At 54.8% G+C, this 55,237-nt stretch carries 62 protein-coding genes and 1 pseudogene (2 of these 63 running past the window's edge); 23 read left to right on the top strand and 40 right to left on the bottom strand.

Annotated elements, in window-relative coordinates:
* Positions 1-574, bottom strand: the 5' portion of a protein-coding gene (znuB, locus tag EGK14_RS04685; RefSeq protein ID WP_125287912.1) for a zinc ABC transporter permease subunit ZnuB. 212 nt of this gene lie to the left of the window's left edge; 574 of the gene's 786 nt are visible here — the first part of the coding sequence; the start codon lies at positions 572-574; its stop codon lies off the left edge, out of view.
* Entirely contained in the window at positions 571-1,323 is a 753-nt protein-coding gene (gene znuC, locus EGK14_RS04680; protein WP_125287911.1) for a zinc ABC transporter ATP-binding protein ZnuC, read from the bottom strand. Before znuC ends, znuB begins: the two co-directional genes overlap by 4 nt.
* A 77-nt stretch (positions 1,324-1,400) precedes the next feature.
* On the opposite strand from znuC, the gene znuA reads away from it, so the two are divergent.
* The 3 genes from znuA to lpxM all read left to right on the top strand — a co-directional run bounded on the left by znuA (position 1,401) and on the right by lpxM (position 4,789).
* Entirely contained in the window at positions 1,401-2,348 is a 948-nt protein-coding gene (znuA, locus tag EGK14_RS04675; protein ID WP_125287910.1) for a zinc ABC transporter substrate-binding protein ZnuA, read from the top strand.
* A gap of 12 nt (positions 2,349-2,360) precedes the next feature.
* Positions 2,361-3,692, top strand: a complete 1,332-nt coding sequence (mepM, locus tag EGK14_RS04670; RefSeq protein WP_125287909.1) for a murein DD-endopeptidase MepM — start codon at positions 2,361-2,363, stop codon at positions 3,690-3,692.
* Between the two features lie 128 nt (positions 3,693-3,820).
* Positions 3,821-4,789 (top strand): lauroyl-Kdo(2)-lipid IV(A) myristoyltransferase, encoded by a 969-nt coding sequence (lpxM, locus tag EGK14_RS04665; protein ID WP_125287908.1) that lies wholly within the window; start codon positions 3,821-3,823, stop codon positions 4,787-4,789.
* A gap of 28 nt (positions 4,790-4,817) precedes the next feature.
* Here the strand turns inward: lpxM and EGK14_RS04660 are convergent, their stop codons facing one another.
* Both EGK14_RS04660 and pyk read right to left on the bottom strand, forming a co-directional pair.
* Entirely contained in the window at positions 4,818-6,047 is a 1,230-nt protein-coding gene (locus tag EGK14_RS04660; RefSeq protein WP_125287907.1) for an MFS transporter, read from the bottom strand.
* A 151-nt stretch (positions 6,048-6,198) separates the two neighbouring features.
* Positions 6,199-7,641: a pyruvate kinase gene (pyk, locus tag EGK14_RS04655; protein ID WP_125287906.1), complete on the bottom strand. Its 1,443-nt coding sequence runs from the start codon at positions 7,639-7,641 to the stop codon at positions 6,199-6,201.
* A 659-nt stretch (positions 7,642-8,300) separates the two neighbouring features.
* Between pyk and EGK14_RS04650 the strand changes: the two genes are divergently transcribed.
* The 10 genes from EGK14_RS04650 (at position 8,301) to EGK14_RS04605 (ending at position 18,813) form a co-directional block, all read left to right on the top strand.
* Entirely contained in the window at positions 8,301-9,131 is an 831-nt protein-coding gene (locus EGK14_RS04650; RefSeq protein ID WP_125287905.1) for a hypothetical protein, read from the top strand.
* 4 nt (positions 9,132-9,135) lie between these two features.
* Positions 9,136-9,861, top strand: a complete 726-nt coding sequence (locus EGK14_RS04645; RefSeq protein ID WP_125287904.1) for a 2OG-Fe dioxygenase family protein — start codon at positions 9,136-9,138, stop codon at positions 9,859-9,861.
* Positions 9,845-10,576 carry an SDR family NAD(P)-dependent oxidoreductase gene (locus EGK14_RS04640; RefSeq protein WP_125287903.1) on the top strand — a complete coding sequence of 244 codons (732 nt, stop codon included), beginning with the start codon at positions 9,845-9,847 and terminating at the stop codon, positions 10,574-10,576. Before EGK14_RS04645 ends, EGK14_RS04640 begins: the two co-directional genes overlap by 17 nt.
* A 46-nt stretch (positions 10,577-10,622) precedes the next feature.
* The gene (locus tag EGK14_RS04635; protein ID WP_158616026.1) at positions 10,623-11,606 is read left to right on the top strand and encodes a TauD/TfdA family dioxygenase; all 984 of its coding nucleotides are present in this window, start codon (positions 10,623-10,625) and stop codon (positions 11,604-11,606) included.
* Between the two features lie 4 nt (positions 11,607-11,610).
* The gene (locus tag EGK14_RS04630) at positions 11,611-11,958 is read left to right on the top strand and encodes a hypothetical protein (RefSeq protein ID WP_125287901.1); all 348 of its coding nucleotides are present in this window, start codon (positions 11,611-11,613) and stop codon (positions 11,956-11,958) included.
* 190 nt (positions 11,959-12,148) lie between these two features.
* Positions 12,149-13,333 carry a PLP-dependent aminotransferase family protein gene (locus tag EGK14_RS04625; protein WP_125287900.1) on the top strand — a complete coding sequence of 395 codons (1,185 nt, stop codon included), beginning with the start codon at positions 12,149-12,151 and terminating at the stop codon, positions 13,331-13,333.
* Between the two features lie 157 nt (positions 13,334-13,490).
* Positions 13,491-14,759 carry an acetyl-CoA carboxylase biotin carboxylase subunit family protein gene (locus EGK14_RS04620; protein WP_125287899.1) on the top strand — a complete coding sequence of 423 codons (1,269 nt, stop codon included), beginning with the start codon at positions 13,491-13,493 and terminating at the stop codon, positions 14,757-14,759.
* A gap of 18 nt (positions 14,760-14,777) precedes the next feature.
* Positions 14,778-16,001 (top strand): MFS transporter, encoded by a 1,224-nt coding sequence (locus tag EGK14_RS04615; RefSeq protein ID WP_125287898.1) that lies wholly within the window; start codon positions 14,778-14,780, stop codon positions 15,999-16,001.
* Between the two features lie 490 nt (positions 16,002-16,491).
* Positions 16,492-17,967: a glucose-6-phosphate dehydrogenase gene (gene zwf / locus EGK14_RS04610; RefSeq protein WP_125287897.1), complete on the top strand. Its 1,476-nt coding sequence runs from the start codon at positions 16,492-16,494 to the stop codon at positions 17,965-17,967.
* Positions 17,968-18,174: 207 nt separating this feature from the next.
* Positions 18,175-18,813, top strand: a complete 639-nt coding sequence (locus EGK14_RS04605) for a bifunctional 4-hydroxy-2-oxoglutarate aldolase/2-dehydro-3-deoxy-phosphogluconate aldolase (RefSeq protein WP_125287896.1) — start codon at positions 18,175-18,177, stop codon at positions 18,811-18,813.
* Between the two features lie 100 nt (positions 18,814-18,913).
* Here EGK14_RS04605 and purT read toward each other — a convergent pair whose 3' ends face one another.
* Positions 18,914-20,092: a formate-dependent phosphoribosylglycinamide formyltransferase gene (purT, locus tag EGK14_RS04600; RefSeq protein WP_125287895.1), complete on the bottom strand. Its 1,179-nt coding sequence runs from the start codon at positions 20,090-20,092 to the stop codon at positions 18,914-18,916.
* Positions 20,093-20,230: 138 nt separating this feature from the next.
* Between purT and EGK14_RS04595 the strand changes: the two genes are divergently transcribed.
* Positions 20,231-20,575: a YebG family protein gene (locus tag EGK14_RS04595; protein ID WP_125287894.1), complete on the top strand. Its 345-nt coding sequence runs from the start codon at positions 20,231-20,233 to the stop codon at positions 20,573-20,575.
* 152 nt (positions 20,576-20,727) lie between these two features.
* Here the strand turns inward: EGK14_RS04595 and EGK14_RS04590 are convergent, their stop codons facing one another.
* A complete protein-coding gene (locus EGK14_RS04590; protein ID WP_125287893.1) occupies positions 20,728-21,558 on the bottom strand; it encodes a sugar phosphate isomerase/epimerase in 831 nt (276 codons plus the stop codon).
* 208 nt (positions 21,559-21,766) lie between these two features.
* Between EGK14_RS04590 and EGK14_RS04585 the strand changes: the two genes are divergently transcribed.
* Complete coding sequence (locus EGK14_RS04585; protein ID WP_125287892.1) at positions 21,767-22,411, top strand: tellurite resistance TerB family protein; 645 nt, start codon at positions 21,767-21,769, stop codon at positions 22,409-22,411.
* Positions 22,412-22,549: 138 nt separating this feature from the next.
* Complete coding sequence (locus EGK14_RS04580; RefSeq protein ID WP_125287991.1) at positions 22,550-24,613, top strand: prolyl oligopeptidase family serine peptidase; 2,064 nt, start codon at positions 22,550-22,552, stop codon at positions 24,611-24,613.
* Here EGK14_RS04580 and exoX read toward each other — a convergent pair.
* The 3 genes from exoX to EGK14_RS04565 form a co-directional block, all read right to left on the bottom strand.
* Positions 24,610-25,272 (bottom strand): exodeoxyribonuclease X, encoded by a 663-nt coding sequence (gene exoX / locus EGK14_RS04575; protein WP_125287891.1) that lies wholly within the window; start codon positions 25,270-25,272, stop codon positions 24,610-24,612. The two genes, EGK14_RS04580 and exoX, sit on opposite strands and share 4 nt — an antisense overlap.
* A 12-nt stretch (positions 25,273-25,284) precedes the next feature.
* Entirely contained in the window at positions 25,285-26,043 is a 759-nt protein-coding gene (locus EGK14_RS04570) for a carbon-nitrogen hydrolase family protein (RefSeq protein ID WP_125287890.1), read from the bottom strand.
* Positions 26,044-26,117: 74 nt separating this feature from the next.
* On the bottom strand, positions 26,118-26,348 hold the full coding sequence (locus tag EGK14_RS04565; RefSeq protein WP_125287889.1) for a DNA polymerase III subunit theta: 231 nt from the start codon (positions 26,346-26,348) through the stop codon (positions 26,118-26,120).
* Positions 26,349-26,497: 149 nt separating this feature from the next.
* Here EGK14_RS04565 and yobA point away from each other — a divergent pair, with 149 nt between their 5' ends.
* The 3 genes from yobA to EGK14_RS04550 are packed head-to-tail and all read left to right on the top strand — an operon-like array spanning position 26,498 to position 28,137.
* Positions 26,498-26,869 (top strand): CopC domain-containing protein YobA, encoded by a 372-nt coding sequence (yobA, locus tag EGK14_RS04560; RefSeq protein ID WP_370255978.1) that lies wholly within the window; start codon positions 26,498-26,500, stop codon positions 26,867-26,869.
* A gap of 1 nt (position 26,870) precedes the next feature.
* Positions 26,871-27,749: a copper homeostasis membrane protein CopD gene (gene copD, locus EGK14_RS04555; protein WP_125287887.1), complete on the top strand. Its 879-nt coding sequence runs from the start codon at positions 26,871-26,873 to the stop codon at positions 27,747-27,749.
* Positions 27,750-27,798: 49 nt separating this feature from the next.
* Positions 27,799-28,137 (top strand): YebY family protein, encoded by a 339-nt coding sequence (locus EGK14_RS04550; RefSeq protein WP_125287886.1) that lies wholly within the window; start codon positions 27,799-27,801, stop codon positions 28,135-28,137.
* A 305-nt stretch (positions 28,138-28,442) separates the two neighbouring features.
* Here EGK14_RS04550 and EGK14_RS04545 read toward each other — a convergent pair whose 3' ends face one another.
* The 9 genes from EGK14_RS04545 to EGK14_RS04505 all read right to left on the bottom strand — a co-directional run bounded on the left by EGK14_RS04545 (position 28,443) and on the right by EGK14_RS04505 (position 36,325).
* On the bottom strand, positions 28,443-29,534 hold the full coding sequence (locus EGK14_RS04545; protein ID WP_125287990.1) for a tyrosine-type recombinase/integrase: 1,092 nt from the start codon (positions 29,532-29,534) through the stop codon (positions 28,443-28,445).
* A gap of 168 nt (positions 29,535-29,702) precedes the next feature.
* Entirely contained in the window at positions 29,703-29,921 is a 219-nt protein-coding gene (locus EGK14_RS04540; protein WP_125287885.1) for an ogr/Delta-like zinc finger family protein, read from the bottom strand.
* A 93-nt stretch (positions 29,922-30,014) separates the two neighbouring features.
* On the bottom strand, positions 30,015-31,178 hold the full coding sequence (locus tag EGK14_RS04535; RefSeq protein ID WP_125287884.1) for a phage late control D family protein: 1,164 nt from the start codon (positions 31,176-31,178) through the stop codon (positions 30,015-30,017).
* Positions 31,175-31,702, bottom strand: coding sequence for a phage tail protein (locus EGK14_RS04530; protein ID WP_125287883.1), 528 nt, complete (start codon positions 31,700-31,702; stop codon positions 31,175-31,177). The genes EGK14_RS04535 and EGK14_RS04530 overlap by 4 nt, the downstream gene beginning before the upstream one ends.
* A gap of 2 nt (positions 31,703-31,704) precedes the next feature.
* Positions 31,705-34,155, bottom strand: coding sequence for a phage tail tape measure protein (locus EGK14_RS04525; protein WP_125287882.1), 2,451 nt, complete (start codon positions 34,153-34,155; stop codon positions 31,705-31,707).
* Positions 34,148-34,270, bottom strand: coding sequence for a GpE family phage tail protein (locus tag EGK14_RS21830; protein WP_125287881.1), 123 nt, complete (start codon positions 34,268-34,270; stop codon positions 34,148-34,150). The genes EGK14_RS04525 and EGK14_RS21830 overlap by 8 nt, the downstream gene beginning before the upstream one ends.
* Before the next feature lie 32 nt (positions 34,271-34,302).
* Complete coding sequence (locus tag EGK14_RS04515) at positions 34,303-34,581, bottom strand: phage tail assembly protein (RefSeq protein ID WP_125287880.1); 279 nt, start codon at positions 34,579-34,581, stop codon at positions 34,303-34,305.
* Positions 34,582-34,635: 54 nt separating this feature from the next.
* The gene (locus tag EGK14_RS04510) at positions 34,636-35,145 is read right to left on the bottom strand and encodes a phage major tail tube protein (RefSeq protein ID WP_125287879.1); all 510 of its coding nucleotides are present in this window, start codon (positions 35,143-35,145) and stop codon (positions 34,636-34,638) included.
* 10 nt (positions 35,146-35,155) lie between these two features.
* Positions 35,156-36,325 carry a phage tail sheath protein gene (locus EGK14_RS04505; protein ID WP_125287878.1) on the bottom strand — a complete coding sequence of 390 codons (1,170 nt, stop codon included), beginning with the start codon at positions 36,323-36,325 and terminating at the stop codon, positions 35,156-35,158.
* A gap of 187 nt (positions 36,326-36,512) precedes the next feature.
* Here EGK14_RS04505 and EGK14_RS04500 point away from each other — a divergent pair, with 187 nt between their 5' ends.
* On the top strand, positions 36,513-37,472 hold the full coding sequence (locus tag EGK14_RS04500; protein ID WP_125287877.1) for a hypothetical protein: 960 nt from the start codon (positions 36,513-36,515) through the stop codon (positions 37,470-37,472).
* Between the two features lie 35 nt (positions 37,473-37,507).
* On the opposite strand, the gene EGK14_RS04495 is transcribed toward EGK14_RS04500, so the two are convergent.
* The 6 genes from EGK14_RS04495 to EGK14_RS04470 are packed head-to-tail and all read right to left on the bottom strand — an operon-like array spanning position 37,508 to position 41,607.
* Positions 37,508-38,098, bottom strand: coding sequence for a tail fiber assembly protein (locus EGK14_RS04495; protein WP_125287876.1), 591 nt, complete (start codon positions 38,096-38,098; stop codon positions 37,508-37,510).
* On the bottom strand, positions 38,098-39,162 hold the full coding sequence (locus EGK14_RS04490) for a phage tail protein (RefSeq protein WP_125287875.1): 1,065 nt from the start codon (positions 39,160-39,162) through the stop codon (positions 38,098-38,100). Before EGK14_RS04490 ends, EGK14_RS04495 begins: the two co-directional genes overlap by 1 nt.
* Positions 39,159-39,767, bottom strand: coding sequence for a phage tail protein I (locus EGK14_RS04485; RefSeq protein ID WP_125287874.1), 609 nt, complete (start codon positions 39,765-39,767; stop codon positions 39,159-39,161). The genes EGK14_RS04490 and EGK14_RS04485 overlap by 4 nt, the downstream gene beginning before the upstream one ends.
* Positions 39,760-40,668, bottom strand: coding sequence for a baseplate assembly protein (locus EGK14_RS04480; protein WP_125287873.1), 909 nt, complete (start codon positions 40,666-40,668; stop codon positions 39,760-39,762). Before EGK14_RS04480 ends, EGK14_RS04485 begins: the two co-directional genes overlap by 8 nt.
* 1 nt (position 40,669) lies before the next feature.
* On the bottom strand, positions 40,670-41,017 hold the full coding sequence (locus EGK14_RS04475) for a GPW/gp25 family protein (RefSeq protein WP_125287872.1): 348 nt from the start codon (positions 41,015-41,017) through the stop codon (positions 40,670-40,672).
* Entirely contained in the window at positions 41,017-41,607 is a 591-nt protein-coding gene (locus EGK14_RS04470; protein ID WP_125287871.1) for a phage baseplate assembly protein V, read from the bottom strand. Before EGK14_RS04470 ends, EGK14_RS04475 begins: the two co-directional genes overlap by 1 nt.
* Before the next feature lie 93 nt (positions 41,608-41,700).
* Here EGK14_RS04470 and EGK14_RS04465 point away from each other — a divergent pair, with 93 nt between their 5' ends.
* Positions 41,701-42,768, top strand: coding sequence for a hypothetical protein (locus EGK14_RS04465; protein WP_125287870.1), 1,068 nt, complete (start codon positions 41,701-41,703; stop codon positions 42,766-42,768).
* Here the strand turns inward: EGK14_RS04465 and EGK14_RS04460 are convergent.
* From EGK14_RS04460 to EGK14_RS04415, 11 genes and pseudogenes are all read right to left on the bottom strand, one after another.
* Positions 42,761-43,216 (bottom strand): phage virion morphogenesis protein, encoded by a 456-nt coding sequence (locus tag EGK14_RS04460; RefSeq protein WP_125287869.1) that lies wholly within the window; start codon positions 43,214-43,216, stop codon positions 42,761-42,763. The two genes, EGK14_RS04465 and EGK14_RS04460, sit on opposite strands and share 8 nt — an antisense overlap.
* A complete protein-coding gene (locus tag EGK14_RS04455) occupies positions 43,213-43,680 on the bottom strand; it encodes a phage tail protein (protein WP_125287868.1) in 468 nt (155 codons plus the stop codon). Before EGK14_RS04455 ends, EGK14_RS04460 begins: the two co-directional genes overlap by 4 nt.
* Positions 43,613-43,933, bottom strand: coding sequence for an Rz1-like lysis system protein LysC (lysC, locus tag EGK14_RS21535; RefSeq protein WP_233598438.1), 321 nt, complete (start codon positions 43,931-43,933; stop codon positions 43,613-43,615). The genes EGK14_RS04455 and lysC overlap by 68 nt, the downstream gene beginning before the upstream one ends.
* Positions 43,857-44,204: pseudogene (locus EGK14_RS04450) on the bottom strand (LysB family phage lysis regulatory protein); the annotation flags it as partial. The gene lysC and the pseudogene EGK14_RS04450, both read right to left, overlap by 77 nt.
* On the bottom strand, positions 44,201-44,704 hold the full coding sequence (locus EGK14_RS04445; protein WP_125287866.1) for a lysozyme: 504 nt from the start codon (positions 44,702-44,704) through the stop codon (positions 44,201-44,203). The pseudogene EGK14_RS04450 and the gene EGK14_RS04445, both read right to left, overlap by 4 nt.
* Complete coding sequence (locus EGK14_RS04440) at positions 44,691-44,903, bottom strand: HP1 family phage holin (RefSeq protein ID WP_125287865.1); 213 nt, start codon at positions 44,901-44,903, stop codon at positions 44,691-44,693. The genes EGK14_RS04445 and EGK14_RS04440 overlap by 14 nt, the downstream gene beginning before the upstream one ends.
* A 5-nt stretch (positions 44,904-44,908) precedes the next feature.
* A complete protein-coding gene (locus tag EGK14_RS04435; protein ID WP_125287864.1) occupies positions 44,909-45,112 on the bottom strand; it encodes a tail protein X in 204 nt (67 codons plus the stop codon).
* Positions 45,109-45,573 carry a head completion/stabilization protein gene (locus EGK14_RS04430; protein ID WP_125287863.1) on the bottom strand — a complete coding sequence of 155 codons (465 nt, stop codon included), beginning with the start codon at positions 45,571-45,573 and terminating at the stop codon, positions 45,109-45,111. Before EGK14_RS04430 ends, EGK14_RS04435 begins: the two co-directional genes overlap by 4 nt.
* A gap of 89 nt (positions 45,574-45,662) precedes the next feature.
* Entirely contained in the window at positions 45,663-46,331 is a 669-nt protein-coding gene (locus tag EGK14_RS04425; protein ID WP_125287862.1) for a terminase endonuclease subunit, read from the bottom strand.
* Positions 46,332-46,334: 3 nt separating this feature from the next.
* Positions 46,335-47,393 (bottom strand): phage major capsid protein, P2 family, encoded by a 1,059-nt coding sequence (locus EGK14_RS04420; RefSeq protein WP_125287860.1) that lies wholly within the window; start codon positions 47,391-47,393, stop codon positions 46,335-46,337.
* A 57-nt stretch (positions 47,394-47,450) separates the two neighbouring features.
* Positions 47,451-48,296: a GPO family capsid scaffolding protein gene (locus tag EGK14_RS04415; protein ID WP_125287858.1), complete on the bottom strand. Its 846-nt coding sequence runs from the start codon at positions 48,294-48,296 to the stop codon at positions 47,451-47,453.
* Between the two features lie 144 nt (positions 48,297-48,440).
* On the opposite strand from EGK14_RS04415, the gene EGK14_RS04410 reads away from it, so the two are divergent.
* Positions 48,441-50,198 (top strand): terminase ATPase subunit family protein, encoded by a 1,758-nt coding sequence (locus EGK14_RS04410; protein WP_125287856.1) that lies wholly within the window; start codon positions 48,441-48,443, stop codon positions 50,196-50,198.
* A complete protein-coding gene (locus EGK14_RS04405; RefSeq protein WP_125287854.1) occupies positions 50,198-51,232 on the top strand; it encodes a phage portal protein in 1,035 nt (344 codons plus the stop codon). The genes EGK14_RS04410 and EGK14_RS04405 overlap by 1 nt, the downstream gene beginning before the upstream one ends.
* A 30-nt stretch (positions 51,233-51,262) precedes the next feature.
* Here EGK14_RS04405 and EGK14_RS04400 read toward each other — a convergent pair whose 3' ends face one another.
* From EGK14_RS04400 to EGK14_RS04375, 5 genes are all read right to left on the bottom strand, one after another.
* Positions 51,263-51,562 carry a DUF1493 family protein gene (locus tag EGK14_RS04400; RefSeq protein WP_125287852.1) on the bottom strand — a complete coding sequence of 100 codons (300 nt, stop codon included), beginning with the start codon at positions 51,560-51,562 and terminating at the stop codon, positions 51,263-51,265.
* Complete coding sequence (locus tag EGK14_RS04395) at positions 51,556-52,014, bottom strand: STM2901 family protein (RefSeq protein ID WP_125287850.1); 459 nt, start codon at positions 52,012-52,014, stop codon at positions 51,556-51,558. Before EGK14_RS04395 ends, EGK14_RS04400 begins: the two co-directional genes overlap by 7 nt.
* 379 nt (positions 52,015-52,393) lie before the next feature.
* Positions 52,394-52,555, bottom strand: coding sequence for a hypothetical protein (locus EGK14_RS04385; RefSeq protein WP_370255992.1), 162 nt, complete (start codon positions 52,553-52,555; stop codon positions 52,394-52,396).
* A gap of 202 nt (positions 52,556-52,757) precedes the next feature.
* Positions 52,758-55,022, bottom strand: coding sequence for a replication endonuclease (locus EGK14_RS04380; RefSeq protein WP_125287844.1), 2,265 nt, complete (start codon positions 55,020-55,022; stop codon positions 52,758-52,760).
* A protein-coding gene (locus tag EGK14_RS04375) for a TraR/DksA family transcriptional regulator (RefSeq protein ID WP_125287842.1) crosses the window boundary here: on the bottom strand, positions 55,019-55,237 show its 3' portion. Its footprint extends 9 nt past the window's final position; 219 of the gene's 228 nt are visible here — the last part of the coding sequence; its start codon lies beyond the right edge, outside the window; its stop codon occupies positions 55,019-55,021. Before EGK14_RS04375 ends, EGK14_RS04380 begins: the two co-directional genes overlap by 4 nt.

The following is a 55,237-nucleotide window of genomic DNA, read 5'->3' as shown; positions in this document are numbered from 1 at the left end:
TAATCAGTGCCCCAACGAACTTCATCGCTACGCCGATGGTCAGCGCCGTCACCAGCATCAACACCATCCTGGTGCGCTGGATATTGACGCCGTCAACCTGAGCCAGCTCCGGGCTGATGGTCATGGAAAGCAGCGAGCGCCAGTTAGCCGCCAGCACCGCCAGCACCACAACCACGCCAGCGGCAATGGTGTAAAGATCGGTCGGCGTTACGGCCAGCAGATCGCCGAACAGATAGGCCATCAAATCCACCCGCACGCCGGACATCAGGCTGACCACCACCAGGCCCAGCGACAGGGCGCTGTGCGCCATAATGCCCAGCAGCGTATCGATAGCCAGATGCGGCCGACGTTCAAGCCAGACCAGCAGCAGCGCCAGCAGCAGCGTAACGGCGATCACCGCATAAAACGGGCTGACGTTCAGCAACAGCCCAAAAGCCACGCCAAGCAGTGAAGCGTGCGCCAGCGTATCGCCAAAATAGGACATGCGACGCCAGACCACAAACGAGCCGAGCGGGCCAGCCGCTAACGCCAGAAAGAAACCCGCCAGCCAGCCGGGCAGCAACAGTTCAATCACTTGGTTTGTCCTCTGCGTAAAACGATACGTCCCTGAAGGTCGTGCCGATGGTTATGCTGATGGCGATAGATAGCCAGCTGCTCGGCGCCGCGCGGGCCAAACATAGAAATAAATTCCGGGTGCTGAGAGACCGCCTCCGGCGTGCCGGAACAGCAGATATGCTGATTCAGGCACAGCACCTCGTCGGTTTTTGCCATCACCAGATGCAAATCATGGGAAACCATCAGCACGCCACAGTTCAGCTCGCGCCGTAGCTGATCGATCAGATCGTAAAGCGCCACCTGGCCGTTCACATCAACGCCCTGCGTCGGCTCGTCCAGCACCAGCAGCTGCGGCTGGTTGAGCAGGGCGCGGGCCAGCAGCACGCGCTGCATTTCACCGCCGGAGAGCTTTTGCAGCGGCGCGTTCAACAGCTGTGCGGCCTGCACCCTTTTCAGTGCGGGCAGGATGTCGCCGCGCTTGACGCCGCCGCGCAGCAGCATAAAGCGCTCGACGGTCAGCGGCAGCGTGGCGTCCAGATGAATTTTTTGCGGCACGTAGCCAATGCGCAGCTGTTCGTGGCGCACCACGTTGCCTCGCGTGGGCGAAATCAGTCCCAGCACCACGCGCACCAGCGTAGACTTACCGGCGCCGTTAGGCCCGAGCAGCGTTAATATTTTGCCCGGCTCCAGCGTCAGCGAAACGTTAGAAAGCACGGCGCGCTGACTAAAGCTGACGGAAATTTTTTCAAGGCTAATCAGTGAGGACATAGTGATTACGGGTTGCAGAAGTTATCGAATGTTATAATATCACAATTCTTCGACCTGTCACGATGGACTGAATCATTATGTTACATAAAACCAAGCCCTTGTTAACGCTGCTTTCTGCCCTGGGTTTTGCCGCTTCGCTGACCTCTACCGCCCAGGCTGCGGTAGTGGCCTCCGTCAAACCCCTGGGCTTTATCGCAGCCGCAATTGCTGATGGCGTTACGCCGGTGGAAATTTTACTGCCGGATGGGGCTTCAGAGCATGACTACGCGCTGCGTCCTTCGGACATTAAACGCCTGCAGAGCGCGGATCTTGTGGTCTGGATCGGGCCGGAAATGGAGGCTTTCTTGCCGAAGGCGGTCGCCACGCTGCCCGCGCAAAAAAACCTCGAACTGGCTGAGTTAAGGGCGGTTAAACCCCTGCTGGTTCGTGGGGCGGATGACGATGCGCACGAGCATGAGGAGGGGGCTGAAGCAGCGGATGAACATGCCCATGCGCACCACCACGGCGAATATAATATGCACTTGTGGATGTCCCCGGAAATCGCAAGGCAATCTGCGGTTGCAATCCATGCAAAATTATTGGAACTTATGCCGCAGAGCAGAGACAAACTAGACGCGAACCTGCAGCATTTTGAGGCAGAATTGGCCACGGCTGATACGCAAATAGCCGCTCAGCTTGAGCCGGTAAAAGGGAAGGGTTATTTCGTTTTTCACGATGCTTACACCTACTTTGAAAAACATTTCGGTCTGACTCCTGCGGGTCATTTTACCGTCAACCCTGAAATCCAGCCCGGCGCTCAGCGTTTACATCAAATTCGAACAGAGTTGGTTGAGCAAAAGGCGGTCTGCGTCTTTGCTGAGCCACAATTCAGGCCGGCCGTGATCGATGCTGTTGCCAGAGGAACCAAAGTGCGTACAGGAACGCTGGATCCGCTGGGAACGGACATCACTCCGGGAAGAGACAGCTATGTGAAATTCCTCTCACAGCTGTCCAGCCAGTACGCGAGCTGCCTGAAAGGAGCTTAGAGGAACTAATACGTGCAGCAAATTGCCCGCGCTGTCGCTATGGCGTTTAATACATTGCCGCGAACCCACCGCGTTATGCTGGGTTCGCTCACCGTTGTTACGCTGGCCGTCTCCGTATGGCGGCCTTTCGTTTACCATCCCACCGTCAGCGGTGAAAATCCGATCGTCAAAAGCATAGAGCTGGATAAAGAGCAGCTGCGTACGCTGTTGCCGGAAGCCAGTGAGCCAATCGATCAGGATACGCCTTCGCCTGATGACGACGTGCCGAAAGATGAGATAGACCAGGATGTGCCCAGCGAAACCGGCACGCATGATTACGTGGTGTCATCAGGAGATACGTTAAGCAGCGTTCTTAATCAGTATGGCATCGATATGGGAGATATCAACCAGCTGGTCAAGGTGGATAAAGATCTGCGTAACCTGCAAATTGGTCAGCAGCTTTCCTGGACGTTGAACGACGACGGCCAGCTGCAGCGGCTGACATGGGAAGCGTCGCGCCGCGAAACCCGCACTTACGATCGCTCCGGCGACACCTTTAAATCCTCCGCTGCGGTTCAGCAGGGCGAGTGGCAGAACAACGTGCTTTCCGGCACGGTGGAGGGCAGTTTCGTGACCAGCGCGCGAAACGCCGGGCTGAGCAGCGGTGAAATCAGCGCCGTGATCAAAGCGTTGCAGTGGCAGATGGACTTCCGTAAGTTGCGTAACGGCGACCGTTTCTCCGTGCTGATGTCGCGCGAGATGATGGATGGCAAGAGCCAGCAGAGCCGCCTGGCCGGCGTTCGTCTGCAAACCGGCGGCAAAGACTACTATGCGATTCGCGCTGCCGATGGCAAATTCTACGATCGCAGCGGCGCCGGACTGGCACACGGCTTTATGCGCTTCCCGACGGCCAGACAGTATCGCGTGTCCTCCAACTTCAATCCGCACCGCCTGAACCCGGTGACCGGTCGTGTCGCGCCGCATAAGGGCGTGGATTTCGCTATCCCGTTGGGCACGCCGGTGCTGGCGGTAGGCGATGGTGAAGTGATCGTGGCAAAACGCAGCGGCGGCGCGGGCAACTATGTCGCCATTCGTCATGGCCGTCAGTATATGACGCGCTATATGCATATGAAAAAGCTGCTGGTGAAGCCAGGCGACAAAGTGAAGCGCGGTGAGCGCGTTGGTCTGAGCGGCAATACCGGTCGCTCAACGGGGCCGCATCTGCACTTTGAAGTCTGGATCAACAACCAGGCCGTCAATCCGCTCACAGCGAAGCTGCCGCGTATGGAAGGGCTGACCGGTAAAGACCGCAGCGATTATCTGGCGCAGGTTCGCGAAGTCACGCCACAGCTGCGCTTTAAGTAAGCATTAACTTCCCTGCGAAAAAAGCCGACGCTTCAGCCGTCGGCTTTTCTTTATGGGTAAAATGAGGCGGGCATTGCAAAATTGTGCGTCGGCACTATCATTAGCCGCTCAGAATTTGAGGCGAGTGCATGGAAAACAAGAAAAGCAATAATGAATTTATTCCCACCTTTCAGAAATCCTTTCTGCTGCCGCGCTATTGGGGAAGCTGGCTGGCGATTGGGCTTTGCGCCGGAATGGCCTGCCTCCCGGCAAAAATGCGGGATCCGTTACTGGGCGCGCTGGGGCGCTTCGCCGGAAAATATGCGAAGAGCGCGCGACGTCGTGCGCAAATCAATTTGTTTTACTGTATGCCTGAGGTAGCAGAAGCCGATCGCGAAAAAATCATTGATGAAATGTTCGCCACGGCACCGCAGTCTATAGTGATGATGGCCGAGCTGGCTCTGCGTCCGGCCCATGCAGTGCAGCGTATCACCTGGCATAATAAAGAAATTATTGAGCAGATCGGCGCGCAAAATCAGAACATCATCTTTCTGGTACCGCACGGCTGGGCGGTGGATATCCCGGCAATGGCGCTGGCTTCGGAAGGGCATAAAATGGCGGCCATGTTCCATCACCAGCGGAACCCGGTAATGGACTATATCTGGAACGCGGTGCGCCGCCGTTTTGGCGGCCGTATGCACTCCCGGGATAACGGCATCAAGCCGTTTATCAGCTCGGTGCGCCAGGGATACTGTGGCTATTACTTACCGGATGAGGATCATGGCGCAGAGCACAGCGAATTCGTGGATTTCTTTGCGACCTACAAGGCCACGCTGCCTGCGTTAGGCAGGCTGATGAAGGTTTGCCGCGCCCGCGTGGTGCCGCTGTTCCCGGTTTACAACAGCAAAACGCATCGGCTGGATATCTATTTGCGCTCGCCAATGGACGATCTGCTGGCAGCGGATGATAAAACGCTGGCGCGCAGAATGAATGAGGAAGTGGAGCTTCTGGTGCGACCTAATCCTGAGCAGTACGCCTGGATTTTGAAGCTGCTGAAGACCCGCAAAGAGGGTGAGACTGAGCCTTACCGCCGCAAAGATCTTTTCCCTAAAAAATAAAAAAGCCCCGCCATCTGGCGGGGCTTTTTTACTGTGCCAGCGCTAACCGTCGGTTACGCTCGCGCAGAAAGGCTTTCACCAGCCAGAACCAGAGCAGTCCGCAGGCCAGATTGACCAGGCTGAACCAGAAGCTGCCGCCGCTGAAATAGGCGCTTTTCACCGCTTCGATCCCTAACGTAAAGACCAGAATACTTACCATGCCCAGCATCGCGGCGACGCTGCCTTTGCCCGACGAGCTGGAAAATAGCGTCAGGCGGTAAAGCCCGGCGTTGACCAGTCCCGTGCCAAAACCGTACAGGCTCAGCCCAGCGGTAAGCCAGAGGTAGCTATGGGCGTTCAGCGCGCCGGCAAGCGTCGCCACCGCCAGGCCAGTCAGGATCGGCCAGGCGGCCAGCTTCAGCGGCTGCTCAATCGGTACGCGGCCGGACAGGCGGCCCAGGGTCAGATTGCCGATAATCATCGCCACAAACACCGGCAGCTGGAGCAGCGCGTAGGTCATACGGGAAAGATGCTCGTCATGGATCAGGATCACCGGCGACAGCGCTACCCAGCCCAGGCAGGGAATACTGACCAGGCCGATAGCCAGCGAGCCGCTCATCACCTGGCGATCCCGCACCAGGTCGAGATAGCCTTTGGCCAGCGACTTAACTGAAACGGAGGTGCTGCGGTCGCCCGCGGTTTCCGGCATCGTTCGCCACAGGCCGACCAGCGCTACCGCGCTGACGGCGCCGAACAGCCAGAACATCGTGCGCCAGTCGCCCACGGAGAGAAAGGCGGCGCCGGCCAGCGGGCCGGCCAGCGGTGCCAGTAGCGCCACGTTAGCCATCAGCGCCATCATCTTCACGCTCAGGGCTTCGTCAAAGGCTTCCTGGATGGCGGCATAGCCGACCGCGCCAATAAAACAGAGGCTGGTGCCCTGCAGGAAGCGCATCAGGATAAACTGCCCGACGGAGCCGACCCAGTGCGTCCCCACGCAGGCCAGAGTAAAAAAGGCCACGCCTGCGAGCATCACCGGCCTGCGGCCAAGCTTGTCGGAAAGCGGCCCCAGTAGCCACTGCAGCACGATGCCGCCGGCCAGATAGGCGGTCAGCGAGGCGGAAACCCATTCCGGCCCTACGCCAAACTCGTTGGTCACCAGCAGCATTCCTGGCTGGATCATGTCATGGGCGATATAGCTGGCAAACTCAAACAGCACCAGCGACAGGGGAAAAATCAAATGGCGACGAGTGATAGCCGTCACCGGAACAAAAGCGGGCATTAAGGCTCCTTCCAGAGTAAACAGGATCTAAATCGCGACAGCATACGGGCGTTGTATGACGGGCGAATAAAAAGGTGCTGAAAAAATAGCGGAAAAGGGAACAGCAGGGTGGAAAAAGCTATCGGGCGCGAAGGCCCGATAACCGTAAGCGTTATTCTACCCGCAGCACGCGGCTGGTATTGGTGGTGCCGGTGGTGCTCATAACGTCGCCCTGGGTGACGATGACCAGATCGCCAGACATCAGGAAACCTTTGTCGCGCAGCAGATTAATTGCATCATGCGCCGCTACCACGCCATCGTTATTGCTGTCGAAATAGACCGGGGTCACGCCGCGATACAGCGCGGTAAGGTTTAGCGTGTGCTCATGACGCGACATCGCAAAAATCGGCAGGCCGGAAGTGATGCGCGAGGTCATCAGCGCGGTGCGGCCGGATTCCGTCATGGTGATAATCGCGGTGACGCCCTGAAGATGGTTGGCGGCGTACATCGCGGACATGGCGATGGCCTCTTCGATATTGTCGAACTGCACGTCCAGACGGTGCTTGGAGACGTTGATACTCGGGATTTTTTCCGCGCCAAGGCAGACCTTAGCCATGGCGGTTACGGTTTCCGCCGGATACTGGCCCGCTGCGGTTTCCGCCGACAGCATAACGGCATCGGTTCCGTCCAGCACGGCATTTGCCACGTCCATAACTTCAGCACGCGTCGGCATAGGATTGGTGATCATCGATTCCATCATCTGGGTTGCGGTGATAACCGAACGGTTCAGCTGGCGGGCACGGCGGATTAGCGCTTTCTGGATGCCAACCAGTTCCGGATCGCCAATTTCAACGCCCAAATCGCCCCTGGCGACCATCACCACGTCCGACGCCAGGATAATGTCATCCATGGCTTCCTGCGACGCTACGGCTTCCGCACGTTCGACTTTAGAAACGATTTTCGCCTCGCAGCCTGCTTCGCGAGCCAGACGGCGAGCGTAATTCAGATCTTCGCCGCAGCGTGGGAAGGAGACGGCCAGATAATCCACGTCAATTTTGGCTGCGGTGATAATGTCCGCTTTATCTTTTTCCGTCAGCGCGTCGGCAGACAGCCCGCCGCCCAGCTTATTGATGCCTTTATTATTGGAAAGCGGGCCGCCAACGGTGACTTCGGTAAAGACTTTCATCCCCTGAACTTCCAGCACCTTCAACTGTACGCGGCCGTCGTCCAGCAGCAGGATATCGCCCGGCACAACGTCGGCCGGTAGCCCTTTATAGTCGATGCCCACCTTCTCTTTATCGCCTTCGCCTTTACTCAGGCTGGCATCCAGCAAAAAGCGGTCGCCCTGGTTAAGAAAGACTTTGCCTTCTTTAAAGGTGGATACGCGAATTTTAGGGCCCTGAAGATCGCCCAGAATGGCCACATGACGGCCCAGCTTTGCCGCAATTGCGCGCACGTTGCTGGCGCGCTGCATATGATCTTCTGGCGTCCCGTGTGAGAAGTTAAGTCGAACCACGTTGGCTCCGGCTGCGATAATTTTTTCGAGATTATTGTCGCGATCGGTAGCCGGACCCAGGGTGGTAACGATCTTGGTTCTTCTTAAACGTCGAGTCATGGGGATTTCCTTGTGTTTAAAAACCACGGATGAAAGGTCAGGCCGTCACCCGCGGTGCATCTGTGCACATCTATACTGATGAAACAAAGCGGGAACCGCTCTGTTTCTTTTAGTATTGGTTCGGCAGACGGGCGGCAAAGCCCTCAATGGATACAATACTGGGACGCGTGGCTGAAGTCACCACCTTGTCTCCGTCCGCCGCCGCAATTTTAACAGGCGGCGTAGTCTCACCAGACGACCCGGTAGCAAAAAGGTAGCAAAAAACTTAAGCGATTATTCCGATTCTGAAAAAAAAAGCGCCGAGAAATTGCCTTAAATTAGCCGTGTTTTCCGACAGACTGTAGCCACTCTGTACGCCGCTATTCTCCCGGGCGCAGCATTTAATGCCAGAGCGAAGCCACAAACCAACGGATAGTAGCGACTAATTTATCAGGAGTAATCATTCACAACGCTCGCGAAATAATTATCACTAAAGTTTATTATCCACAGAGAAAACTTTCACGCTTAAAACAAAAATGGAATTTGGCTGCCGAAAACAATGCTCAATGAGTAATAATGTTGACGTTAAAAAAAACAGGTGTTAAAACATAACCACATTGTAACAATTGATTTATTATTTTGTATCAGGGAAATAACAATAATAACTTTTGTGAGGGTGTATGCCATTCCAATACTATGAAGACGTTATCGAAGACCTGGACTTATATAAAATCTCAAAAATCATCCTGGAAGGAAATGCCGATGGCAGAGTGCTTTATATCATTCGTAATGCGGTAGACCCGGCGGTCTGTGAAAAAATAAAAATTAATTTTTATGAAATCATGCGGATAAAAGGTAATCACCGCCCGGATGACGGCTTTGTGAAAACAGAACAGATAGGTTCTTCGCAATTCCATAAAACCGGGATGGAATACATCAATGCCACCGTGGAATCGGATGCGGACGTCCTGAATCTATATCAGGGTATGTCTGATGATGTAGTGAGAACGCTTTATCTGGATAAACAGCTGGAAAATTTCTTTTCTCAGGAAAAAATTTCTTATCGACCATCGGCGTTTAAAAGCCATAATGCCAATTTTGCCACCACCAGACGATGGCTGGACAACGGTAATATGTCGTTGTGGCCACATGATGACAGCGCCCAGTTAAAATTTGCTGAGCAAGACGGTTATGAAATTGCAGCGGCTAAAAACGTTATTTCTTCCAATCTGTGCGTTTGCGATGCTGCTAACGGCGGGGAGCTGAAGGTGTGGAACTGTAGGCCGGATGACAATATCCGTAAAGAATTTGATGTTCTGGACACGGGTTATCCTTATCCATTGGCGTTCGCTGATAGCTTTGAAAGTTTCACAGTGCGTTTAAAACCTGGCGATCTTTATTTTCTCAATGCTTCCTATCTCCATGGCGTGACCAGTTCGGTAGAGAACGAGAGGATCAGCTCCGGTCGCTTTATCGGTTATATCGATAATAAAGTGGTCTGGTGGACGTAAAAAAATGGAAATAGATAATATTGTTCAGGATTTACAAGGGCAGGGTTACGCTAAGTTTAATCTTAAAAACTTCACGGATTTTACCATTGCTGATGATGAGCTTAAATTTTTAAAGGCTAACTTTGCCGATATGCCTTTGGATACCTATTCTGAAGGAAATCGATTAAGAAATTATATTCAGGTTGCCTGGCATAATAACGAGGTAATCTATGGAAAGTTTGAACCTTATCAGCAAACTAAAAGATATAATCCCGTAACAGGTGGCGTGGTCAGAGACTATCAAAATATCAGTGTGGAAATCCTGAAAACAGCGCTGTTCAATAAGATAGTGAAAACAGATATCGATATTGTAAAAAATATCGAAGACATGCCGCCCGTTGAAGAGTTAATGATTGGTGTACATCTGTTTCGCTATAACGCGGGAAAAGAACCGGCGTACAGTTCGCCTGCATGGCTACACAAAGATGATGAGGACGTCGTCTTTATGCATCTGGTGGATGTTTCGGAAGATCTTGTCGGCGGAGAAAGCATAATAGCTAAGCATCCTAAGAGGATTGACCGTGTATTAAGGATGAAAAAAACCTTTGATACGTTAGTGGTTAATCATCGCTGTTTTCATGCGGTTACGCCAATGAGTGTGCCAGAGGAATATGACGATAATGCATTTTTGCACAGGGATATCATCCTGGTAACTTTCCAAAAAAGGGAAACGGGTGAAGGCATTGAATGAAAATATAGCCATTGTTACCGGAAGTAATGGCGGTATTGGCAAAGAAATCGTTTACTCCCTGCTCGAGAGGAACTATCAGGTAGTCGGACTGGATCTTGAGAACGATATAGCTCGTGATGGCTTTAAATTTATCAGAACGGATTTGATGGACCTGAACGCTCTGAATGAAAATTCATTCAATGACTTACCGTTCGGAGAATACAACCTTCTGATCAACGCTGCCGGTATCAGGGAGATCGTACCCTTGCTGGACTTGAGTCTTGAAAACTGGTCGGCTGTGTATGCAATCAATACCACCGCGCCTTTTCTAATTTCGAGAAACTTTTGCAGAAAGCTGATCGCACAAAAGAAAGAGGGAAGTATTGTTAACATTGCTTCTGTAAGCGGGATTCTGGCTGAACCTGACAGAACCGCCTATGTCTCGTCTAAACATGCTTTAATTGGCCTGACAAAGCAGTTCGCTCTGGAGTTTGGTCGTCAAGGTATAAGGTGTAACTCAGTATCACCGGCTATTACCCGTACGGGAATGACTGAACACTATTTTCATGAAGAAGCCACCATGAAAAAAATATACAGTGGAATGTATTCAACCCGAACAGGTGAACCACAGGATATTGCCGCCGTGGTTAATCTGCTCTGCGACAGAAATTCGCAATTTATCAACGGCGCGAATTTTGTTATTGATGGCGGATGGACCTGCGGCAAAGATTTGTAATAGCGGTCTGTTAACAGCTGCGTTAAATAATTACTGGAGAATATCAGTGATCGAAACCGTATGGATTTCATGGGAAGAACAGCAGGGCCTGAAAAGACTGGCTGAAAGTTTTAAAGAGTTTGATGATGAGACACTTTTTTCCTCGCTCTCAAGTCTGAAAGAACAAGTTAAAAATATCCTTAGCCCGGAGACGTTCGCCGCTCTGACTGGTTTTATGCCCGGTGAAAGAAATATTCTGCGCGTCAACGGTCTGCCTTTTGACTATAACGTTAAAGAGACACCTTATACCGGCTATGTCGATAACGCCGATCTGCCGATAGCCAGCGTCATGCAGTTTGCTGTTTTCGCAGCCTGCGGTATTTTCCCGATATCTTATCTGCGTGAGAACAAAGGGCTCCTGTTCCGTCACGTGGTGCCGACGCGAAAAAGGGCAAAAAGAGTCAGCTCTCACGGCAGCGCATTAACGTTGGATATGCATGTTTCAAATCCGATCCTGCCAATAATTCCAGAGGAAACCAATAATGTATCAGGTTCGCCGGAAATTTTATCTTTCTACGGTATACGCCCGGATCCGGACGTCTTTACAGAAGTCGTAGAGCTGGATGAGGTGTTGCAACAGCTTGAACAACGCGTTATTGACGAGCTGTGTGAGAAAAAATACTACTTTCGGATGCCATCGTCATTTAATGGCGATGAGTTGAAAGGGCCGCTAGCTATCCTTGGCATCAAAGACGGGATGTACTACAACAGGACAGATATGGATACGGTTATTCCTGTTGACTATCCTGCGCTGGTCAGCTTAAACATTTTTATGGAAGCCACCAAGAAGGTTAAGCATTATCACCGCCTTCAGCTTCCACCGGGCGATATGTTGCTGTTTAAAAATCAGCGTACCCTGCATTCCCGACAGAAATTTGTAGCCCGATATAACGGGCTGGATCGCTGGATGGTGCGCTTGTACGGTAGTGCAAACATGGCCCGCCATCACGCGGCAGACGAATCAAAAAGATACCTTGGGTTAACTTATTAATATTATGAAAAATCTTATCATCAGTGATTCAGTCGTCAATCTGAGTAAAATCGATGCGGCGCTGACCGATAACGCTTGCGTAGTGAAAGGTTACTATCCGGAAGAAGCGGATACTTCTCCCTTTGTTGCCATCGGCTCCAGCCTACATGACGCTGTAGCCGACAGTGAAAATATTGTTATTTCACTTGAGGAAGATAAGTGGGACAACATATTACTGGGATTAGCAGGGATTCTTACCAGAATCTCGGAAGAAACTAAAATTTTCAACTATACCGTCCTCGATCAAGAGAAGTTAAAAATCTATACGCAATTTTTAACCTCAAAAAACCTTGTATTTATAAATAAGGTCTGATTCAGATAGCCATTTCCTCGGGTTATGTTGCAAAAAAATAGAAGCCGCCAGGCTGGGTGCGGGCGGCTTTTTTACATGGGAAAAATTAATAATTACAGCGTAATTTGGCTTCACACATTATTGTAGTTACAGAATTTTAACAGTAAGATAAAACGGCGATTAAAAAAATAATTTTCATTGGGAGTGAGCAATGCTTTCTAAAAAGTCCGCTGGTATCAAATCCTCTGCTGTCAGAGAATTGCTGAAATTCAGCAAAATTCCCGGTGTTATATCGCTTGCAGGCGGCATTCCTGCCACCGATCTTATCGATGTCGAAGGTATCGATACCGTTCTCAAAGATATTTTATCTCGTGAGCACAGAGGTTTATTCCAGTATAGCGTCACTGAAGGCGAGGAACACTTGCGTGAGCAGCTTTCTCGCTGGAACAGCGAGCATAATCTGAATGTGGATGCGGAAAGCATTATTATTACTAACGGGTCGCAACAGGCTATCGATCTTTTAAGTCGCGTTTTCCTTGAAAAGGGTGACAAAGTATTTGTTGAACGCCCAACTTATCTGGCGGCGCTGCAAATTTTTGGCTATACCGACGCCACGGTAGTTGAGCTGGAATATGATTCTGAAGGTATTCAACTGACCCTGCTGGAAAAAGAGATGGCGACAGGCGGGGTGAAAATGGTTTACCTTACGCCAAACTTCGCCAACCCTACTGGGAATACCATCAGTTATGAACAGCGAGTAAAAATCGCTAAGCTGTCGCAACAGTACCGAGTGGTTATTATTGAAGACGATCCTTATGGGCATCTGCGCTTCAGCGGTGACCCCGTTCCCTCAATATTTTCTGTCGCGCAAAGTCTGTTCGGTAAAAATCACAACGTCTGCTATATGTCCAGCTTCTCAAAAATCTTCTCACCAGGCTTACGGCTGGGGTGGCTGGCCGTCCCCGAACATTTCCACATGGCAACAGTTGTCGCCAAGCAGGCACTGGATCTGCATACCTCTACTTTGAATCAAAGCATCGCCGCCCATTATATTGAGTCCGGTAGAATCAATGAAAGAGTGGAAATATTAAAAGCCACCTACAAAGACCGACGCGATTACCTGATTGGATCCTTACATGAATACTCAGGCGGCGATATTACGTGGAATACGCCTGATGGGGGAATGTTCCTGTGGTGCCACCTTGTCGAGGATATCGATGCCTCGCAGCTTTTGCAGGAATGTATCAAAGAAAATGTCGTGTTCGTACCTGGGGAAGTGTTTTTCGCGCGGGATCCGCAAAAAAACTCACTGCGGCTCTCTTATTCCATGCTTACCGCAGAAACGGCACGGGAAGCAGTGATACGAATTTCCAGGGCGCTAAAAAAAATAAAATAGTTCAATAATAATCATTAGCTTCAGGGCTAATGATTTTCGATCGCAGCTCGGCTTATGCTGCCCTTAATCCTGCCTGCTGTTAATGAAGGGGGCAGGTTACGTATGTAAAAAATGCAGCGGCAGACAGTAAAACATAAGATTATTTAGAGGGAAGTTTATGAACAGACATGGCGATTATATCCTTCTGGTAGGAGCAGAAGTTCCTTTCCGCGAGCGTGCCTTTGCCGGCGCTTTACGCGCTTCTGAAGGTATGGATGTTTTTACAGTCAGTAATACTATTTTTTCTCATACGCTTAAATATTTTGATGGCTATATTTGTGCACCTATCTCCGATCACGAGAAGGTTTTACAGGAAGTTATCCGGTACGAGGAAGTAACCGGAAGAACGCCAAGGGCAGTTATTCCTACCAATGATTTTACCGTAGTAACCGCTGCCTTCGTTGCTAAACATTATGGATTGCCCCATAACGATCTTTCCGTTGTCGAAAGATGCAGAGATAAATTTATCATGCGGGAATGTTTGCAAAATGCGGGTCTACCGGTGCCAAAATATTATCAGGTTGCCAAACTTGACGAGCTACGTAGCGCCGTTGCGCAGACAGGTTATCCGGCCATTATTAAACCACGCCTGATGGCAGGCAGCCTGGGCGTAATAAAAGTTTCTTCAGAAGAAGAGCTGGTGCACGCTTTCAAAAAAAGTATTGCCGATGTCAAAAGCATTAATGGCGAAGCCAATGCCGACGAAAGTTTATTTATTGTCGAAGAATTTATCGAATATGAGTTTGAAGTCAGTGTGGAAGTCCTGAATACGCCTGATTTTAACCGTGTTATTGGCGTGACGGATAAATATCTGGGCGCGCCGCCGCATTTCGTTGAGCTGGGGCATGTAGTACCTTCCCGATTTACCTCCCATCACGATCTTATAGAACTTGCTGAAAGCACCTGTCGTACGTTAGGGATCAGGTACGGTATTGCTCATTTCGAAGCCAAGGTCAGCGCTAAGGGCGAGATTAAAATTATCGAAGTTGCCGCCAGGACAGGAGGTGATAGCATTATGAGTCTGGTTGAAAAGGTTTATGGCTATAACCCTTATCAACTCCATGTCTCATCCTATATTAATCCTGAAATGATTTTCGCTTCTCGCCTCGACTCCGCCAAAGGTATTGCCGCAATCGCTTTTATGAAAGCGGAAACGGGCAGGCTTACGCAGATAAACGTGCCTGTCTCGTTGCCGGAAGAAATTCTGCATCTTAATGTTATGGCCGTACAGGGCCAACAGGTTTTTCCGCTGGACTCGTGGCGTAACCGGGAAGGTATTATCGAATTCTTTTGGCCGGGCGAAACGCAGGGCGAAACGCTATTTACCCGACATCTGGAGATGGCAAAAAAGCTTTCAGCACAAACTTTTATAACGGAATCTGTATAACAGAGTAAAGGAGCCGTTTTGGGCGCTTTCAATTTTCATAAATTCATCATTAGTAGAGGACTGGGCGCCCTTTGCGATCAGTTTCTGATGTTCGCCGTTCCTTTGGCTATTCTTAAATCAACCGGTTCTACCAGCCTGTCCGCTTTATCATTTGTTATCGAGTGGATACCCCGAGTGCTATTTTTTCCGATTGCCGGAAGTTTACTACAGGGGAAAAACTTCAAAAAAATATTTTTGTCGTTAGATTTGTTCAGATGCGCGGCCCTGGCGGCTGCTTTTTTACTGGTTAACATCACCGGCATATTTGCCACGTTGACCACGCTGATGGCGGTTATGTCTTTGTGTTACGTCCTGAATTTTGTCTCGATCGAGTCCATTATACCGGCCAATGTACCACGTGAAGAGTATGCCATGGTGCATTCCCGGATACAGACGGTAGAGCAATTTTCACAGATCCTTGGGCCAGCTATCGCTATTGTTATTTTTAGCCACGCAGACGTAAATGGCATTCTTTTGATCTCGGCCGCGCTGTTTTTGCTGTCGGCCGCGAACCTTTTAACGTTATCTATTGCTTCGCCTGAATCTGCTGGAGTAACTAAGATCCGGGATATCCTGCACGCTAATCGGGCAGCCTTTGTTTATCTTTTTGAAGATAAAAAAATTATTTATTTGTGCACGATGACATGGATTGTCAATATCATTTATGGCGTGGTTTTAGCTATCTCTCCGGCCGTTATCCTTAAGCATTTCAAGCTGGACTCGGGAGCGTTAGGCGTGATGCAAAGCGTTGCGGCTTTAGCGTCAGTGCTGCTTTTTTACCTTATTCCACGGTTGACGCTTCGCTTCAGCGTGACGCTGATTGGGCAGCTTTCACTATTAATCATATTAGTGAGCGGCCTGTTTCTTGGACTGGCAGATAATTATTATATTTACGTGGCGCTTTATGCGCTTCTAAGCGCCTTTGACGGAGGCTTCAGCGTTTATATCAGAATTATGCGTAGCACGATTATTCCTGCTGCAATTTTGTCCAGGGTAATCGGCGTGGTCGGCATGTTGAATTTGCTTTCCATTCCGGTAGGCGGCATGGCCGTAAGCCTGCTCTCTGAAAAGACAACGTTACAGAACATCATTTTACTGGCCTTTGCGCTCTCGTTTGTCCTGACCATAGTCCTGCTTTTTGTTGGACGACTAAAGTTTGGCTATAAAAAATATTTCCCTCAGGTGCCAAAAGAGGCGAGCTGATATTTTGCCATCGCTGATGCTTGCGTTCTGCAAGGGGAAGGTTTAGCTCTCTTCGCGACGTTCTGGATACGGCTGCATCGCGGATTATGAAAAAAGCGGCGCAGCTTCTGTAATAACTTTAAACAGTCAAAGTGCTTTTTTACTATCTGTTTTGTCGATTTCTTTTAAAGGCAAAATCGATGATTTTTTGCTGCGCTAAAAAACATTATTTTCCTGTCTTTAAGCTGCTTTTCGCTGATTTTAACGGATTATCCTTGTTATATCTCGTCTGCTTCTGATCTGAACCTTTAGTAAGAAAGCGGGAAATTTAAGCACAAACTGCCTGTGTATTGGGCGGCAAAATGCCTTGAGACTGGCTACTCTGTGCTGGCGGGGCGTCGCCAGGTTTACGCCGACCCGGCAAAAGCAGTACATTGTATTGAAAGAAAATTAAAAACCTGACCGCGCTGGGATCCGCCGGTCAGGTTTATCCTGCAACGAGGAGAATAGAATGGCGGTTACACAAACAGCCCAGGCATGCGATCTGGTGATTTTTGGTGCCAAAGGCGATCTTGCACGCCGGAAACTGTTGCCATCCCTGTACCAGCTGGAAAAAGCCGGACAAATCCACGAAGAGTCGCGCATTATTGGCGTGGGCCGCGCGGAATGGGATAAAGCGGCTTATACCAAAGTCGTTCGTGAAGCGCTGGAAACCTTTATGAAGGAAACCATCGACGAGGCGCTTTGGGATAAGCTGAGCAGCCGACTCGACTTCTGTAATCTGGACGTTAACGACGCGGCCCACTTTACCAAACTGGGCAAAATGCTTGATCAGAAAAAGCGCGTCACCATTAACTATTTTGCTATGCCGCCGGGAACGTTCGGCGCCATCTGTAAAGGTCTGGGCTCCGCTAAACTGAACGCGCAGCCTGCACGCGTCGTGATGGAGAAGCCGCTGGGCACCTCGCTGGAAACCTCGCGCGAAATTAACGATCAGGTGGGTGAATACTTCGAAGAGAACCAGGTTTTCCGTATCGACCATTATCTGGGAAAAGAGACGGTGCTGAACCTGCTGGCGCTGCGCTTCGCCAACTCGCTGTTTGCCTCTAACTGGGATAACCGCACTATCGATCACGTGCAGATTACCGTGGCGGAAGAGGTAGGTATCGAAGGGCGCTGGGGTTACTTCGATAAAGCGGGCCAGATGCGCGATATGATCCAGAACCACCTGTTACAGGTTCTGACCATGATTGCGATGTCGCCGCCGGCCGATCTGACCGCTGACCGTATCCGCGATGAGAAAGTCAAAGTGCTGCGCTCGCTGCGTCGTATCGACCACACTAACGTGCGCGATAAAACCGTGCGCGGACAGTACACCTCCGGCTTTGTACAGGGCAAAAAAGTCCCTGGCTATCTTGAGGAAGAGGACGCCAACAAATCCAGCAATACCGAAACCTTCGTCTCTATTCGTGTCGATATCGACGACTGGCGCTGGGCTGGCGTGCCGTTCTACCTGCGTACCGGCAAGCGTCTGCCGACCAAGTGTTCTGAAGTAGTGGTTTATTTTAAAAACCCGGCGCTGAATCTGTTTAAAGATTCCTGGCAGGAACTGCCGCAGAACAAGCTGACCATTCGTCTGCAGCCGGATGAAGGGGTGGATATCCAGATCCTGAATAAAGTACCGGGGCTGGATCACAAGCACAATCTGCAAACTACCAAGCTGGATCTGAGCTTCTCGGAAACCTTTAACCAGTCGCACCTGGCCGACGCCTACGAGCGTCTGTTACTGGAGACGATGCGCGGCATCCAGGCGCTGTTTGTGCGTCGCGACGAAGTGGAAGAGGCCTGGAAGTGGGTGGATTCCATCATGGAAGCCTGGGCGGCGGATAACGAAGCGCCTAAACCGTATCAGGCCGGCACCTGGGGACCGGTTGCCTCAGTCGCGATGATTACCCGCGACGGCCGTTCCTGGAACGAGTTTGAATAAAATGCTCGATTAACCCGCTTCGGCGGGTTTTTTTACGCCTGTCGCCGGCCTGGAAGAAATTGAACCGCAGTTTCAAAAATATCTTTGGCACATGGACGCGCCCGCTCATAATCCTGTATGGTAGCAGACGATCACTTTTCGGACGCCGCGCGCGTCGTTTTTGCCCGCCTTGTTGAAGCAGGCAGGCCTGACAGGAGAAGCAGGACGATGAGTAACTGGAAAACAAGCGCTGAACAAATTCTTACCACCGGGCCGGTCGTACCGGTCATCGTAGTCAACAAGCTGGAACATGCGGTGCCGATGGCGAAAGCGCTGGTCGCGGGCGGGGTGAAAGTGCTTGAAGTAACTTTGAGAACGGCCTGCGCAATGGATGCGATAAAAGCGATGATCGCAGAAGTGCCTGAAGCCATCGTCGGCGCGGGCACGGTGCTGAACGTGCAGCAGCTGCGGGAAGTGACCCAGGCGGGCGCGAAATTTGTTATCAGTCCCGGCATCACCGAGCCGCTGTTACAGGCTGCCGTGGAAGGGCCAATCCCGTTAATTCCGGGGATCAGCACCGTATCTGAGCTGATGGCCGGCATGGATCATGGCCTGCGCGAGTTTAAATTTTTTCCGGCGGAGGCCAGCGGCGGCGTGAAAGCGCTCCAGGCCATCAGCGGGCCTTTCCCCCAGGTTCGATTTTGTCCGACCGGCGGCATCTCTCCGGCCAACTACCGGGACTATCTGGCGCTGAAAAGCGTACTGTGCATCGGCGGTTCGTGGCTGGTGCCGACGGATGCGCTGGAAGCAGGGGATTACGATCGCATTACGCAGCTGGCTAAAGAGGCGGTAGCAGGCGCGCGCTAATGCCGTTCAGGGCGTAAAACTGAAAAGGATGGCTGGCGGCCATCCTTTTTGCTGCGCCGGGTACAGCGTCGGCCGCCAGCTTTGCAGAAGCGGGACAGCGTCAACCGCTGACTTTTACACCAGCGGCGCAGGCGACAGCGCGCTGCACGGCCTCGTCAATATCGTCACCGGTTGCCAGCGCAACGCCCATGCGTCGTTTGCCCTGAACTTCCGGCTTGCCGAACAGACGAAGCTGCAAACCCGCGCCCAGTACCCTATCCAGATTAGCGAACTGCACGTTATCGCTGCTCAGTTCCGGCAGGATCACCGCCGAGGCCGCCGGGCCGTACTGGCGAATGCCGCCGACGGGTAGGCCAAGAAAAGCACGGACATGCAGCGCAAACTCCGACAGATCCTGAGAAATCAGCGTTACCATGCCGGTGTCGTGCGGACGAGGAGAAACCTCGCTGAACACCACTTCATCACCACAGACGAATAGCTCCACACCAAACAGCCCGTGTCCGCCAAGCGCGGTAACCACTTTCTCGGCAATCTGCTGAGCGCGTTGTAAAGCCAGCTCGCTCATCTGCTGCGGCTGCCAGGATTCGCGGTAGTCGCCATCTTCCTGACGGTGGCCAATCGGCGCACAGAAGTGAATACCGTCCGCAGCGCTGACGGTCAGCAGGGTGATCTCAAAATCGAACTTCACTACACCTTCCACGATCGCCCGGCCCGCACCCGCGCGTCCGCCCTGTTGGGCATATTCCCATGCGGCTGCAAGCTCAGCGGCCTCGCGGATAAAACTCTGCCCCTTGCCGGAAGAACTCATGACCGGCTTCACAATGCAGGGGAAGCCAATTTCCTGCGCGGCCTGATTAAAGTCCGCCTCGCTGTCGGCAAAGCGATAAGCAGAGGTCGGCAGCGCCAGCTCTTCTGCGGCGAGGCGGCGAATACCTTCGCGGTTCATGGTCAGACGAGCGGCGCGAGCCGTCGGCACCACGCGCTGCCCCTGTTTTTCCAGCTCAATCAACATATCGGTAGCAATAGCTTCGATTTCCGGCACGATATAGTCTGGCCTTTCCTGCGTCACCAGCGCTTTTAGCACCTCGCCATCCAGCATGTTGATTACGTGACTGCGATGGGCGACATGCATTGCCGGCGCATCGGCATAGCGATCCACCGCAATGACTTCAACGCCCAGGCGCTGACATTCCAGCGCCACTTCTTTACCCAGCTCGCCTGAGCCAAGCAGCATTACACGCGTTGCCGCAGGACGCAGCGCAGTACCAAGAGTTGTCATAAATCTCTACCTGATTAGAGGAAAAAACGCGGGCGCAGTATAAAAGAAAACGATTGCGTCTTCATCCGATTTCCGGGCTTGAGAAAAATTTCCGGCCTGATATACTGTATAAAAATACAGTTAAACGAGGTGGACACTATGGCTGTTGAAATCAAATATGTTGTCGTCAGGAAAGGTGAGGAAAAGATGACTTTCGCCAGTAAGAAAGAAGCCGACGCTTATGACAAAATGCTGGATATGGCCGAAGTGTTCTGCGACTGGCTGAGCGCGGCGCCATTGGATATGGATGAAAATCAGCGTGAGGCGCTGGGCATGTTCCTGTCGGAAAACAAAGACGCCGTGCAGCATATCCTGCGTACCAGCAAAATGCCGGAAGCGGAGTCCTCCCGTCCCGTTGCGTCAGTCGCCGCGTTAACCGCTGAGGACGCCGATGCCGATGCGGAAGAGAAGAAACCAAAAGCGGGACGCATTAAAGCAGCCTGAGGCGGTCTCGTTTGTAGCGTGTGACGTTGTGTCCGGTTCGCCAGCCCTGACGCTACCAGATGCCCTGATCAGAGCTCTTTATCAAAGCAGCCTGTCCCCGGACAGGCTGTTTCTTTACATCTGGTGTTTTACAGGGCACGGCCTTTTCAGGTTCAGGCGATTGTCGCCTGCGCACAGCAGCGTTTCAGCGCGTGCATGGCTTCTTTCGCCGCATCTGAAGGCGAGCGCTGTTTAATCTCATCATTAAAGACTTCCAGCCCAACCGGCCCGCTGTAGCCTTCCGCTTCCAGATAGTCCAGCAGCGTATAGAGCGGGAAGTTGCCCTGGCCCGGCAGCAGCCGATGGTGCCTTGCCGTTTCCACCAGTTCGCTGCCGGAAGGCAGCGTGGCTAAATCGGACAGCTGTACCAGGAAAATTTTGTCCATCGGGATGCCGTTTAAGTCGGCCACGGTGCGGTTGCGTACAAAAATATGGAAGGCATCCACGACCAGGCCCAGATTAGGCTCGTTAATACGCTGTACCAGCTGCCAGGCGGCGGCCGTGGTATTGATATGGGTGCTCCATGCCATCGCCTCAAAGGCGACCCGCAGCCCACGCTTTCCCGCTTCCTGCGCCAGCCAGCGAATATCTTCTTCTTCACGCCCGGCGATACATTCTTTTTGCGTAGAGGCCGGCGTCAGCAGGGTGGTGGCACCCAGCACCGCCGCTGTCTCCATCATTTTCAGCGCGTCGCGACGCTTTTCCTCGCGTTGATGGTCCGGTGCGCCGTCAAAATCCAGCAGCACCTGGTAATCCGTCAGGGCGAGCCGCTGTTCCCCGAGCAGGCTGGCCACAGCCTGAGGTGTACCTTCAGCCGAGTCCATATCCTGCCGCCGCAATTCCAGCTGGCTGAAGCCAGCCTGAGCGGCGGCGATAATTTTCTCTTCCGTTGTGCCGCTCAGTAAAACCGTATTAATAAAAAGTGGATTATGTTGAAAACGCATCCTGTTCCCCTTAAAGCCATATAGCAAAAAAATGGACAGAGAGCCGGTAAACGGTCTGACCTTTTGACTCTCGCCTGCTGACAAGTATAGCGACCTGTGCCGATTCGCCAGTTTCATCGGCGGGCTAAAGGTTTTCCAGGCTTTGCCTGACTTGACGCTTCCTGACGTTAGCCGCTTTATGCTGGTTTTTTTACAATAAGGAAAGCATATGACTAACTGGCTGCAACAAATTCAAACCGTATTAGGGAAAGGCAAGGGCGGCGGCGAGGGGCTGAGTAAAATGCTGGCGCCGGGCGCTTTAGGCGGCCTGGCCGGGCTGCTGATCGCCAATAAATCTTCCCGTAACCTGCTGAGCAAATATGGTAAAAACGCGCTGATTATTGGCGGCAGCGCGGCGGCGGGCGCGCTGCTCTGGAACAAGTACAAACAGCGCGTCAGCGAAACGCATCGTGAAGAGCCGCAGTTTGGGCAGCAGGCCACCGCGGTGGACAGACGCGCGGAGCGGCTGGTACAGGCGCTGGTTTTTGCGGCAAAAAGCGACGGGCATATTGACGGCGAGGAACGTAAGGCCATCAATGAGCATATTCATCAGGCGGGGCTGGGCGCGGAAGGCGAGCAGCTGTTGCAGCGCGCTATCGATATGCCGCTGGATCCTAAAATGCTGGCGCAGGATGTCAAAAACGAAGAGGAAGCGCTGGAACTCTACTTCCTCAGCAATCTTGTCATTGATGTCGATCACTTTATGGAGCGCAGCTATCTGCAGGCGCTGGGCGACGAGCTAAAAATTCCGCAGGACGTTCGTGAGAGCATGGCGAAAGATATCCGGCTGGAGAAGCAAAAGCTGATCGCCTGACTATTTCCGGGCGCCTTTCCCGGCCCGGAAAGCTTTTTTAACGTTGTTTATCAACTCTTATCAACGCGCTGCGCTTGGCAATCATCGCCGTAGCTGCCACCCTTACTCTGTATAACTGATTCAGCGGGGCAGCAAATGATAAAACCACCAGTCGCTAAAAAAATACCTCACGAGATGAGCGCGCACGGCGAGACGCGCATCGACAATTACTATTGGCTGCGTGATGACAAGCGTGAAGATACGGCCGTGCTGGACTATCTGCACGCGGAAAACGATTACGGGCAGGCCGTAATGCAGACGCAGCAGGCGCTGCAGGAAAAATTACTGAAAGAGATGGTCGATCGCGTGCCGCAGCGCGACAGTTCGGTTCCCTACGTCAAAAACGGCTATCGCTATCAGCGGCGCTACGATGAGGGCAACGAATATGCCGTCTACACCCGTCAGCCGGAAGAGACCGCCACGCCCGAAGAGTGGGAGGTGCTTGTTGACGGCAACCAGCGCGCCGCCCACAGCGAGTTTTATACGCTGGGCGGCCTCGGCATCAGCCCCAACAATGAAGTGATGGCGCTGGCGGAGGATTTTCTGTCGCGTCGTCAGTACGGCATCCGCTTCCGCAACCTTAAAACCGGCAACTGGTATCCGGAGGTGCTGGATCACGTTTCTTCCAGCTTCGTCTGGGCCAGCGACAGCCGCACTTTTTACTATGTGCTGAAGGACAAACAGACGCTGCTGCCCTGGCAGGTATGGCGTCACCGGCTGGGCACGCCACAGCGGGATGACGAACTGGTCTATGAAGAGCAGGATGAGACCTTTTACGTCAGCCTGCATAAAACGATGTCCGAGCACTTTATTCTGATTGTGCTCAATAGCACCACTACCAGCGAGATCCGACTGCTGGACGCCGAGTTTGCCGATGCACAGCCGCAAATATTCTGCCCGCGCCGCAAGGATCACGAATACAGCCTGGATCATCACGATCACCATTTTTACGTGCGATCCAACCGCGAAGGCAAAAATTTTGGCCTGTATCTCACCGATCACGTAAAAGAGGAAAAATGGCAAACGCTGATTGCGCCGCGCGAGCACGTTATGCTGGAGGATTTTGCGCTGTTTCGCGACTGGCTGGTGGTGGAGGAACGTCAGCGCGGCCTGACCAGCCTGCGGCAGATTAACTGGCAGAGCGGAGAAGATTACGGTATCGCTTTTGACGACCCGGCCTACGTCACCTGGCTTTCCGTCAATCCCACGGCAAACACCAGCAAGCTGCGCTATGGCTATTCCTCGATGACCACGCCGGACACGCTGTTCGAGCTGGATATGGATAGCGGCGAGCGGAAAATCCTCAAGCAGACGGAGGTTAAAGGTTTTGACGCCAACGACTACCGCAGCGAACACCACTGGATCAAGGCCCGTGACGGCGTGGAAGTGCCCGTTTCGCTGGTTTATCACCGTCAGCATTATCGACCGGGTAAAAGCCCGATGCTGGTTTACGGCTATGGCTCTTACGGCAGCTGTATGGATGCGGACTTCAGCTCCAGTCGCCTGAGCCTGTTGGATCGTGGCTTTGTCTTTGCGCTGGCGCACATTCGCGGCGGCGGCGAGCTGGGTCAGCAGTGGTATGAAGATGGCAAATTGCTGAACAAGCTTAATACCTTCCATGATTTTATCGACGTGACCAATACGCTGGTGGAAAAAGGCTATGGTGACCCGGAAAAACTCTATGCCATGGGCGGTAGCGCTGGCGGCCTGTTGATGGGCGCAGTTATCAATATGGCGCCGACGCGCTTTCACGGCGTGGTGGCGCAGGTGCCGTTTGTGGATGTGGTCACCACGATGCTGGACGAATCTATTCCGTTGACCACGGGAGAGTATGATGAGTGGGGCAATCCGGCGGACGAGCGGTACTATCGCTATATGCATCAGTACAGCCCTTATGACTGCGTCACCGCGCAGCAGTATCCACATATGTTGGTGACCACCGGGCTGCATGATTCCCAGGTTCAGTATTGGGAACCGGCGAAATGGGTCGCTAAGCTGCGTGAGTTTAAAACGGACGATAATCTGCTGCTGCTTTGTACCGATATGGATGCGGGGCACGGCGGTAAATCAGGCCGTTTTAAATCTTATGAGGGCGTTGCGCTGGAATACGCTTTCCTGATAGGCCTGGCGCAGGAGACGCTAAGCGCCGCCAGCGCTCGTTAATCCGCCGACAGAGCCCGTTCCATCGCGCTTTTCAGATCGGGTTTCAGATCCGGGATATTTTTTAGCATCCATTTCAGGTATCCCGGATCGCGCTTTACCACATCATCAATACGACTACCGCGATATTTGCCGAACGGGAAGGTGGCGCTGGAGCCACGAACCTGCATCCGGCGCACCATTTCCGGTGCATCCCAGCCGGAAAATTCCATAATACGGATCAGCAAGGCCGCCGTAACGTAGCAGTCGTATAGTGCCCGGTGAGCGTGAAGATCCGCCGGCGGCGTCACGTCCAGCTGTAAAGCTTCACGCAGCGCCTGGTTACCGTATTTTTTTCCGGGCCACAGGCCTCTTGCCAGCGTCATGGTACAAATCCATTCGCCCGGCATTTCCGGCAGCATCCGACGGTCAAAACTGGCATTGTGAGCAACGTAGTAAGGGCTGCCATGATAGCGGCCAATCGCTTCTTCAATGGTGGGCTTGCCCAGCACCATCGCTTCGGTGATACGGTGGATGGCCATAGCCTGACGGCTGATGGGGCGATCCGGACTGATCAGATCGCTCATAGGGTTCACGATCCTGCCGTCGATAACGTCAACGGAGGCGACTTCCACTACGCCGCCCTGCAAGCCACAGGTTTCGGTATCTATTACGCGTAACATAATTTCTCTCTTTCAGGGGGCGGTAGCCGTGCGTAAATCGTGCACTTCGCCCTGCCATTTGCTGTCCTGACGTCGGGCGATAACCAGCTGCTCGCCACGACCACCGGCGATAACCTGCTGACCATTTTCATCCCAGACGGCACTTTGCCCTGCGCTGTCAAAACCGCCCGTAGGCAGAGCGTGGTTAGCCATCAGCACGGCAATATTGAACTTGCGCGACCAGCGCGCCAGGTATTCGCAATCCTTGTGATAACCTTTTTCAGAAAGGAGCACGCTGGTGGCATAAAGATTAGCGCCACGATGCGCGGCGTCGCGTGCGTAGTCTTCCACGCTGATATCGGCACAGACCGCCATCGCCACATGATGATGTTGGTAGCCGAACACGGGAACGCTTTGTCCGGGATGGAAGAAGGGCTTTTCCGCCTCTATCAGATTTCGTTTAAAATAGGCCAGGCGTGTGCCGTCAGGCAAAAAAGCCAGCGCGCAAAGGCGTATTTTATCGCCATCCTGCAAAGGAACGCCGGTAACAATACTCATACGGTATTCGGTCGCCGCTTCGGCAAAAGCGTTAAGGCGCACATCGTCTATCGACATCGCCAGCTGGCTGGCGAGCGCAAGCTCATAACCAGTGATGGAAAGCTCCGGGAACAGCAGTAAATCAACCTGATGTTCAGCGGCCTGACGAACAAAAGCCAGATGGCGCTCTATATTCCACTCGATTTCTCCGGGACGAGACCCTGATTGCGCGGCGGCGATGCTCCAGACGGACATAAATATACTCGCAATACGGTTTTTGAGACGTTATCTCAACCGAAGCGACCAGGAAACACAAGTTATTCGCGTAACTATTTTTGCTTCGGCTCATACGGCAGGCGGGAAAGGCTGAGCGATGCCTGTCGATAATGCGTCAGCCGCTGACGAAACCAGTCGCGCAGGGCTTCCGGCTGCTCGCGCTCCACCATTTCCGCCACGACCGGCATATTGTAGCGCTCTTTAAACGCCACGCCTGCGGCAGCTATATCAACATTAATTTTGTCTTTTTCTTCCTGCGGCAGCACCGCCAGATTGTAGTTCATGATGGCCTCCATTGACTCGCGGCAAAAATAAAGCAGACGGCCGCGTTTCGCAAGCCTGACGGCGGAGTAAAGCCCTTAACGACTCGACACTTTATTGGTAGCGGAGTATTCTTTCGGCCTTGTCGCAGCCCCAGGCTGCACCAAACGGGATGGATTCAATGCGTAGGTCAATGATTTTCGCGCTGGCGCTGAGTGCCGCCGCTTTTTCACAGCAGGTTTCTGCTCATGCCCACCTTAAAAGCCAGTACCCGGCAGCGAATGCCAATGTGGAAGCTTCGCCGCAGGCGTTGACGCTGACGTTTTCGGAAGATATCGAACCGGCTTTCAGCGGCGTTGAGGTCACGAACGCTCAGCAGCATGCCATGCCGCTCTCTGAGGTCGAACGAGCGCCAAAACAGCATAATCAGCTGATCGTGCCGCTGGCGAAGCCGCTGAGCAGCGGACAGTATCAGGTCAGCTGGCATGTGCTGTCGGTTGATGGTCATAAAACTAAAGGAACCTACACCTTTAGCGTGAAGTAACATGTCTCTCAGCCTGTTTTATCAGCTTTCTCGCTGGCTGCATTTTGCCGCGTTGATGACGCTGACGGGCGGCGCAATCTACACCACGCTGTTGGCGCCCGCGCGTTTCCGACCGTATCTGGCACGGCGTCTTTGCCGGCTGCTGGTTGCGGCTTCGCTGCTTGCGCTGGTCACGGCGATAATGCTGCTGGTGGCGCAAACCGGCCTGATGGCCGACGGCTGGCGCGATATTGGCGATAGCGCCGTCTGGCAGGCAGTGCTGCAAACGCGTTTCGGGCAGGCCTGGCAATGGCAGCTGCTCGCCGCGCTGTTGGGCGTTGTCGCCTTATCAGCCAGGGGACAGCTACGGCAGTGGCTGTTATTACTGAGTGGGGCGGGGCAGCTGGTTGGGCTGGCCTTTGTGGGCCATGCGACCATGCTGGATGGCGCGGCCGGTTGGCTACAGCGTCTGAATCATAGCGTACATCTGCTGTCGGCTGCCTTCTGGGCGGGCGGCCTGCTCCCGGTAGTGATTTTGATGCGCGATATGACGCGGTTTCCGGCGGGCTATGACGCTATCCGTACGCTGATGCGTTTTTCCCGTTACGGTCACCTGGCCGTGGCGCTGGTTATTGCCAGCGGCACGATTGACGCTTTTATTCTGCTGCCTGGCTGGCCGCCGGCATTTGGACGCTACAGCCAGCTGTTGCTGCTGAAAGCGCTGTTGGTAGCGATGATGTGCGGTGTCGCGCTGTTTAATCGTTACTGGCTGGTGCCGCGCTTTCAGCCCGACGGGGAGCGCGCCCGTCACCTTTTTATCCTGACCACGCTGGCCGAGCTGCTGCTTGCCGCGTTGGTGATAGCGCTGGTGAGCGTCTTTGCTACTCTGGAACCAGCCTGAATTTTTACCGCCTGCTGTTGGGCGTTTTTACAAGAGGTAGTGCAACATCATGAAAAAATTAGTCGGCCTGATGCTAGCTTTAAGTTTTTGTTCCAGCGCGATGGCGTCAGAGGTTATTACCGTCAGCCGCTTTGAAGTTGGCAAGGACAAATGGGCCTTTAACCGCGAAGAGGTGATGCTGACCTGCACCAAAGACGGCGCGCTGTACGCAATTAATCCCAGCACGCTGATGCAGTATCCGCTGAACGATATCGCAAAGCAGCAGCTGAAAAGCGGGCAGGTAAAAGGCCAGCCGATTGACGTTATCCAGATTGACGACCCTGCGCAGCCGGGCCAGAAAAAGAGCCTGACGCCAATTATTGAGCGTGCGCAAAAGCTGTGTGATTAAACGTTTTACCGCGCTGGCTGCCCGGCCAGCGCGGTAGCAGTAATTATCCATTCCTGCCATCTCGTCACTGTTTCTGCCGTTACGATCACAGACCTGTCATATTTTAGCTGGCCCTGAACCCTACAGCTGGAAAAACCCCGCGCCTGTACTACCTTATAAAGAGCAAGGCGTCATAGCCTGCATAAATGCCAACTTTTAGCGCACGGCTCTTACCAGAGCCATTCCCCTGGACCAAAGACAGGAATCGTCTTTGGTCTTTTTTTGGTTGGGGTTTTAAAACAGTAACTTATAGCTAAATCAACCACTTAAACCTCACCCAATTGTACCGTATTGCTCCCTGTAGGATTCTGTGCCGCCATTTTGTCGCCATTTTGGCGAGCCATTCTTGCCAGCGGATTGTTGGTCACGGCCTCTTCCAAATGGTCAGGCGCAAAGTGCGCATAACGCATAGTTACCCTGATATCGGAATGCCCCAGGATGCGTTGTAATACCACGATATTACCTCCGGCCATCATAAAGTGACTGGCAAAGCTGTGACGCAGAACGTGGCTCATCTGGCCTTCTGGTAAAGTTATTTCGGCCAGACGTATCACGCGGTAAAACTGCCGATAGCACTCTGAGAAAAACTTGCCTTCTTTATCTTTAAGTTCGTTATACAAATCATCCCCGATAGGAACCGTACGGTTTTTCTTGCCTTTGGTGTTAATGAACGTGATTTTATTCGGAGATATCTGGCTCGCTTTCAGCCCTGCGGCTTCGCTCCAGCGCGCGCCTGTAGATAAACAAATTTTGACTATCAGTGTTAACTCTGGGTTGCCGTGTAGTTCACAGGCTGCAAGCAAGCGTAAGATTTGAGCATCGGTGAGCCACGCCATCTCTTTTTCAGGATCGTCAAATTCGCGAATATTTTTAAGCGGATTGGGATAGTTAATTTCTCCCAGCCGTTCCAGCTCGTTAAACACCGCTCTTAAAAAGCAGTGCTCACGATTGACCGTACCGACTTTCACTTTCAACGATTTCTCACTGGTTTTATAACCGTTTTCAATCAAACCGCTTAGACGGCGTTCGCGATAGTGTGCCCAGTCTTTAGCAGTTATAGATGTGGCAACCGGATCTCCCAAGCCCCGACAAATAATATGCAATTTTCCTAGGCGGCCTTTTTTATCTCCAAGTGAGCATCCATGAAGCTTGTACCACAAACTAATAAGCTCACTTAGCTTACGGCGATCTTCTTTATCGCCCAACCAGGGCTTGGTTTTTGCTTCTACCATTTGAAAATTTTCATAAGCGATGGCTTCAGTACGCGTTTTAAATTGTTTCCTGATGCGCTTGCCTTCGCGGCCATGTGGATAACATTCACAAAGCCATTTCCCATCTTTCTGTTTTCTGATTGCCATAGAGCCGCCTGAAAATAAAAGCATCAAAATACTGTATATAAAAACAGTATTCAATGTTTGATTTTTGGCTTTCATACAAAAGGGCTTAATGAAGAATGTTTTGGCAATCAATAAGAAGTCGAGGCTTTAGCGTTGAAGCGAGTAAAAAACCCGCTTTCGCGGGCATAATCAATGGAGCAGGGAAGGCTGTTGCGCGTTATGGGTAAAGCTCGGTACCTTATTAGTTTGTCCTGGCGAGACGATCATACCCGCGATGCTTTCATGTGTTTTGAAAGTGCAGCTGCAGTTGATGTTCTGGCACTGATGATAGCGTTCTTTAGTCTCGCGTGAGATATAGCGGCTGCTTTTGGCATGGGCAGCGGTCTGGCAAAGTGGGCAATGCATCATTGTCGAATTAACCTTTAAAAAGCGAAGCGGGGTAGGGGTGTTTGGATTTTGCATAATCAAACTTTAACTTGCAAATTTTAATTTATGATTGTATCACCCTGTTTCACCGTCTTCCGTATCGTAGTCGACATCAGATAAAAACACCTCAAACTCCAGCGCCGTCGTGTAGCCGCTGCCGCTCAGGCTGTGCATTACCTTGCTGATTAGCCACGGCTGCGCGTCGATCACCGCCTTAAACCCGCTTACCCTTACCGGCGTTTCCGGGAAGAGATCTGCCCGGCCCATTGCCAGCGTCAGCGAAAACTCGGCGACGCCGCGCTGCAGCTTGTCCCATTTTGCCTTTGCGGCCCGCATGGCGGCGGCTTTGGTGGCGTAAACCGTGGTCAGCGTAAACACGTTATCTTCCGTGCCGGCCAGATAGTCGCCTTCCTTTGCCTCCGGGGTTTTGGTAGCGGTGGCCTTTTTCTTTCTGGCCGCCGGATGCTCCAGCGCGCGCAGGTGCTTTTCCTTCGGCTTGCGCTTCACCTTTACCTTCTTCGGCTTCGGATCTCTAGTGTGCAGCCAGCTGGCCGACACGCCGGTATACGCGCCCCGGTCGGCAATGCTGAAGCTGTGCCGGTCGCCGTCCTGTCGCGTAATGTTCAGCTGCGGGATCGGTTTGCCGCTGGCCGTTACGCCGCTGCCCGGACGCAGGAACAGCAGCTTTCCTGCTTTCACGGCGGCCACCGCGCCGTACAGCGTGGCAAGGCGCGTCAGGAACGCCGCGTCGGTTTCCTGCGTCTGGTCGATATGGCTCACCGCCTGCGTGGCGAAACCGGCGGCCAGCACGGGGCTTAGCTTGTTGCGTCCGGCTATCTGCTTCACGACTTCGCCCAGGGTGGTATCGTGATACGACGCCTCGCGCCGCGAGTTAAGCGTCCCGCGAAAGTCCGCGCTACGCGCCCGGATGGTCATGGTGTCCGGCGCGCCGTGGTGCTCCACCTCGTCCACGGTAAACTCGCCCTTGCCGACCAGCGCCTGTCCTTTCCAGCCGAGAAACAGCTTAATCACCGCGCCGCGCACCGGCATCGCCAGCAGCCCGTCGGCGTCGTCCAGCTCAAGGTCGAGCTGGTCGGCCTCAAATCCCCGGTTATCCGTCAGCGTCAGCGAGATAAGCCGGGCGCGGATATTGGCCGTAACGTCCCTGGAGTTGACCGACAGCATAAAGTCCGGGGCCATCTGCGCGCCCGCCTGTATTGCCATGCTGCTGATGCTCATGACAGCAGCCCGCCCACGGTTGCGCTCACGCTGGCGGCGGTGGTTTTCGCCTGGCTGATAACCGATGTGACCTGGCTGGGCAGGCTGCCCGCGCCGCTTATCAGCCCGTCGGCCTGCTTCTGCAGGTCGCCGAACATCGACGTTAACGACTCGTCAACGCGCTTCAGGCTCAGCGTAAAGGTGATTTTCAACGCGCTGCCGTTGCTTAAAAACTCGCTGTGCGAGGCCGAAAAGTTCTCCGTGACGTACATCCCGTAAATGGTGCCGTTGCCGCCAATCAGCGGCCATGCCCGCCCCTCGTCGGCCAGCAGCTTAAAGCTCAGCAATGAGATTGCGCCGCCCGTGACTTCCGGGCGCAGCTCGCCGGTCAGGGTAATTTTTTCATCGCCCACGCCGAGAAACTGCGCCGACGCCCGCTGCCCGACGCGGCTGTTTGTGGGCCAGCGGTAGTCGATATTCTGCTGCATGTCCGAATAGGGCAGCGTCTGGCGCATAAACGGCAGCAGCCCGTAAATCATCATCATGTTTATTCCCATCCCATTTTGCTGCGCTGCTGCGCCTGGCGGTTGCGGTCGTTGCGCGCCTGCTGCTGCGCCATCAGCGCCAGCGCGTCGTCTTTGGTCATGCCCGGATGCATGTGGATATCGTACTGATAGTTGTTCTGGCTCTGGTCGCTGTAGCCGCCCGCAGCCGGGGACGTTACCGGCTTATAGGCGGGGCCGGTATCGGCCAGGCTCCACGGCAGGCCGTTCGGCGCGACCGGGTCGTGCTTATCCTTCGGATCGCCGCCCGGCACCTTGTCTTTTAAATCACCCGACTTGCTGTCGATAAGATGCAGCTTTTCCAGCATCCACGTGATGCCGTTCGTAAGCTGGTCGAGCGCTTTGCCGGGTATCTTCAGCCCCTCGGCCAGCGCGTTACCAAACTTTTTGCCCATGTCCCCGGCGTTTTTCAGCTCCGCCTGCGTGGACTTCACCGGCTCCAGCAGCTTTTTAAACCAGTTCCATGCGGCCTTTACCTTGTCAGTTACCCAGTCAAGGACGGGCTTCAGCGGCGCAAAGGCGTCGCTTATTGGCCCCGCCGCGGCAGCAAAGCCCTCGGCCACGCCGCCCATAAATGCCTTAATCGGCTGCCAGTACTTACGGATCAGCAGCGCCCCCGCAACCACGGCGGCCACCACGGCCACGACCGGCCATGAAATAAGGCCCATTTCCGTTACGATAGCCTCGCCCGCTTTGGTAAAGGCGGTGCGAAGCAGGCCCGCGCCGCCGATAAGCGCATTAACGCCGGTAATCACCGGCCAGGCGACAAGGCCAATCGCACCAATCGCGCCCACTAAAACCAGTCCCGCCGTGGCGGCCAGGGCCATCCCCTTTGCCAGCATTGGGTTTTTCTGGATCCAGCCGTCCACGTTCAGCAAAAATTTCGTGGTTTGCTTTGTCAGCGAGCGCAGGGTCTTATCGAGGCCGTCAAACAGATCGGTGCCGATAGCCTCTTTGGCCGACTGCAGTTCTTTAAGATCGCCGCCGAGGTTGTCCTGCTGCACGCTGACCAGCTTCGCCGTGCTGCCGTCCGAGCCTTTAAAGGTTTTCGTCAGTTTATCAAGCTGGCCGCTGGCGGCGGATTTCATCAGCGTGACGGCTGCCGACGCGGCCTCCTCGCCGAAGATGGTCTTCAGGTATTCCGCCTGCTGGGTATCGCCGAGCCTGTTTTTATCAAAGGACTTTTGCATCTCCTTCAGGATGGTGAAAAACGGCCGCAGGTTGCCCTTGCCGTCGGCGGTCTTCACGCCCAGCTCTTTAATCGCCTTAAACGCCTCGCCGGTCGGCCCCTGCACGCGCAGCAGCATGGCGCGAATGCCCGTCCCGGCCATGCTGCCGGTGGTGCCGTTGTTTGCCAGCGCGCCAATCATCGCCGCCGTCTGCTCGGCGCTGACCTTAGCGTTTTTTGCCACCGATGCGACGTAGGGCATGGCGTCGCTCAGGTCGTCGAATTTTGTCGCGGTTTTATTGAGCGTCGCGGATATCACGTCGCCCAGGTGCGCGACCTCGCTGTTAGCCAGCCCGAACGCGTTTTTCGTGCTCATTAAAAGCTCGGCGCTTTCTTCCATCGTGCGATTGTTTGCCAGCGACATATTCAGCGTTACCGGCGTGGCCGCCTTAATGTCGTCAACGTTCGCGCCCGATTTGGCGATAACGATTTGCGCCTGCGCGGCGTCGTTGGCCGAGGCCGCCGTGTTGTCGCCGATGCTGCGCGCCTGGGTGCGCAGCGACTGAAAGTCAGCGGAGTTTTTATCAATGCCGAGCGTTGCCTGAAGCGTGGAGTTGGCCAGCGCGAAGTCGTAGCCCGGACGCAGCACGGAAGATGCCGCGACCGCGCCAACCGTGGCCGCACCGACACCGGCCGCGCCGACGTTGCGCATTTTCGCCGACAGCTCCTGGCCCCTGCGGTAGCGTTCGCCGGTCTGGTTCAGCCGCTCCTGCTGCTGGTTCAGGCGCTGCAGCTCCATTTTCTGACGGCTCAGGCTGACGGTCGCCTGGGCGGCGGCGGTTTTCAGCCGCTGCTGCTCGCTGCCGAGGTTTTTGGTGGAGATCCCGGCGGCGTTCAGCGCCTCGCGCTGCTGCTGCACCGACAGGCGCAGGCCGTTGCTTTTGGTCTGCAACGCGCCCGCCGCCTGCCGGGCTTTTTCCAGCGCGCGGGCCTGCGCCGTGGTGGGCTTTTCGGTGTTTTTAAAGGCCACGGCCAGCGCGGCCGCCTCGGCTTTGGCGTCCTTCAGGCTCTGCTGCGTGACGGCCAGCTGTGCGCTTGATTTGCGAAAGCCGTCAATCTTCGCCGCCTGCGCGTCCAGTTCCTTCAGGCTGCTTTGCGCGTCGCGGATGCCGCCCGCCAGCTTTTTCGTCTGGTTCTGAATGGCCTTAAACGGGCGCGTCGCCTGGTCTACCGCCTTCAGCAGCACCTGCAACTTGAGGTTATTCATCGGTCTTTACTCCGCTGCGAATGATGGCCTTATGCCGCCAGTCGATAAGTTCGGCCAGCGGCATGGCGTACATTTCAGACGGCGGCCAGTGAAACACCGTCGCTATGTCCGCCATCAGGTCGTTAACGGTCAGCGCTTTGGGCCAGCTTACGCGTCCGACTTCGGCGACAAAAAACCAATCACCTTACCGGCCAGCGCAATCAGGTCGGCCGGGTCGAGGTTCAGACACTCGGCCTTCGTCAGCGCGGGCAGGGTAATGCGCGGCAGTACGGTGATCAGCGTGTCCACGTCCGAGCCTGCAAGGTCGGCAAGGCGGGTGCCGCGCAGCGCGCCGGAGTTGGGCTTAATCACCTCAACGGTATTAATTGCCTGCTCGCCGCGCATCACCGGGGTTTCCAGGGTAACGGTGTTTTCTTTGTTTTCCATGATTGTTCTCTCTGTAAAAGGGGATAAGGCCAGCGCCCGGCGCTGGCGCAGGGGTTAAACGAGGCCGATATTTTTGCGGCGCTGCTCCAGACGGTCGGTGCCGTTCACTTTCTCCACCATGTTGATGGTGTCGATTTCGATCAGCTCTTTGCCGTTAAAGGTCATTTTGTAATAGGTGCATTTGGTGGTGATTTTGGTTTCCGTGTCCTCGCCCTGTTTGGCCTCGCCAAAATCAAACGCCTGATGTTTTCCGCGTACCTCAATTTCCACCGGGATTTCCTCGCCGGTGTCGTCGCGCTGGTACGAGCCGGTAAAACGCAGCGGCACGGACGTTGCGCCCCACTGAGTCAGCACCAGCTCGTCGATGCCGCCGATGCTCCATTCCATATCCAGCGCGTCGTCGTCGAGGCCCATATCGATATGCGCCGCGCCGCTCATGCCGCCGCCCCGGAACGGGTCAAGCTTGCGGCTCAGCTTCGGCAGCGTGACGCTGGTCACAACGCCCTGATAGCTGTTGGCGTCGTTAAAAAGGTTCATTCCCTTTAGTTTTCGTGGCAGTGCCATTTAAAAGTCCTCAGCTGTTAACGGACGCGGCGAAGTTCGCCAGATAGGAGTCGGTAATACGCTGGCGCAGGGTTAAATCTTCCAGCGGTGGCACCGGCGTGTAGTCGTAGTCAATCGACAGCCTGCCCGCCTTCAGCGTATCCTTGTCGTTGGCCGCCTCGTCATACCAGCACGACGCGCCCAGCAGATAACCGGCGTTGACCAGCTCGCGGAATTTGGCATTGATGCCCGCGATAATCTCGCGCACCAGTACCGGCGTCAGCGGCTTGTCGTTGGCCCACATATGCGCCTCGGCCATCGTGTCGGCCAGTACCTGCGCGGTGCGGATGTAGTTCTCAAACGCGAACAGCGGATCGTCGCTGCAGGTGCGGTTGCCCCAGAAGCGAAAGCCGTCCTTGCGGATAAGGGTGGTCACACAGGCTTCGTTAAGCAGGTCGGCGTCGGTGCCGGTCTGCTGCAAGTCCCAGAAGACGCCCGCCGAAATACCGGTGACGCCGTTCACGCCGACGTTAGAAAGCGTCTTGTGCCAGCCGGTGTCGTTGTCGATTTTGGCGCGCAGGCCCAGCGCGCGGGCGGTGGCGTAGGCGGTTTCGGACGCGTTGGCCGTGGTGTTCCAGGCAATGAAATCCGGCCAGATAACCATGATTTCGCGCTGGCTGAAGTTCTCGCGGTACTTCATGGCGTCGGAAACGGTTTTGCAGTTCCACGCCGAGACGTAGCAGAAGGCGCGCAGCTGCTGCGCGATGCTGGCAAGCGCGGTCGCCACCTCCAGCGAATCGAGGCCCGGCACGCCGAGGATGCGCGGCTTGACGTCGAGCTGGGTCTGCGCGCTTAACAGCGCCTTCATGCCGGTATACTGGCCGTTTTCGTCGGTGGTGCCGATGATATTGGAGATGGTTTCCGCGTCGGTTGCGCCTTCGGCCACGCGCACCACGACGGTAACGGGCTTTGACTGGTCAGCAATCGCCTGCAGGGACGCGGCCAGCGTGCCTTTTTTACCGGCTTTGGCAATACCGGCCTGCACGTTGGTCAGGAGTACCGGCATGTTCAGCGGGAACGCGGTCGCGTCGGCGTCTTCGGCGGTACAGACCAGCCCGACAATCGCCGTGGAGACGGTGGAAATGGTGCGCGTGCCGTCGTTGATTTCGACGACGCGGACACCGTGATGATAATCAGACATCTGATGCACTCCGTTAAATGGGTGCGCTCAGATTGCCCGTTCAGGCGCGGCGGTGCATGCGATTGGGGTTTGCTGATAGCTCAAAGGACATAAATCAAAAATGGTCAAGGAACGCACGTTTCATTACAATGCAGTAACAAAAAAGTTACCTAAATCAATCTGCAAACAATATTAGAATGGAGGCATAGTGAAAATTTGGATTCTGTTTACTATTTTTATAACAGGTTGCACCCCTGTATCTAGCCATTATCAAAGCACTAACACGGTGAACATGCCACATCCTGTAAATTTATGTAGAATTCAAAAAAACGTTGAAAATTCAGATGTGGTTACAACTAAAATATTGCACGATATAAGCACAACCTTGAATCACTCACCAAACACCTCTTATACATTTAATAATATAGGCGATACATCTCTAAGCCTTCCTTTTGATCTACAATACAACTCTGAAAAAAACTTTTCCATTATGGCTTCCATTCTTTCTGAAATAAAAACACAACTACAGAAAATAAATGACAACCAAAAAGAAGCGGTAGTTCAAAATCAAGAGAAAAAAGGCGAAGAAACCTTAGAGCAATTCAAAAAACTTCTCTTAGCAAGCATCCCCTTTTTTTTATTTCTTTGGGGTTTAATAAATTATCGTACATCTGAAGCAAGAGCTAAAGTGGCGACATTAGCGCCTTTATTAGAAAAAGCTTCCGATGCGATAAAAACCGCCTCTGAGAAATTTAACTCATCTGGTTCTATTAATGAAAATGATTTACAAGAGTTCACGATCCCAATGCTTAATTTAGAAAGAGCGCTTCGTGACACAACCCCCACTGATTATATCATTGAGCAAAACAATGACGCATTTAAATCTATAAGAGCATTAATGCCTGCAAAGGTAGTTATTGAAATTAAAAATAAAGATTTATTAAGTAAACTTCAACTCAGCCTTGCAGCAAACCTTATAAACCATGTATACATAGGGCACATCATATCGGAATTATCTCGTGATTATAACATCATTGATGAAAAACTTCTTGCAGAAAAAAGAAGTTATTTCAGTTTCAAAAAAGCACTCTTTGATGTGTTTTTTGCGATAGTTTTCATAGGGATATTCTCGATTTATTTAATAGCTGTCGCTTTTTATAATAAATAGTATGTGAAGGGATGCCATATAAGCATCCCGCAATTTTAATTAGGTTTGCTTGGCCATTCTATATCTGTTGTGGTTGATAGATCTAAAGTCTGCACAGCCTGCACATACTTCATCCACGCGGTAAGCGATGCCTTATCCGCATCGGTGATCATGTCGAGCCTGAGCTGCGTCTGCCACGCCTGCGTCGTGGTGTTGGCTTCGCTGATGCGCGCTGCCTTTTCCGCTTCGGCTTCGCTCACCGCTGCAGCCTGCTGCGCGTCACCGTCCGTTACCCATTTTTCGCCATCCCACTTATCAAAGGCGGTTGCCGGTGCCTGTGTGGTGGTGCCTGCCGGGTAATCGCCCGGCGCGGTGATTGCTGTCGCCGAGCCGTCCGCCGTGGAATAAACCGTTTCGCCCCGGCGATCGGCCACGGTCTGCCAGCCGCCGTCCCGGTAAATTGACACAAAGCCGGTTTCTGCAGACGGTGGCGCGCTGCTGCAGGCGCACGCCGGAACGCCCACGCCCTGCGGTAAATATTCATCCGTTGCGCCGGTAAACTCGCCGCTCAGGCTGTCGTAGTTATAAACGGTCAGCGTGCCGGACGCTTTTGCCAGGCCGTTTTTATCCAGGGTAATCGTTGCCATTATGCGGCCCTCACGATGTAGTTAAACGCGATATTGCGCGGGCGGGTTTCAGCAGCAGAGCGAATAACCAGCCGCGTGACGGATGTGCCGGTGCCGTCAGAAAAATTGCTCCCGTCAGCAATGCCGTTAATGGCATCAGAGCTTTGGGCTGCCCGGCTGGTAAGTACCAAAAGACTTTTAACCGTCAGGCCGTTAGACGCGTAGCCAACCCCCATCGCATCTAACTGTGAGGACTGAACGGCGCGCCCGGTATCCACGCCGCGCCCGTCGTCCCAGCCGCGAATAAACTCGCCTCGCAGGTCGGGCAGCTTCAGCGACGGATAGGCCTTCGCCAGCAGCGGATAGGTCGTGGCGCTGAACGAGGCGCCGTTGCACTTCAGCCAGCCAGCGGGGGCGGTTGCCGCCGGATAAGGCAGAGGTACGCCAACCGGCACCGCCGACCCGTCGCCCAGGCCCAGCGCGGCAAGTGCTTTCGCAACCAGTCCGGCGTCCTTAATTTCTGCCAGCGCGTTGGCCGTCTGCAGATACTGGCCGTGCGGGTTCGCTGCCGCAACGTGCGCGGCCAGCGCCTTGTCGGCATACGCCTTTACCTCAATCACCGCGTTATCGACGTACTGCCGCGTAGCCAGCACCACGGCAGGGTCGATTTTCAGCGTGACCGCGCTTGTGCTGTTGACGATTAAAATCATGCGCACCGTCTGCGTGCGGCCGCTGCCCTCGGCGAGCTGCGGCTTGTAGGTTTCCGCGCAGTTAGCCACGGCAATCAGCACGCCGTCGGCGTCAAACAGCCCGATTTCCCGGATCCAGAAGCCGCCCTCGCTTTCGGGGATAATCTGCTCGGCAATAATCTGGCTGCTGTTGGCCGCGTCAACCGTCAGCGCGTTCAGCGAGGCCCGGCGCTTTTCGCCGATAAGCCTGGTTTGTGCCGCATCGGGCGTGGGCAGCGTGCCGCCGCCGTCGCCCACGGCCATTTCGGTAATCTGCAGCGTTGTGCCGAGCGCCGCAGCGTTCGCCAGCCTGGCCGCGCCCTGGCTGGTCAGCAGGGCAAAATATTTCGTGGTCATGTGCTCACTTCCGTCAGGTCAATAAGATGCACCGCCGCGCCGGAATAAACCGGCCCGCCGACGCTGATAAGTTCAGGGGTATAGGGGTAAACCGTCAGCTCGTCGCCGCTGTAGCAGGCGGCACCAACCGGCAGCGCGCCGCTGGCGTCGAGGTTAATCGACAGCCCGATAAGGTGGCGGCTGCACGGTTTCGCGTCGGCTATCAGGCGCTCCAGCTCGTTATACATTTCCTCCGTAATACCGGTATCCAGCACGCCCACGTCGAGGCGAAACGTGCCCGGCTCGCCGCCGGTCTTCCACCATTCAACGATGCGGATAAGGTAGCCGAGCGGCTCCACCACGCGCCGGATCGAGCCGAGCGTGCCCTTATGCTTATGCACGTACTGCGAGGCCGACACCACGGCGCGCTTTGTGGACTCGCTCCAGCCCGCGTCCCAGCGGTCAACCGACCACGCCCAGGCGAGGTATGGCAGCAGCTCCACCGGGCAGGTTTGCGGGTTCCACAGCTGGCGCAGCGGCGCCGGAATGGCCTCAATCGTGGCGCAGGCTTCGGCGGCGGCCACCTCCAGCGCCGACGAGCCGGACGGCAGCAGGCGATCACTCATCCGAACCCCCGACCATAATGCCGTAGCCGGTGCAGTACGCGGCCTGGGTTTTATCCAGCACCACGTCGGCGGCGGGCTGTGTCAGCTCCACGCGCTGCACGCCTTCAACGTGCAGGGCCGCATAAAGCGCCGATTTGCGGATATCCCTGCCGAGGCGGGCCTGCGCGCTGACAAAGGCGGCAAGTTTTGCCTCGGCAGCGGCTCGTATGGGTTCGGCTTCCGGCCCCGGATAGAGGTACAACACCGCTTCCACGGCGTAATCCACAATCGCCGCCGACTGCACCGTTACCCGGTCGGCCACCGGGCGCACGTCTTCATCGTTTAAGGCGGCATCCACCACGGCCAGCAGGTCAGCGGCCGCCTCGCCGTTGCCCTCACGCGACAGCACGGTGACGGTGACGCAGGCGGGCGACGGGCTGATGGCAGACGCATCCGCCACGCGGCCGTCGGCGCTTCTGGCGTGGTACTCATACGCGCCGGACGGCCCGGCCACGCTCAACCCTTCAAAGGCGGCGGCAATGCGCACGCGGAAATCATCGTCGCTTTCCATCACTGCGGCGGTCGGCGGGGTTGCGGTATCGTCGGCAGCCGTCAGCGTCAGGCGGGTAACGCCGTTATTTGCGCCGAGCTGGTCTAAATCATCCGCCAGGGCATAGGCCACCATGACGGCCTTTGCCGCCTCGTTGACGCGCTGGCGCAGGATAACCTCGCGGTAGGCGTTTTCCTGCAGCAGCTTCACCACCGGCTCGGACTCCAGCGCCAGCGTACGCGCAACGGCGTCCTGCTGCTCCGCCGGATACAGCGATACCAGCGTGGCCTTGCGCTCGTTGAGTAACGTTTCATAGTCCAGCACTCCCACCACGTCGGGCGCGGGTAGCTGGCTCAGGTCGATAGTTGCCATATCAGCTCACGGGAACGGTTAAGGAAAAATCCTGCGCGGTATCGGTGCGGCTGCCGGTGATTTCCACCACCATGCCGCCGTCAAACGCGGATTCGTAGGAAATGCCGGTCAGCCTGATGCGCGGCTCCCACTGCAAAATCGCCATATAGCAGGCCGACATAATCTGCAGGCGCAGCGCCTCGTTTTGCGGCTGGTCAATCAAGGCGGATAACAGCGAGCCGTAGCTGCGACGCATCACGCGGGAACCGACCGGAGTTAACAAAATGTCGCGCACCGACTGGCGAATATGATCAAGGTCGGTCAGCGACCCGCCGGTATCGCGGCTCATGCCGGAATATCGCACGGCCATTACTGCGGCCCTCCCGACGTGTCGCCGCCGGACTTCACGCCGCCGTGTTTATGGGAATCAACGGTGATGCCGTTAGAGCTGAAGTTGCCGCCGCTGTGCGTAACGTCGCCTTTCATCGTGCCGCCCTGGGTGACTTCCAGCGTGGCGGTTTTCAGCAGCGCCGAGCATTCCACCTCGGGCGAGTCGAGCATGATTTTGACGGCGGCCTGTATGGTTGCGGTCTGGATGCCGGTTGCTTTCAGCGCGCCGTTTTCCGGCTCGTATTCAATCACCGCGCCGTCGGGAAACGACCAGTGCAGCGCGTCAGCCGAGGCGGACGGGGCCGGGTTATCGTCAGAGAACACGCCCGGCAGCACAAAGCCGGTATCCAGCTCGCCGCCCAGGCACAAAATAAGCACCTGCTCGCCGACCGATGGCGCATTCCATAAACGGGTGCGACCGGCACGGGCGGCCAGCCAGTGCAGCCAGTTGGTTGTGTTATTGCCGGTATCCACGCGGCACAGCCCGTCGTCAAGATTGACGGCGGACACTGTGCCGATGCGGATCAGGTTGCGCAGCAGGCGCAGGATTTCTGGGATTTGTGAGTTCATAAATGCATAATGTAGTCCTGAACTAGTATCAGCAATCCGTTACTGTTTAACTATTTATGAACAAACACCCTGCTAAATTAAGCTGAGAACTTTATGCAAAAATTTTTTGACACTGAAGATACTAAAAATGCTATTAATTCCTATCGTTTTCTTTTAGAAAAACCTGCTGAATTAAACCTTTTTCAGTCAGAAAGGAATGAAACCATAGTATATCTCCTGACGATCATGGCAACTAATCCACGCATATGGGATGAAAAAACACAATTTAACATTCGGCATATTTCCCAAAAGCTTTATAGTCGGCTTATCAATGCTGATATCAGTGACAAAGGGGCTGATTACGTCTTTGCAAGCCTATTCCGTTTTTTTATAGAAGAATACCTCTCGGAACCTGAAGAATTTTCACCTGACTATCAAAAGATAAGGGATTTCGCCAGAGAAAATATAGATAAATTTTCTTCTGGAGCTAGGGAGCAAGTCAGATACGCTTTGCAAGATATGACGACATCGCTTTTTAAACAGTTAATTAATGGCGATGAAATTAACCTTCTTAGAGATTACGTTAGCGCTAAAAGAGAAGCAGAACAATTAATAACTGACTGGAATAAGGATTTAAAGGAAAGGCAAGATGCTGTCGAAAACTTGCGAAAGACACTAAAAGAGCAAAAAGATGCATATAATTTTGTTGGTTTATATAAAGGATTTGAATCTTTAGGTAATGCTAAAAACAACCAATTGGGTTGGGCTAGAGCGGTTCTTATCGCCTTGGGGGTTATCTTACCGACAGTGATTCTAATGGAGTCGTTGTATTTCTTTTTTCCGGGTAGAAAGCTTTCAGGTCCTTACGACCTGGTAGGTTTTTTACCTGCCATTTCACTAATGGTTATCTTGATATATTACTTCCGCGTCGCTTTATCAAACTACAATTCTATTCGCTCTCAAATAATGCAAATTGAGCTACGGAAAAGTCTATGCCAGTTCATACAAAGTTATGCGGAGTACAGTTTCACTATTAAATCTAAAGATAGTAACTTACTTAACAAGTTTGAAGATGTTATTTTCTCTAACATAATGGCATCAGAAGACAAAGTACCATCTACCTTTGATGGTATTGAGCACCTAGCATCATTAATAGGATCATTCAAAGGAAAAGCTAAGTGATATTTTCAGTTAATGCATTTATTATACATTCATTTATTTGCAGCCGATGTTTATCATTAATACCGAGTAGCGGCCTCACCTCATATTGAATTTCCTTCCCCCCACGGGCTGGCCGGTCGCGCAGCCCGTAGTGATGCACACGGGCCATGCGCTGCACGTTCCCGGCAAACTCCACCACGGCGTCGTCGGCGGTGCCTTTTGCCTTCATGTATTTGGCCGTGCGCAGCTTTGCGAACATCTCGCGCTTTATCCGGCCTTTCTTTTTGCGCGCCGGTGCCTTGCGCGGCTTAAACGCCGTGCCGTCCGGTGCCTGCTGGCATTTGATATTCTGCTGCTGCCCGGCACGCAGGCGCTTTGCGATGGTGCGCGCCATTTCCTTACGTGCCGCCGGTGACAGGTTGCCGATAAGCGCGTTTAGCCTGGCGTCGAACGCCTCCAGCCCGTTCACAGCTGCAGCCCGCTGACCAGCTCGCCGCCCGCATAAAGCTGCGTTGGCCGTGACACGTTATCCGGCGGCGGGTTTTCACCCGCGTGGGTGACGTGCAGCGCGTCGCCTTCCTGCTTCACGATCACGCGCTCGGTCAGCTGCAGGTCAATACTGATATCGCACAGCGTGTCGCTCAACACATCAACCTTAAAAGTAAAGCCGGTGCGTCGCTTCTCTTCGGTCGCCATAATGTCCGGCTGGTTCTCACGAAGCCAGGCCAGCAAGGGCACCATAATCAGATCGATATCGTCGCCGTAATCGGTGATCACCAGATTAAGCTGATACTGGTACTCAAACGACAGCGAGCTGGCGAGCGTCGAGGCAATGCGCCCGCCGTCGATAAACATATTCAGCCCGTCAGGGTTTCTTTGCAGCAGCGGCACGCTGTCGGTCAGCGCCCGGCGCAGCTGTGTCGGTTTCTCCATCGTGTTGCTCCTGGCATTCTTTGATGATTTCCACCTGCAGCCCGCACGACGCAAGCGCAGCCTCTAACTGGCGGTTATCCGCCGCTAAATCGCCCTGGGTCTGCAGGCTGTTGCCGGGCAGCGGGCAGCTTGTCACGCGCGGACAGCCAGTCCAGATAATCGCGGGCGTTGTTGAATGCGGGCCGCGACTGCAGCCGGATAACGTCAGCAGGCAGAGCAGCAGCAGACCAGCTGCGTAAGGTCGGATTCGCATCGGTTTCCCTCTGTATGGTCAGTTCACGGTTAAGGGCGGCGGTACTGGCGCGGCCCTGCAGCAGGCGCAGCGCGGCCTCGCGTTTCTGGCCCGCTTTTGCCTTGTCGTTCAGGCGGGTGATCGCCTTATCGCGGCTTTCTATTCCGGCGGACAGCGTGCCGATAATGCGCTGCGCGTCGGTGAGGTGACTGTTTGTCGCATTCAGCCGCCAGCCGGTCAGGCCCAGCGCGACGAGCGCCACGGCCAGCAGTGCCGTTAACAGGCGGATCATGACGCCCCCTTTAAGCACCAGGCCTTTTCACGCTGGCGGCGGTTTTCCAGCCCGGCATTTCTGACGCCGTTCACGTATACCCAGCGGTCAAGCTGCAGGCAGGCGCGTTGCCACTCGCCCCGGCGAACAAACCCGGCCAGCGTTGAGGTGCAGGCCGCACGCACGCCCACGTTAAAGCCGAACGACACCACCGCATCGTAAACCGGCTGCGGCATGGCGGGCATACAGGCGTCAATCCCGCGTTCCACGCGCATCACGTCATATACCAGATTAACGGCGGCCTGCCGTTCGCTGACGTGGCTTTGCGGCGTCACGCCTGCGGTATGGCCAATGCCGTTTGTCCAGACTCCCGCGCTGCACTGGTAAGGCGAGGTGCGGCAGCCTTCGGCGTCGGCAATCAGCCGTAGCCCGCCGTCGGATATCTTCAGGGTTTTGAACTGCGGCAGCAGCGAGGCAATTGCCAGCACGGCCAGCACGGCGCAGTGTTTAGCGGCTTTCAATTTTCACCCCCTGCCGCTGCAGCTCGTAGGTCTTGCGGCGGTAGTGCCAGTTGATAAAAAACGTGGCGACATTCATCACCAGCGTTACGACGGCGACGCCGGAACCGACCATAAAGGCGATATCCTGCGGCGTGTGGCGGCCGAACCACATCAGCACCAGGCCGAGCAGGTAGTTAACCAGCGAATTGATTTTCTCCATCTTTTTCAGTCCCACAGGTTGATGGTTTCATCCGCAGCGGCGTCGGGCAGGTCGGGCAGCGTCACCTCGCAGCCGTGCATTAATACTGGCCCGCTTTCGGCCAGCCCCGGATTGGCGGCATAAACCCGTTCGACGGCCTGCGCCGTGCGTCCGTAGTACCGCCAGCAAATCTGGTCTACGGTGTCGCCCTGCTGCGCGTAAATAATCACAGCAGGCTCACGATGCAGCCGGAACGCCCGGCGATGCGGCTGATGCTGAAACGCGCGTCGCGCCAGTACTCGTCGGCGCTCGCCTCCACTTCGGCGCCTTTTTTGCCGCTGGCGTCATAGCCGCGATAGCGCTCAACAATCGCGGCGCCGGTCAGGGCGCTGACGGCGGCAAAATAGTGCGTGGCCTTTTCGCTTTCGCCGTCGAAGCTTTCCGCCGGAACGTCGGCCAGGGTAGTAAAGCCCGCCGCCATCTGTTCGGCGCGCCAGTCGTACAGCTCGGCGTTTACTTCTGAAATTGCCGTTTTTACCGCAAGGCGCAGGCGCTGCGCGGTCACGGTGCCCTCATAGCGCAGCGTGTTGCGCAGCTGCTGCAGGTTCACGTCAGGCCAGAAAAAGGTGTTCTTTACCGGCGGCTCGGCATCGTCTGCCGGTCGCGGGGCGGGTATCACAATCGTGTTCATAGTCGGCCTTAAAATAGGTGGGCGGTGGAGAACGGCGCAGACGCTGAAAGCGCATTACCGTTCTGCCGCCCGGCGCGGGGCGCGTTCGGTCAGCGGCGGGCAAGGGCCTGCTTTTTCAGGTCAGTAGCCAGCCGCTCAATGTCTTTTTTGACGCCGCAGCCGTCATGCAGCTGCAGCGCCCGTGTAAGGTGTTCCATCGCATCCAAAGCCCTGCCCGCATCGCGCAGCACGTACCCGGTGATTTTGTGCAGCTTGGCGCGCACCTGATCGGGCATGTCTGCGGATTTCGTCAGCTCAAGCGTCGCCAGCAGCGGCCCGGTATCAACCGGCGCTTTCAGCGTCCAGGCGCGTGTCGCCGCGTCGGCCACTTCTTCGGCCAGCAGGTAGGCGGTCGCGTCGCGCTTAAAGCCGGGCGGCGGCACTAACCCGTACTGAAGCGCGTACCGGGCAATTTCCAGCGCGCCCGGCACGTCGCCCGCATCCAGCCGCCAGATCATGACGGTCATCAGCACGGCGTCCTGTGCGCCTTTGCCTTTCGCCAGCACGCCCGCCACCCAGGGCAGATACTCAGGCAGCATCAGCCGCTTGAGTTCCGCCTTGCGCTCCTGCGAGCGTACTTTCTTCAGGCGGCGCTTGTCGTCGTTGAGCTTCAGCAGCATCAGCTCGTAGCCGTTGGCGTGGCGCAGCGGGTTGCTGGCCTGCTGCGAGGCCGCTTCCGCCTGCTGGCGCATAAGGTGACGTCGGGCAGGGCTTAACATGCGTTATGCCGCCGGTGTCGCTGCTGCAGGCGCGTCGGACAAGGTGATTTTTTCAATCAGGCAGCCCGCTGCGTAATCCTCCACCACGTAGTCCTCGTTGATGGACTCGTAGTTTTCAATGCGGTCGCGCTTCGCCACCTCGTCGATCATGCGGCGGTGCGTGCCTTCCTGAAAATAAATCGACAGGTTGTCCAGGCGGGTGATCAGCATCGCGTCCGCCGGGAAGTACGGCACGCGCACGGCGGGCAGGTTGCCGATACGCTTCTGGCTCACAATCAGATCGCCCGCCAGCGCCTCGGTGTTGGCCTGCGCCTGGTTAACCAGCGGGAAATACTTGTCGGCCAGCAGCTGACGACCGCAGACAACGACCAGCTCCGGGTCTTCCTGATACCACGGCTCGATCAAGGTGTTGGTTGCATCCATCACCACGGCGTCAAGGTTGGCGTAGGTGCGGCCCTTACCAATCAGCACGCCGTCGGTCACGGTACCGTCTTCCGCCGTGGTTTTGTTCATCACGCGCTCCGGCGCATCGTTGCGGTACTTCTGCAGCCAGCCAACCGCCACGTCCTGCAGCATCGGATTTTTGGCGCGGTTGGAGGTTTTGGCGCGCGACACGCCGTTAAAGCCGATCATGATGCGGTCGAGCGACTGGCGCTTGATGATGGCGTCACGCAGGCGGGCCTGAAAATCTTCATAGCGCGCCCACAGGTCAAGCGTGTTGTAGCGGATATGAAAGTCGTAGTTAACCTGCACGCACTCGTAGCCGGTGCTGTCCAGCGCGGAGAAGTCGGCGGTTTCACGTTCGTCGCCGCCCGCCGTGTCGGTGGTGCTGGCAATCGAGCCGGACACGCCGATCCCGATTTTCTCGCCCTTCATTTCGGACACCGGCACGATGTTAATGCGCGTTAAGAAGTCCGACGACTCCTGCACGCGGTTCATCAGCGTTTGCGTCACCGCTGGCTCAACGGTGAATTTCTTGTTCATGTCGCCGGTTTCGACGTTGTTCAGCTCCGCCAGGCGGGTCATGAAAGCGTTAAATTTAAAGCGGGTGTTCTGGCGCATTTGCGCTCCTGTATTCAGTTAAATGTTTTAATCAGCGGCCAATCTGCACGCCGGAAATCAGCAGTCGGTCTGCACGCTGGCGGTGCTATCGCCGCCGGTCGAAGCCGGGCGACGGGAAAAGCCGCCGTCTGTTTTCGCAAGCTGTGCCTGCAGCGCGGTAAACGCGGTGCGGTCTTCCCCGGCCTGCAGCTCAAGCGCGTCGAGCCTCTCAGTTAAGGCCGTTTCCAGCGCCGACAGGTTTTGCGCCTGCGCCTCGCCGTTCTGCTGCACCTGCTCGGCCACGGCTGTAACGGCCGCGCTGACGTCGGCAAACTGCAGGTCAGCGGTTTTAGTTTTCGCGGAAAACATCGCGGTGATGCGGGCCAGCAGCGACGGCGCCGGATCGGCCTCTTCGGTAAACTCGATCAGCGTTTCTTCAGCGGCGGTAAAGAGGTTGTCTTTGTGCTGCTTGCGGGACGCCAGCGGGTTAGCGGCGGCGCTGGCGCTGAAGCTCAGGATTTCGGTGCCGAGGCTCGCCGGGTCGTCGGTGACGGCAAGTCCTATCAGGTACGCCTCGCCGGTGTCGGCAAACTTCGGATTGACCTCAATCGAGGTGTAGATTTTCTGGCGGGCTTTGGTCAGCTCAACCAGCTCCGGCGTCGGGTTAATTTCGCCGTAAAGCGCCAGCTTGCCTTTCAGCGGGCCGTCCGCAATTTCTTCCGCGCTCAGGGCGGTGACGTCGCCATAGCGGCGAAACGGGCTGTCGGGGGTATAGCCCTTGATGTGCTCCATATTGATGCGCGCGCCGTACATCGCCGGGTCATAGTTCGCCGCCATCTGGGAAATCCAGTCGCGGGAAATCTCGCGGCCGTCGGTGGTTGCGCCTTCCACTGCGATACGAAAACGCTTTGCTTTAGTTGCCATTAATCAGGCTCCGGTTGTGGGTTCGTTCAGGTCGGGGCCAGTTTCACCGCCACGGGCCATCCGCTCAACGAAAGCCAGCCCGCTCAGCCATCAGCAAACAGGCTCAGCGGGCGCGCCTTTTTGCACCCCGGTAGCCTTGTCGTTATGAAAATACAAACCACCATCAGCGATCCGCGCCGTCAGGCTGCGCTGCTTTACTGGCAGGGATATTCCGTGCGCCAGATTGCGGAGACGCTTGGCCAGAAAACACCGACCGTGCAGAGCTGGAAGCTGCGCGACGCATGGGAAGATATCGCGCCCATCAGTCGCGTCGAGGCCAGCATGGAGGCGCGGTTAATCCAGCTCATCATGAAAGAGGTAAAGGGGAACGGGGACTACAAGGAGATAGACGCGCTGGGCCGCCAGATAGAACGCCTGGCCCGCGTCGAGCGCTACCGCAGTTCGGGTAACGAGGCGGATTTAAACCCGAACGTGCGCAACCGCAACAGGGGCGAGCGCCAGCCGGTCATTAAAAATGTCTTCAGCGAGGAGCAGACCGACAAGCTGACCGGCCTGTTTATGGATAACTGTTTTCAGTATCAGCTTAACTGGCATAAAGCCGGGCTGGATCACCGCATCCGCAATATCCTGAAGTCCCGCCAGATTGGCGCGACGTTTTACTTTGCCCGCGAGGCGCTGATTGATGCGCTGACCACCGGACGCAACCAGATTTTCCTGTCGGCCAGCAAGGCCCAGGCGCACGTCTTTAAAAATTACATCATCGACTTTGCCCGGCAGGTTGACGTTGACCTGAAGGGCGATCCGATTGTGCTGCCGAACGGCGCACGCCTGATTTTCCTGGGGACGAACGTGCGCACCGCGCAGAGCTACACCGGCAACCTCTATCTGGATGAATATTTCTGGATCCCGAAATTCCAGGAGCTGCGCAAGGTCGCCAGCGGCATGTCGCTGCACAAAAAATGGCGCACCACCTACTTTTCCACGCCGTCGAGCCTGTCGCACAGCGCCTATCCGTTCTGGTCGGGCGAATTATTCAATAAGGGACGCCGCAGTAAGGGCGACCGCATCGAGCTGGATTTGTCGCACTCGCATCTCGCAAAAGGTGCGGTGTGCGGCGACGGCCAGTGGCGGCAGATTGTCACCGTTGAGGACGCGCTGACCGGCGGCTGTAACCTGTTTGACCTGGACCAGCTTTCGCTTGAATACAGCCCGTCGGAATATCAGAACCTTTTAATGTGTGAGTTTGTTGACGACGAGGCAAGCGTGTTCCCGTTTGCCGAGCTGCAGACCTGCATGATCGACAGTCTGGAAGAATGGACGGACTTTAACCCTTACGCGCTGCGCCCGTTCGATTTCCGCCCGGTGTGGATTGGCTATGACCCGTCGCACACCGGCGACAGCGCGGGCTGTGCCGTGATTGCGCCGCCGCTGGTCGCGGGCGGCAAGTTTCGCGTGCTGGAGCATCACCAGTGGCGCGGCATGGACTTTGCCGCGCAGGCGAAATCCATTGAAAACTTAACGAAAAAATACACTGTCGAATATATCGGCGTGGATGCCACCGGCATCGGCCAGGGCGTTTTTCAGCTGGTACGGCAGTTCTACCCGGCGGCACGCGAGATCCGTTACTCGCCGGAAGTCAAAACCGGGATGGTGCTGAAGGCCAAAGACACCATTGGCAGCGGTCGCCTGGAGTACGACGCGGGAAGCACCGACATAACACAATCTTTTATGGCTATCCGCAAAACCATGACCGCCAGCGGCAACCGCTCAACCTACGAGGCGAGCCGCAGCGAGGACGCCAGCCACGCGGACGTCGCCTGGGCCATCATGCACGCGCTGTTAAACGAACCGCTGACCGCCGCCAGCGGCGGCGCTAACCCTTCTTTTGTGGAATTTTACTGATGAAAAAACGCAGCCGTAAGGCATTCAAGGCAGCACCAGCGGCACCGGCCGCGCCGCAGCCGGTCGAGGCTTTTACCTTCGGCGAGCCGACGCCGGTCATGGATAAGCGGGATATTCTGGATTACGCGGAGTGCATCGGAAACGGGCGCTGGTACGAGCCGCCGGTGAGCTTTCACGGGCTGGCGAAAAGCCTGCGTTCGGCGGTGCATCACAGCTCGCCTATCTACGTTAAGCGCAATATCCTGGCCTCGACCTTTATCCCGCATCCGATGTTAAGTCAGCAGGAATTTAGTAAGTTTGCGCTGGATTATCTGGTGTTCGGGAATGCATTTGCCGAGCTGCGGCGCAACGGCCTCGGCAAGCCGTTCAGGCTGGAAACCACCCCGGCAAAATTTACCCGCAAGGGCGTGAAGGACGGGGAATACTGGTTTGTGAACGACTGGAAGGAGCCGCACCAGTTTGCGGCCGGCAGCGTGTTTCACCTGATTGAGCCGGACATTAATCAGGAGCTGTACGGCCTGCCGGAATACCTCAGCGCGCTTAATTCCGCCTGGCTCAACGAGGCGGCCACGCTGTTTCGCCGCAAGTATTACCAGAACGGGGCGCATGCCGGTTACATCCTGTATATGACCGACGCGGCGCAGAGTTCCAGCGACGTGGATCGGATGCGTCAGGCAATGCGCGACACCAAAGGCCTGGGCAACTTCCGCAACCTGTTTATGTACGCGCCGAACGGCAAGCCGGACGGCATCAAGATCCTGCCGCTCAGCGAGGTGGCAACAAAGGATGATTTCTTTAACATCAAAAAGGCCAGCCGTGACGACCTGTTAAGCGCGCACCGCGTGCCGCCGCAAATGATGGGGATTATCCCGGACAACTCCGGCGGGTTCGGGGATGCGGTGAAGGCGTCGCAGGTGTTCGTCAGGAATGAGCTGACGCCATTGCAGGAAAGGCTGAAGGAGTTAAACGACTGGATCGGAGAAGAGGTAATTGCGTTCCGGCCCTATTCACTGGAAGCAGCCGCAGCAAACTGAAAATATAGCGCCTGCCTTTGCAGGCGTTAATTATTTACCCAGCCAGCGTCGGGCCTGCGCAGACTCGACTAACAGACGGATAGTCAGCGGATCATGTGGTGCGCTGAAATCTTCCGGGAAATATTCAGTGAATGTGATAGTGCCGGGATCAATACCAAAATTTTCAGCATAGCGTTCCAGCAACTCATACGCGTCGAGAGGATCCATGCGAAAGTCGTTGTTCAGATCGGTGTCCAGCTCAAGCTTATAACGCCTGAACGTGAACAGACTTCTGCCGTTATAATCTTCAACCAGTGCAAATACGGCCTTTTCTGTATCCTCGCTTACCATATCCTGTCGTCCTTATTGGCAATACGGTTGTATTTTACCGTGGCTTTCCAGCCTATCTCCGCCACATCAGCGGCCATAATTACCCAGCCTAAAACCGGGATTGTGCGACCGACAAACGTCCCCAGCTTGTGAGTCATTAACATTTTAATTTGAAGCGGCTTTTTAGGATTTTGTATCCACGTAGGCAATCTGAACGGAAGACGGTAATCGCGTAATAGCTTGCGGGAATAAATCGAAGCATGAGAGGTGCCTTTCGACGCCCCGTTTAGCTTGCCGGATACGTCAATCGTATTTTGTCCCGAATAGATCGCTGCCAGCGCGAGGATATCTTTTGCACCGCTGAAGTGCTCGGCAGTCACGTCAATCATTATCCAGAAATAAAGCTCTCCGGCAGACAGGTTGGTAAGGCCGCCGTAAAAGTAAGTCCCGTTTAGCTGCTCAGTTGTATCCATATCATTCCCTTACATGGGTAACCGTATTGGTTAAAACTGTACCACATCGATTCCGGCCAATGCCAGACGCTCTCAGACGCATTTTGCGCGGCCCTCGTGCTTAATCACCTCTCTGTCACCCCAAACCATTGCGCACGCCTCCGGGGCGCTGACGCAGCCTGCGGCACACATGTTTACCCCCTCCGCGCGCAATGCTATCCCCGCCACGCCTGCCCGCTTTGTTCATCGCTTTTAATGCAGTTGCATACAGAGCGGGGAAGGGCACCATAACTGGTGCCGTTGAGGAGATCGTGCGTAAAGATCCGAATGCAGATCCATGCACTCTATGCATGCATAGCTCGATTCAGAGATCTCCATGTACTTCGACTCTCATAACAATTCAATTAGCAGCGTAAAAAATTTTCTCGTCGGCCTCACTGTAAGGCTCAGAGTTTGCCAAATCGGCAATCAAAGTAAGAGCCAGCTCAAGATCGCAAGGCTTGCAGTTAGCTATCAAAGACAGCTCAGCGATAAACCGCATGCCAGAAATTTTTTTTTGCATAGCTTTGATCTCATCAGGTTCCATAATCCCCCCTTTATAAGTACTGTGTATTTATACAGTATCAAACACTTAAGCGTAGCGAAAGAAAATTATTCTGCAAAAACCAAACTTTCATCTGGCTGATTGAAAAGGATTTTCCTCAGTTTCTTTAGTAGCGTTCGGTACTAAAATTTGTTGCTCTTATTATGAGCTATCAGGCAGCTTAGTCTGTTTCTGCGCAACCTTTTACGCTGCACGCGAGACGCTCAAACCTACTTAACAAACTTTCCGCTTCTATGCGCTTTTTCGGCCTGAAAAGCTCACCGCTGGCAGAACTGCGGAACCACTGCCCGTCGATTTTGGTTTCTGTACCGCTAATAAGGCGCACGGCGACCGCCCGGCTGATGGTTTCGCGGGTAATATCGCGTATCTGGCCGATCACGTTGTCGCACGCTGCCTCTGTTTTGTCAGATCGGCGTAGCTGAAGATGCCTCTTTTCCGGTATATCAGCCCTTATTCTGGCTAACAGCCGCCGACGTTCCTTGTGGCTTAACGCTGAAAGGTCACGATCACCAACACTTTCCGGCCGTTTCGAATCCTGCGATCTCAAACCTTCCGTACAGTTATTGACAGAACTCCGAGAGGACGCGGACGCGTCCTTAAAATCAACAGCCAGTTCAACGGCACGTTTCGGCACAATCTTCCACTGTGCGAGGCGGGTTAAAATTGGGGTATCTTCGCCAACAGACGTGGCATAAACGCCCTTAATACGCGTGATTTCTTCGCCATACAGATTGGTGTCGGTGCTTGTTTCGTACCAGTTACGCACTATCAGATCGGCACGCTTCACAAAAGGGCCGCCCTGAGCGTTAACATAATCAGCCCATACGCTATGGTCTGCCGCATCATGCACGGCTGCGAATTCAATGCTTAACCCGTGCGCCGTTTCCGGATCGGACATACGACGCAGCTCACGCCATACCGTCACCGGCGCGCCGCCGACAAACTGAAACTGGCGAATATGCCAGCGGGCCGCCCAGGCAGATACGGCGGGCGCGGTTTCCTTCAGCTCTTTGCCGCTTTCGTCGTCCAGCTCGCCGTCGAGCGCATAGCCGTCAATGTTTTTGGAGATGTACTTAGCCACATAGCCGGTCGCGCTGCCTTTATCCGGATCGATGGCTTCCGCATGAAATCGTGCCTTTCTGGCTTTGTCTGTGGTCAGTTCGTGGCTGTCCTGCTGATACGCGTAATCGCGGATCACCTGCCGCACGCGCTGCACGTCTTCCGGGCGCATGAACATCAGCATATGCCAGTGTGGCGTACCGTCGTGGTGCGGCTCGGCTACGCGAATACCGAAGATACGGATTTCTTCACGGTGCAGCTTTGCGCGCACCTTCTGCCAAACGTTACAGAGATAGCGCTGCGTTTCCGCCGGGCTGGCACCGTTCCACTTGCGGTTACGGTAGCCGGTCTTGATTGTGGCGTGATAGCGGGCAGGCGCGGTCAGCGTGTAGAAATCGCCGATGAAGCCCATTTCATTACAGATATCTTCAAAGCCACGAATGCGGGCCATAAGCTCGCAACGGCGGATAGAGGGATTAGCATTGCTGCTGTCGAATTTATTAATCAGGCTGATGCGCTCGCCGGTTTCGTCGTTTTCCAGCTCCAGTCCTTTCAGAAATTCACGCGTGCGGCGTTTCTGCTCGCGCCACTCGTTTACGGTCATGGTGCTGGCGTAAGGCGTGTGTTTTTTGCTGACGTTGGCGAGCGCGATTTGCAGGTGTTCACGCCATGAGGCTGCCACGCGGCGCAGGCGGCCCTTCCACCATTTTTCGGTCTGCATACGCATAATGGCGGGCGTCACGTCTTCCGGGCAAAAAATACGCGCGGTAACTTTCTCCCACAGCGGCGGGGTCTGCTTCAGCTCGCGGGTGATGGTTGCTGCCGTCATGTAAACACGGTGCGTGTATTTGTAATCAGATTCATCTTCAGACTGGCCGTGCGCCTGCACCATTTCCGCCAGGATAAAGCTGGCGATATCACCGGCCAGCAAATCCACGTCGGCGCGGGCTAAATCCGGCAGGCGGTTAAAACGGTTCATCAGCTCCCACAGCGTCCCGGCCGCACCGGCCGCACCGGCTGCGCCTGTTTTATCAGTAGCGTTGCCGGTCAACAGCGCAAAGGTGCCGCTATTCATTTCGCCGAGTCGATACTGCGAACTGACGCTTTCAACGCGTGGCAATGTGCGCTCAACGAATGTTTTTGTTAAGTACGCATTGGCACGGGCTGTGCCGTGAGTTTTCTCAAGCTCACTGGTGCGGCGCTTTACATCCAGCTGTACGAGCGTGGGCTGCTTTTCCAGTAAATTCTGTGCATGTGACAAAGCCGCAATCATCCGACTGCGGCTGTGCTCCTCTTCATAGGTGCGATAAGGGCTGGCGATCGCTTCCCGTGGAGCGTTCCACGGGTAAGCGTATTCCTGAATCATTGCGTACTGCCCTGGCGGTGCCTGCTTTGCAGCTCGTCCATTTTCTGACAGGCCACGCAGCGGATAACGCCCTGAACGGCGCGGCGGCGCGCTTCGGGGATAGGTGTGTCGCAGTCTTCGCAAAAAGAAGCGCTGACCGTTACCGGGCGGTAAATTACCTGGGCAATGTTGCGCGCCAGCATTTCGTCGGTGCGCTGCTGCACCAGATCCATTGA

This window comes from Erwinia sp. 198 (genome assembly GCF_003937915.1).
GTDB lineage: Bacteria > Pseudomonadota > Gammaproteobacteria > Enterobacterales > Enterobacteriaceae > Erwinia > Erwinia aeris.
The sequence above is the reverse complement of the archived record's forward strand: the minus strand, read 5'-3'. Positions and strand labels throughout refer to the sequence as shown.

Coding starts and splice junctions, on each gene's coding strand:
- EGK14_RS04510 (WP_125287879.1), bottom strand. CDS start 35,145: ATGGCACTGCCACGAAAACTAAAGGGAATGAACCTTTTTAACGACGCC.
- EGK14_RS04505 (WP_125287878.1), bottom strand. CDS start 36,325: ATGTCTGATTATCATCACGGTGTCCGCGTCGTCGAAATCAACGACGGC.
- EGK14_RS04630 (WP_125287901.1), top strand. CDS start 11,611: ATGAAAAATCTTATCATCAGTGATTCAGTCGTCAATCTGAGTAAAATC.
- EGK14_RS04595 (WP_125287894.1), top strand. CDS start 20,231: ATGGCTGTTGAAATCAAATATGTTGTCGTCAGGAAAGGTGAGGAAAAG.
- EGK14_RS04440 (WP_125287865.1), bottom strand. CDS start 44,903: ATGGAGAAAATCAATTCGCTGGTTAACTACCTGCTCGGCCTGGTGCTG.
- EGK14_RS04400 (WP_125287852.1), bottom strand. CDS start 51,562: ATGGTAAGCGAGGATACAGAAAAGGCCGTATTTGCACTGGTTGAAGAT.
- EGK14_RS04470 (WP_125287871.1), bottom strand. CDS start 41,607: ATGAACTCACAAATCCCAGAAATCCTGCGCCTGCTGCGCAACCTGATC.
- EGK14_RS04415 (WP_125287858.1), bottom strand. CDS start 48,296: ATGGCAACTAAAGCAAAGCGTTTTCGTATCGCAGTGGAAGGCGCAACC.
- EGK14_RS04480 (WP_125287873.1), bottom strand. CDS start 40,668: ATGGCAACTATCGACCTGAGCCAGCTACCCGCGCCCGACGTGGTGGGA.
- EGK14_RS04565 (WP_125287889.1), bottom strand. CDS start 26,348: ATGAACTACAATCTGGCGGTGCTGCCGCAGGAAGAAAAAGACAAAATT.
- EGK14_RS04395 (WP_125287850.1), bottom strand. CDS start 52,014: ATGGATACAACTGAGCAGCTAAACGGGACTTACTTTTACGGCGGCCTT.
- EGK14_RS04465 (WP_125287870.1), top strand. CDS start 41,701: ATGCAAAAATTTTTTGACACTGAAGATACTAAAAATGCTATTAATTCC.
- EGK14_RS04585 (WP_125287892.1), top strand. CDS start 21,767: ATGACTAACTGGCTGCAACAAATTCAAACCGTATTAGGGAAAGGCAAG.
- EGK14_RS04495 (WP_125287876.1), bottom strand. CDS start 38,098: ATGGCAACGATTACCCTGGATAAAAACGGCCTGGCAAAAGCGTCCGGC.
- EGK14_RS04430 (WP_125287863.1), bottom strand. CDS start 45,573: ATGAACACGATTGTGATACCCGCCCCGCGACCGGCAGACGATGCCGAG.
- EGK14_RS04405 (WP_125287854.1), top strand. CDS start 50,198: ATGAAAAAACGCAGCCGTAAGGCATTCAAGGCAGCACCAGCGGCACCG.
- EGK14_RS04525 (WP_125287882.1), bottom strand. CDS start 34,155: ATGAATAACCTCAAGTTGCAGGTGCTGCTGAAGGCGGTAGACCAGGCG.
- EGK14_RS04425 (WP_125287862.1), bottom strand. CDS start 46,331: ATGTTAAGCCCTGCCCGACGTCACCTTATGCGCCAGCAGGCGGAAGCG.
- EGK14_RS04650 (WP_125287905.1), top strand. CDS start 8,301: ATGCCATTCCAATACTATGAAGACGTTATCGAAGACCTGGACTTATAT.
- EGK14_RS04530 (WP_125287883.1), bottom strand. CDS start 31,702: ATGATGATGATTTACGGGCTGCTGCCGTTTATGCGCCAGACGCTGCCC.
- pyk (WP_125287906.1), bottom strand. CDS start 7,641: ATGACTCGACGTTTAAGAAGAACCAAGATCGTTACCACCCTGGGTCCG.
- EGK14_RS04550 (WP_125287886.1), top strand. CDS start 27,799: ATGAAAAAATTAGTCGGCCTGATGCTAGCTTTAAGTTTTTGTTCCAGC.
- EGK14_RS04490 (WP_125287875.1), bottom strand. CDS start 39,162: ATGACCACGAAATATTTTGCCCTGCTGACCAGCCAGGGCGCGGCCAGG.
- EGK14_RS04545 (WP_125287990.1), bottom strand. CDS start 29,534: ATGGCAATCAGAAAACAGAAAGATGGGAAATGGCTTTGTGAATGTTAT.
- EGK14_RS04590 (WP_125287893.1), bottom strand. CDS start 21,558: ATGCGTTTTCAACATAATCCACTTTTTATTAATACGGTTTTACTGAGC.
- yobA (WP_370255978.1), top strand. CDS start 26,498: ATGGATTCAATGCGTAGGTCAATGATTTTCGCGCTGGCGCTGAGTGCC.
- EGK14_RS04485 (WP_125287874.1), bottom strand. CDS start 39,767: ATGAGTGATCGCCTGCTGCCGTCCGGCTCGTCGGCGCTGGAGGTGGCC.
- lpxM (WP_125287908.1), top strand. CDS start 3,821: ATGGAAAACAAGAAAAGCAATAATGAATTTATTCCCACCTTTCAGAAA.
- EGK14_RS04605 (WP_125287896.1), top strand. CDS start 18,175: ATGAGTAACTGGAAAACAAGCGCTGAACAAATTCTTACCACCGGGCCG.
- EGK14_RS04410 (WP_125287856.1), top strand. CDS start 48,441: ATGAAAATACAAACCACCATCAGCGATCCGCGCCGTCAGGCTGCGCTG.
- EGK14_RS04475 (WP_125287872.1), bottom strand. CDS start 41,017: ATGGCCGTGCGATATTCCGGCATGAGCCGCGATACCGGCGGGTCGCTG.
- EGK14_RS21830 (WP_125287881.1), bottom strand. CDS start 34,270: ATGGCGGACATAGCGACGGTGTTTCACTGGCCGCCGTCTGAAATGTAC.
- EGK14_RS04620 (WP_125287899.1), top strand. CDS start 13,491: ATGAACAGACATGGCGATTATATCCTTCTGGTAGGAGCAGAAGTTCCT.
- znuC (WP_125287911.1), bottom strand. CDS start 1,323: ATGTCCTCACTGATTAGCCTTGAAAAAATTTCCGTCAGCTTTAGTCAG.
- EGK14_RS04660 (WP_125287907.1), bottom strand. CDS start 6,047: ATGCCCGCTTTTGTTCCGGTGACGGCTATCACTCGTCGCCATTTGATT.
- EGK14_RS04455 (WP_125287868.1), bottom strand. CDS start 43,680: ATGGAGAAACCGACACAGCTGCGCCGGGCGCTGACCGACAGCGTGCCG.
- EGK14_RS04645 (WP_125287904.1), top strand. CDS start 9,136: ATGGAAATAGATAATATTGTTCAGGATTTACAAGGGCAGGGTTACGCT.
- znuA (WP_125287910.1), top strand. CDS start 1,401: ATGTTACATAAAACCAAGCCCTTGTTAACGCTGCTTTCTGCCCTGGGT.
- EGK14_RS04570 (WP_125287890.1), bottom strand. CDS start 26,043: ATGTCCGTCTGGAGCATCGCCGCCGCGCAATCAGGGTCTCGTCCCGGA.
- purT (WP_125287895.1), bottom strand. CDS start 20,092: ATGACAACTCTTGGTACTGCGCTGCGTCCTGCGGCAACGCGTGTAATG.
- EGK14_RS04625 (WP_125287900.1), top strand. CDS start 12,149: ATGCTTTCTAAAAAGTCCGCTGGTATCAAATCCTCTGCTGTCAGAGAA.
- EGK14_RS04515 (WP_125287880.1), bottom strand. CDS start 34,581: ATGGAAAACAAAGAAAACACCGTTACCCTGGAAACCCCGGTGATGCGC.
- EGK14_RS04540 (WP_125287885.1), bottom strand. CDS start 29,921: ATGATGCATTGCCCACTTTGCCAGACCGCTGCCCATGCCAAAAGCAGC.
- copD (WP_125287887.1), top strand. CDS start 26,871: ATGTCTCTCAGCCTGTTTTATCAGCTTTCTCGCTGGCTGCATTTTGCC.
- exoX (WP_125287891.1), bottom strand. CDS start 25,272: ATGTTACGCGTAATAGATACCGAAACCTGTGGCTTGCAGGGCGGCGTA.
- lysC (WP_233598438.1), bottom strand. CDS start 43,933: ATGCGAATCCGACCTTACGCAGCTGGTCTGCTGCTGCTCTGCCTGCTG.
- EGK14_RS04420 (WP_125287860.1), bottom strand. CDS start 47,393: ATGCGCCAGAACACCCGCTTTAAATTTAACGCTTTCATGACCCGCCTG.
- EGK14_RS04385 (WP_370255992.1), bottom strand. CDS start 52,555: ATGCAAAAAAAAATTTCTGGCATGCGGTTTATCGCTGAGCTGTCTTTG.
- EGK14_RS04380 (WP_125287844.1), bottom strand. CDS start 55,022: ATGATTCAGGAATACGCTTACCCGTGGAACGCTCCACGGGAAGCGATC.
- zwf (WP_125287897.1), top strand. CDS start 16,492: ATGGCGGTTACACAAACAGCCCAGGCATGCGATCTGGTGATTTTTGGT.
- EGK14_RS04535 (WP_125287884.1), bottom strand. CDS start 31,178: ATGAGCATCAGCAGCATGGCAATACAGGCGGGCGCGCAGATGGCCCCG.